A 57,671-nucleotide genomic window follows, 5' to 3' on the forward strand; every position below is an offset into this window, starting at 1 on the left:
CAATGCGCCCTCGCCTTGCTTAAATAAGGTTTTCACAAAGCGCCGATCAATTTTGAGCTCATCTAAGGGAAGCTGCGTGAGGTAAGCAAGCGAGGCATAACCCGTGCCAAAGTCATCGAGTGAGATGGAAATGCCAAGTTGTTTGAGCTCTTGCATTTGCTGCACGATAAAGTCGATGTTCTGTGCCATCAAATTTTCAGTGAGCTCAAAGCGAATATTGGCGGGGTTCACCTGAGTACGCTCTAGGATAGCGCGGACATGATCAACGAAGTCAGGATCAAGAAACTGTGCCGGGCTCACATTGATAGAAATACCAAGCGTTTCGAGTTTGGGGTTGTTGGACCACAGCTTGGATTGTTCGCAGCAGCGCTCCAATACCCATGCGCCAAGCCTTAGGATGCTACCGGAAGCCTCGGCAATAGGAATAAATTCGTTGGGTGAGATCTCTCCATAGCGAGGATGATGCCAGCGCAACAAAGCTTCGACGCTTAACAACTGCCGTTCGGCGTTCACCTGAGGTTGATAGACCATGCGTAGTTGCTGTTGTTCAATGGCATGTTCAAGTGCTTGCGAGAGCTCTAAGCGATGACGCACTGCCGCTTCCATGTGCTTATCAAAAAAGCCGATAGCTGAGGTACTTTGCTGTTTCACAGCCTTTAAGGCGAGATCGGCTTGTTGCAACAAAATGGTGCAGTCCATCGTTTGCGTACTGAAAAAGCTAATCCCGATGCGTGCGTTAACCCGCAGTGAGTGATGATGAACATTTAAGGGGCGACTAATACTTTCGAGAAGCTGGCTGGCTCTAACCTCAGCGATGGTGGCGGCATCTGCGAAGGATGAACTGAGGGCGCTCAAGACCAAGACAAACTCATCATTGCCGATGCGCGCCACCGTGTCTGCTTGCCGTGCTTCGTTGCTGATGCACTGTGCGCAGTGGCGCAGAACACTGTCACCACTTTCATAACCTAAGCTATCGTTAAAGCTGTGGAAATTAATGACATCAATCAGCAGTACTGCGCCGACTTTGTGTTGCTTGGTGGTGGTTTGGATGGCAGCTTGTAGATGATCGAGCAGTAGGTTGCGATTCGCTAGCCCAGTAAGCGGGTCAAAGTACATGAGTTTTTGTACTTCGGCCTCAGCGAGATCAAGTGCGCGTAAGTCAGCGTCCATACAAAACATGATGGGCTCATCGTTCGGTAGGGCAACCACGGTATGGCTGGAATAAACGGGTACGTCAGTACCGTCCTGATGTTTTAAGGTTAAACGGGCAGAGGGAATGCCTTGTTGATGCTCAAACATCCATGCCACCGCTTGACGCACATCAGCTGCCATTTCGGCTGGAATGATGAGGTCAAACAAGTTGCTGCCAAGTGCTTCGTCGGCGGTGTAACCGTAGAGCTTTTCGGATGCCTCATTCCAGTACACGACAGTGCCGTCTGAACGGTAGCCTTGGATGGACATGGCTTGGGTGTCATCACAGAGTTTCCGAAAACGCGCCTCTTCGAGCGAGAGTTTTAAATTACTTAGCATTCTTGTCGTTCATTTGTTGAACAAAGATGCTTTAAGTCTAGAAGAACAAATGAGAAAAGCTAGCGCAGGTTGTGGTTAGAGCAAAAACCTGTTGCTGTGCAACCAAGACGCAAGTTCCGCTTTATCTGACACCTCTAGTTTTTGGTAAATACGCGCAATATGGGTGCGTACAGTGGTTGGTGAAATATCAAGTAAACGAGCCACTTCTTTATGGGTGTGCCCTTTAACGTAAGCCCAGGCCACATCTTGTTCCCTTGCACTTAAACTTACTGCTGCACAAATACCGGCTCGCACGAGCAGACGGTTTTTGAAGCGTTGGGCATTGATGACAATGCGTGGGTTGCGGTAACAGCCTTTTGTCCATAGCGCCTCAGTGACCTCAGCCGGTAATTGTTGCTTTGCTTTGCGCCCCCACTCATTGGTGAGCAATGCGATAAATTCTGGGAGTGCCGCATTAAGCAAGCCGTGGCGATCAACAAATGCGGCTGGCGCTTGTTGCGAGCGTAAATTATGCATGTCGTTGTGACGCGCAGCCAAAAACAAATGCTGTGTGATCACATTCTTCAACGCCATATCGGCCTGCGAAAAATCATTTTCTAAAGTGTCTCGCGCAAGCGTCACGAAAATATGAAGCCCGGTTTTGGGATCTATTTCCATGGTAGAAATGAGCTGCTTGGCATCGTAGCGGCCCCAATGCTCGTCATATGCCCGGCAATGATGAAATTTCGGCAACACTTTGGAGTTCCAAGTTTTTCCTGTGTTCGCAATGACTAAATTGGCATAGGGGTCTTCATGTTTTACCTCTTCCCAGGTGTCAAACAATGAGTCGACTTGATGCAAAATCGTCGCGGTATGTAACTGCCGACTACGACCATCACCGGAACCCCAAATGGCAAAATCGAAATCGATCAAGCTTTGGATTTCTTTAAGTGTCCATTCCTGAAACTCACTGGCAGAAAGGTACATGCTGGCATCGTGCATGCTGATAATAAATTCGCTGATACGTTTATCGGGTCTATTCATGCCGCTATTTTATGTTAATAAGTTGTGAATATAGTGTAGTGCAAATGCAGGATAACTCTAAATAATCGATCTACCTATGATGGGCACCGTGAGCGACGAAGAGATGACATGGGTCGTCGAACGAACTACACAGCGTAACGGTCAACTGCGTGCCTGCTCTATTGAAGAGTAGTGTGACCGTTACGTTTTGTAGTACTGAGATTCCAGTGTCATTGAAGATCGCATGTTTCGGCCGCTTGGTTTGTAAGCTGAGGGAACGCCATCGTCCAACGGATGAGGACAACAGAAGTGTTAGGGGAGCTGCATGGGGGGTTAGCGAACCATCAACACATCATTCTTGCGTGCGAGCTAGGCGGCCACCAAACAACCTATGACAGCTTCGAGCTGTTGAGAGGGGATTCTGATGACACTTAAACAATTCTTAGTAGGCTGTTTAACAGCGCTAACTTTTTCCTTTCCTGCTTGGGCAGATGGAACCGCGGTAATGGTTTCGGAGGACGGCAAGGTCAAGGTGGAATTCACCAGCTCCGGCATGCTGCGGATGGATGATGCTTCCGGAGAGGGGTATATGTTGATGCGTGACGGTAAACTGTACTCAGTGATTGAGGACGGTGGTTCGGTCATGGTGTTTGATATTGCAGCAGCTATTGCCAGTGTGGGAAGCCTTGGACAGCAAGGCGGGTTTTGGGATGCCGAAATGGTGGAATTGGTAGCCATGAAAGCGACCGGGGGTAGCGAAGAGGTGGATGGTCTCAAGGGACACATTTACGAGATGACCTACCGGAATCGTGCGGGTCACCAGCATACCGACACCATTGTGCTGACCAAAGACAAAACTGCAGCCTTATTGACGCAAGCTTCCCTGACCATGGCCTCGATCTTAATTGCAGCGACCGGCGAGAGCATTTCGCCGGCCTTTGACAAGATGGCAGATTTTACCCGCGACGGCGGCTGGGGTGTGCTGCGTCAAGGGGATAGCTATCGCTTGACACAAGTTCGGGATGTTAGTGTCGATGCTTCACGTTTTGTGTTGCCTGCTGAACCGATGAAAATTCCTTCTATGGAAAGCTTTATGGGGGCTCAAGCAGAAGAATCTGTGGTAGAAGAGACCGAAGAAGAGAAGCAACAACGCCTTGCTGCCTATTTGGAAAGCAAAGCACAGCGTCAAGAGCAGCGCGCCAAAAGTAAGGCCGATCGGGCGGTTGATCGCGCGACCGATAAAGCGGTCGATAAAGTCGTAGATAGTGTGCTGGGTAAGTTGTTTTAAGGAGGCAAGGATGGCTGGATTCTTAAAAAATATTTTGCCAGTAGTGTTGGCGAGTGTGATCTTGGTTTATCTGTCATCAGTGTATGGTGAGGAAGTGAAGGCGTCGACGAAAAGTAATACCGATAAGCGAGACCAGGGGAACTATACGCTCACTTTATCTGGTGCGATCAATGCGCAGCGCTCAGGCACGATTGCCTACATTGGGAAGGGCACTTCAGGAGGCTACAATCTGCTGAAGCTTGAGTTTGCCGAGACGCTCGATGAGCGGGAGCAGGAGTATCGTCTAACGCTCCTACTGGCCACTGCAGATGACCTCGACAGCCTACAATTTCCAATGCCGGGTACCTATCCGATCACCCGCCGTTTTAAAGCGAGACCTGGCTATGAAGGTGGTTTTGACCCTAAATTTACCGAAGTGTTAGAGCTCAATGGTCGCTACTACCAAAATGTTGCGGTGGAATATCAGCAAGACGGATATGGCCCCGACCCGATACGTAGTTCGCTCACCATTACTGAGCAAGACGGTGAGCGTCTGAAAGGGCATTTTGAACTTCATTTGAGAGAAGGCACGTCAATTAATAAGGGACAAATTGGGCGTGGGACTCTAGCGGTAAAGGGTGAGTTTGATGCGGTAATTATTACTGAAGATCTGGGCTTATAATGGGAGCAGCGCCAATGAACTTACGCAAAACGCACGGCATTGTTGTTGTTTTACTGACTTGCATTCAAGTGAGTGCTTGTAGTGCTGGAGACCCAACGCATGGTGAGGTTAGTGCCAGCATAGCGGAGCAAGATTACCATGGTGTTACTTTGGCGCCGGTTGGTGAGCGTCAAAGTTCAGCAACCTTTATGCAAATGGGCGGCATGACGCTGGTGAATATTCAGGCGCATGATCTGGAGACCGGTGGCATGATGGATAATGTATTAGCGCTATCGCTGACCTTATCCGGCGGTAATGCGAGTGCACAGGTGCAAAGTGCGGAGATCTCTTACTGGCCTGAAGGAATGGCTGCGCCGTTCTACATTAGTAGTGCAGGTAACGTATCAGTCGACATCGAGCGCTTTGAGGTGGGCAACGAGGGATATGCACAAGGAACCTTTCGTGGGCAAATATGCTATCAAAAAAGTATGTTTTCTGCTGCCGATAAGGGGGATTGTCGTGCGATAGAAGGACAATTTCGTACGGCACTTGTCGCTCAATAACAACTGCTGCGAGCAACACCTAAAAGTCTCGGACGTCGCCTTTGCAATTCTTCATTCGGCGGTTTTCGAGACTTTTGCTATTCTGAATCATAATAATCAAGAATTCAGGATCTTATCTGTGCGGAAGCGGCATTTAAAAGGGCTGTTGGTAAGCGCTATCGTGGTGCTATTGCTTTGGGGGGCGAGCTTTTTGCCTCGCGTGGGCCTGTGGAGTTTTCAAACGGCAACGGCAGCGATAGCCTGGTGGTATGATTTTGAAACGCGTCAGGTGGCTTTAGGCGATATTACCTTTAGTGTGTATGTGCGCCCAGGGCGGGATACCGCAGCAACGCCCGTAGTGCTGCTCCATGGCTACACGGCGAACAAAGCGCTATGGTTGCCGATGGCTGCGCAACTTGACTCGAGCGCTACAATCATCATTCCGGATCTCGCAGGGCATGGTGAAACGGGTTTTGATCCCCAGTGGAGCTACCGTGCAAGCGCTCAGGCGCAGCGATTACAACGTTTATTCGCAGCGCTGCAGATAGAACAGCCCGTACTCGTGGGACATTCGATGAGTGGCTTGATTGCGGCAAACTTCGCGTTGCTGTATCCGCAGCAACTTTCGGCGTTAATCGTGATGAACCCTACAGGCGTTACCAGCCCTACCCCTAGCCGTGCTGAAAAACTTTTACAGCAAGGGCGCTCTCCTTTCCTCATCAACGATTGGCAAGACTTCCAAGAGCTCTATCAATTGAGTATGGCGCAGCCGCCTTGGATTCCTAATTTTATCCAACGCGGTGTTGCTTATGACTATAGGCAACATAAAGCGGAATTCAGTCAGATTGCGGAAGACTTTCTATACCATGATCAATTGGATCAGCGCTTATCAGAATTGCAGATACCTACGCTTATTCTCTGGGGGGCTGAAGATGCATTGATTGATGTAAGTAGTGCTGACGTTTGGCATAGTGCGATTCAGGGCTCCGAAGTGGTAGTGTTGGAACAGGTTGGGCATATGCCCATGTTGGAGCGTCCTCGGCAGACCGCGGATGAATTACAACGCTTTCTAAAGCGGTATTAAGGAAACAACGATGCGAAAGGGTCGAGTCTTTGGAATCATATTAAGCTTTACGTTGGTACTGCTGTTGTCGTATCTGGTGCTCTGGCCGGTCGCCATTGAACCTCGCGCCTGGCAGGCGCCACGCGACCACGGTTATGTTGGGGTCTATACGCCAAATCAGCGGTTGCAAGCAATTCAAGTGCTGCCATTACCGGTGTCAGAAGGTCCGGAAGCTCTTGCTGTAGACCCACAAGGCCGTGTCGTTACCGGCTTACTGAACGGTGATATTGTGCGGCGCGAACATGACGGCGATTTTACGGTGCTGGCCACCACTGGCGGGCGCCCGTTAGGCCTAGCCTATGATGCCCAAGGCGGGCTGTGGATCGCCGATGCCTACCAAGGTTTAGTCTATTTTGACAGCAACCAAGGGGTACAGGTCAAAGTGACTGAAGTCGATGGGCGTGCGGTCCGTTATGCCAATGACGTCGCCATCGCAGCCGATGGCACTATTTATTTTAGCGACTCTTCCAGTCGTTTTCCTGCCGACCGCTATGGCACTTATGGTGCAAGCCTGCTCGATATTATGGAGCATGCAGGTAATGGTCGCGTCTTGGCTTATGAGCCGGCGAGCGGTCATACCTATACAGTTGTCAGTGGTATTCATTTTGCAAACGGCGTTGCATTAAGCTCAGATCAACAGTGGTTACTGGTGAATGAAACGGCCAGTTATCGGGTCTTGCGTGTTGGTATTGGTAGCAACAACAGCGGCCAGTTCGAGCCGCTTCTCGAAAATCTGCCCGGTTTCCCAGATAACCTCACCACCGGTCGTGATGGGAAGTTTTGGCTCGGTTTAGTGAGTCCAAGAAGTGCACTACTTGACCAGTTTGCCGATGCCCCGTTTATGCGAAAAGTGGTGCAGCGTTTACCGGCGGTGATGCGTCCTAAAGCGCAGCGCTATAGTCACCTGCTTGCCATCGACATTGATGGCAATGTGCTGCATAGTCTGCAAGATCCCGAAGGTCGCTTCGGCTACGTGACCGGAGCCGTCGAAGTCGATCAGCAGTTGTTTCTGAGTAGCCTGCACGAGGCAGCGATTGGACAGCTGGAATTTCCTCAAGCACAGCACTAAGGGTCGTTAGCGCTGTGTGGTGTGTTCAAAACTTCTTAAAACGGTGATTGTATGCCTGCGCTAAATGCTTTAACGACGCCTTATTTATTACTGGACCCAAACAAGATGTTGCACAATAGCGAGCGCTTACAGCGTCATCTTGATGGTTTGGGGGTTATGCTGCGACCGCATGTTAAAACGGCGAAGTCGGTGGATGTGATGCGGTATTGCTTTGCCGATGCAAAAGGGCCTATTACTGTTTCAACATTAAAAGAAGCTGACTATTTTGCCGAACATGGGTACACCGATATCACTTATGCCGTGGGTATCGACCCGGATAAACTACCACGCGTGGCGCGTTTAAACCGTTCAGGGATAACCGTACGAGTATTATTGGATAGTTTGGTACAGGCACAAGCAGTGATTGATTTCGTCGCGCGCGATGGTGTTGCGATTCCGGTGTTGCTTGAAATTGATTGTGACGGCGAACGGGCGGGTTTGCGGCCCGATGACCCACAACTGCTTGAAATTGCGTGTTTGTTGGATGACAAACAACTCTTTGCTGGTATTTTATTGCATGCTGGAGGCTCTTATCACTGTCCAGATCGTGCTGCCAAAGAAGCCGCTGCTGAGCATGAACGTGCCACGGCGGTTGCGGTGAAAGAGCGTTTGGCATTGGCTGGTGTGCTTTGCCCCATCGTTAGTGTAGGGTCTACCCCGACAGCACATTTTGCCCGTGATTTAACCGGCATCACCGAAGTACGGGCAGGGGTTTACTTGTTTCAAGACTTGGTGATGGCAGGTTTGCACGTGTGCGAACTTGAGGATATTGCGCTCAGCGTTGTCGCAACCGTTATCGGTGTGCGTCCTGAGCAAGGTTGGATCATCACTGATGCTGGTTGGATGGCGTTATCCCGTGACCGTGGTACCGCTGAGCAAGAGCTAGATCAAGGTTATGGGGTGGTGTGTGATATGGCGGGAACGCCCTATCCTGATTTGATTGTCAGCCGTACCAGTCAAGAGCACGGCACTTTGGCGCTGCGGAAAGGCAGCAGTGCGCAGTTACCGCCGTTGACGATCGGCAGTAAGGTACGCATTTTGCCGAATCACGCGTGCGCGACGGCGAGCCAGTTTTCAGGGTACCTGGTCCCGCTTGAGCAGGACCTGGTCTTCTGGCCACGGGTTAATGGCTGGTAGCAGCCTCGCGCGTGGCGTTCCAGTTGATGGCTTGCCAACGCGCGTCGCGGTACACCATGACGCCGCTATTTAAGTAAGTATCGCGATGCTTGGTGGCGACGTTGGTCGAGACTAAGGTGAAGTTCAATAGCACGATATCACCGATAGCTTTGAGCTCGATATTTTCCGCGCTGTACCAGGCTTGAACATCGGCATCATCAATACGCGTCGCGTTGGCAGTGCCTTGCAGCAGCGTCGCTTTATCAAAGCGCGTGCCGCTAGAGCTGGTGTAAGTCAGTTCGTCAGCCCAAAATGTTTCGTGCACCTTAGGATCATTCACCGACGCGCCATAGAGAAAAGCGCTTAAGGTTGTCTCGATGGCGGTCGCGTCGTTAGCGCTTGGCTGGGTGACAGTTTGTGCTGCGGTAGTGCTAGCAAACACGCTTCCGACAAATAAAAAAGTGAGCAAAAATAAGCGCATGAAAGCGTCCTTTAACGATGAGTCATGCGCTATAACCTATCTTAACTGCGACGTTTTTTCAGCTTTTTATTGACCTTTGTTAGCAGTTGTTCAATTTCCTTTTTGCGCTCTTGATCAGCGAGTTCACGCTGTGGTCGCGCTGGTGCTTGTAAGGCTAGCTGGAGGTGTTCTGCAGCTTCACGATAGTCGCCTTCTTCATAGAGAAACTCACCGTAGAAGTAGTTTGGATCAATACCGTTTGGATTCAACTGCAACGCGGCTTGTAAGTGCTCTTTGGCCAAATCATCGTCGCCAAAACCGAAGGGCCAGCCCGGAACTTTATAGTACAAGGTACCTAAACTGGTGTGCGCTGATCCTGCAAGTGCAGACGGGTCAAGGGTGAGGGCTTGTTCCAGTGCCGCTTTTGATTGCTTGGCTAAGCCGAGCGCGCCTAAGCCGCCGACTACCCCAGCCTCAGTGCTGAGAATGATCCCGTGCCAAATATGTGCTTCGGCTTTATCGGCATAGTTTTGCGCGAAGCTTGCAGCACGTTGCTCTAACGCCTTAAAGGCTTGCTCTTGAGCGTCGTCTTGCAGCTGATAATTGGCGACAGCCCAGTCGTGCTGCAAGGCCAGTAGCTCGGTGGCGAAAGTGTCTTCCGCATGAGCAGGTAGAGTGGTGGTTAAGAGTACCGTTGTGAGACACGTAGTAATGAAGTGTTTCATGATTTTTGCTCCTGTAGTAATTGACGGAGTTGACGTAGAGGTTTGCGCAAGTTGGCATCAATAAGTTGCGGTACCAGCGCATTGAGTTTCACGAACAGACGTTCAGGCCAGCCAATGGTTTGCCGGCGTTGTCCCTGCTCTATTTGGCGCAAAAGTAAGCTCGCAACACGTGCGGCGTTATCTTCATGGGTGCCGGAGTTTTGGTTGAAACGGTGCATGACACCGTCGTTCATGGCGGTCTTAATAGCTCTTGGTGCGGCATACATAATGGTGCACGCCGATGGCTCTACTTCGCGTTGCAAGGCTTCACAAAAGCGTGCCAAAGCAGCTTTACTTGCGCAGTAGCTGGCTTGGGTAGGAAAGCCAAGCGCACCAAAAACAGAGCCGACATGTAATAGCCACGCCCGGTGCTGACGCTGTAACAGGGGCAGCAATGCATGGGTGAGCTGCATCGGCACCAAGGTGTTTAACCGCATCACTTCGGCGTGTTTCGTCCAAGGTGTGTCGGTATAAAGCTCGGTAACTGAGCTACCGGCCGCATGAATCCAGCCGGTGATGCGAGGTCTTGAGGCTTGCACCAGCTCGATCAACCCGGCCAGCTCCTCAGCTTGTGTTAAGTCGCATAGGAAATCGCGTTGACCCAAGGTGACAGCTTGTTCACGTAAGGCCTCCTCACGGCGGCCGACGAGCGTCACAAGGGCCCCTTTTTCGGTTAATTGGCGTGCGAGTTCTTGACCGAGCCCACCTTGTGCTCCGGTTAACAAGACGTGCTGTTGCGACCAGTCAGTGATCAATTTCGACATGGCGGAAGTTCCTCGTTAGTCCGGTAGCGCACGGAACATATCACCATAAAGGCGGTAAACACCTTTGGCGGTGTGGATAATTGCTTGCTGTGCTGCTTTATCGTCCAACTTATTCATCAAATCAGCGAAAAAGGACACATGATCTTGGTCAAGATCGCCGTGTGAAAGCAGATAGGAGAAGGCACTGGCGGGTAATCCGAGCTTTGCTTTGATTGCGCCTGCCGCTTGGGTCGCTAATTTCACGCTGGTGCCTTCTAACACATGCGCCATACCAAAAAAGCTTGCCGGGTGACGGCGTTGAATTTGGTCGTAGACATAGCTCACCATTAACTCGGTGGAGAAATGCGGTGCACTGGCGACAACCTGTTCGACATCGCCACCACAGGCGCGAATATCATTGAGGATCCATTCGTGATGGCCATATTCTTCATCGATGTATTCTACGACGGCTTTGCGCAGCCACTCTTGTTCAGGGCCCATGCGCGCGCCTGCGGCCATGAGCAGAGGGACTGTGTGTTGCACGTGGTAGTAAGCTTGTGTCAGAAAGCCTAGATAACGGCTTAATGAAATGTTTCCAGCAAAGGTGTCGGTGATTGCTGGGGCGTGTAATAAATAGGCCTGCTCAGTTTGAGTGGCGTTACATAACTCTTGAAAGAATGCCATGTGTATCTCCGTAAAACTGCGAAATGGCCTGGGCGTAAGTTTTTAATATCGCTTTACGACGAAAGCGGTTGTTATAAGTAAGTAATTGGTTTTCTTGGCTAAAAGGTTCTTTTGTTGGCAGCCAACCGGCCAGTTGAGCATAGTCAGGAAGGTGTTGGTTAAGTGCCTGAATGGCGGCCTCTATCAGCGCTGATGTCGCTTCCGTCGAGGGCGTAATAAGCGCGATGGGTTGCGCTTGAGCATCACCGACCACCATGAACTGTGACCAACAGTGAAAGGCTTGGGCGAGGGTCTCGATCCACTCTGGCGAAATATTGCGACCGTAACTGGTAATAATGAGGTTGGACGCACGGCCAGTAACACTTAAATAGCCGTCTGCGTCGATGGTTCCGAGATCGCCAGTGGCGTGCCAAATCGCATCACTGGTAGGTGTTGGGTGATTCAAATACCCCATCATGTAGGGACCAGCAGTGTAAATTTGACCGTTGACGACACGAACCTGCTGATGCGGCAGTGGGCGTCCTACGCTGCCTTGTTTGTGCGCTGTGGGTGTATTTAACGCTACCACCGAACCACACTCCGACAAACCATACCCTTCATAGAGCGGCAGCTTAAGTTGTGCAGCGCGCTCAAGAATATGCGGGGCAACCGTTGCACCACCAACGGCGATGAAACGAAATTGCTCGGCGTTAAGGGCGCCTTGTTCGCACCCTTGTAACAGTAGTTCCGCCAGAGCTGGAATCGCAATGACGCTGTGAGCCTTGAAGCTGCGTAGCTCAGCAAAAAAGAGCGTGGCATCCATTTGATTGCTGCGTTGGTAACCTAAACTTGTGAGCGAAGGCAGGTGGATGGAGGCCCCCAGATAGAGCGCTAACCAAGCCCCAGCAATATTTTCCAACAGCACGGCTAACGGCAAGCAGCAAAGGTGCCGTTGCGAAAGCTTATCAGGTAGTTGTTGGGCGATAGCGCGCACCGTCTCCAGAAGGTGTTCAGCGGACAAACAAACACCCTTTGGTTCCCCAGTACTACCGGAAGTGTAGGTGATTTTTGCGGCCGCATGTGGAGTGGCGGTCGCCCGAATACGTTCAATCGCGCCATTGTCGGTGATGATGGTATCAATTTCGGCATCCGCAAAGACCGCCTGCCGTTGTGCGTTGGTAAAAAAAGCGGGAATAGGGACCACCGTCAGCCCTAGCTTGAGTGCCGCCAGATCACAGATCAGCCAGTCGAGGCTATTGTCAGCAAGCAAGGCCAGCCGTTGACTGCCGCGGCGTTGAAGTTCATTTGCCATAGCGTCTATGGCAAGCAATAAGTCTTGGTAACTGATGCTACGGTGATCGTCGCTGAGGCGTGCATCGGTCGCGGCAAAGCTTTCAAGCTGGCGAAAAAAATGTGTGATCATGTTGCCCCTCCAGTTCATTGAATTCGACTGCAGCGTTGTTGCATCGACAGTTGTAAGGAGTGCCCATCGGCGGTACGGCCAGCCAAGACAAGAGGATGCCGTTGATAGTAGCTCCCCCATTGTTGCCGCTCACTCTCAGGCAGAGCGACGGCTGGCGCTTCAGCGATAACGGCGGTTGGCAATTGAAAACGCTGCAAATGACGGCGCAATTGTGCGGTAGCAGTAAAGAGTAAATAGGGAATCGCCAACAATTCAGCGCAGTCAACCACGCAGGCGAAGAGCACAGGTAGCCAGCTAAAATCGCGACATGCGAGTGAGCCAACTTCTGCGATTTGACGTCGGTGTATCGAGGTATGGAAAGCTTCTGACAGCTGCCGTTCTACTGGAGCTGTTAAATAACGCTCCGAGAACAAAGGACGTTCAGCCGCAGGGGTTACCGCGCAGGCCGCAACAATCTCTCCCGCGTCGGTGATTAAACAGAGTAAATGCTCGGGCAATTGACTTAAGCAAGCCGCAAACGAAAACCAGTATTTTTGGCAAATAAACTGCTCAACGTCAGTGCGCCGCGGATGCTGACGACCCACGAGCATTGCGTTTGAATGCGTTGCGTCATTCGCTTGTGTATGGAAAAGTGGTGTTGCCATGTGCGTTTCCTCATTCGACATGGCCTCACCTTAAAAAAGAAAACTTAAGCGATACTTAACATTCTAGGTTTCGTCTGCAGTTATCCATTTCGGCTGTTGTGGTGCCTGATAGTGACGCAGGAGCTCAAGTAGGTCAGCTGGTTGGTCATGGCTAAGCAGTAAATGCCGATGATCATCGCGGATAAAGCCTTGCGAAATGGCGCCCTCGAGAAAGTTAAGTAAACTTTCGTAGTAGCCATCAACGTTGAGCACCCCACAACCTTTTTGATGAAAGCCAAGCTGTGCCCAAGTCAGCATTTCAAACAATTCTTCTAAGGTGCCCATACCACCGGGTAGGGCAATGAAGGCATCGGCTAATTCGGCCATTTTGGCTTTGCGTGAATGCATCGAGTCAACGATGTGTAGCTCGGTTAAGCCATGGTGAGCTAGCTCTTTGTCTACCAGTGCTTGGGGAATCACACCGATAGCTTGCCCGCCTTGTGCAAGGACGCGGTCAGCTAAAATGCCCATCAGGCCCACGCTTGAGCCGCCGTAAACCAAGGTAATATTGGCGGCGGCGAGAACGTCAGCTAAGGCGATGGCCGCATCTTTATAGACCGGACTAAAGCCCGGGTTCGCCCCACAGTACACACAAACACGTTGAAAATTTTGCGCCATAACCCGCTCCACTGATAAACAAGAGCTTTGATAGTAACGGTCTTTTGCGCATGGATGCAATGCTGATTAGTTTCGTGTTACGCGCTTGTTTCGGCGCTGCACATGGCGGTTCAGAATACGTTCGCCATCGCGCTTTACCTCAGCTTGCTTACGCCAGCCCCACAACAGGTCACGGGCCCGTTTGCCTGAGGCGGCTAGGTCGACGAGAGGATGCGGATAGTCCTCACCAAGCCGACAGTCATACAATTGGTATTCCATAGCGCTTAGTTGCCATGGCTCGTGAATTAAGGGGGCGGGAAGTTGCTTCAACTCAGGACACCACTGGCGAATGAAATCGCCGTTGGGATCATGCTCTTGACTTTGTTTGACCGGGTTGTAAATCCGAATGGTGTTGGTGCCGGTGACGCCTGCCTGCATTTGAAATTGCGGGTAATGAATGCCGGGCTCAAAATCCAGAAAAAGTCGCGCCAAATGGTGAACGCCCAAGCGCCAATCAATCAGTAAATGATGACACAAGAAGCTAACCAGCATGGCGCGCATCCGAAAGTTAACGTACCCCGTTTGCGCTAAGCAGCGCATGCAGGCATCAACAAGAGGGACGCCGGTTTGGCCGTGTTGCCACGCCTGTAAGTCATCGGCGACCTGTGGGTCGTCTCGGTATGGAAAGTTGTGGTAGCCATGGTTGACCGCTTGCCACTCCATTTGGTGTTCACTTTCAAATTTTTGAATGAAATGACAATGCCAGTGTAAGCGGGACACAAAAGCCCGCAGAGACATGCGCCAACCGGGCTGTGACCAATGCCGGAGCAGCCGTTGATACACTTCGCGCAAGCTCAGATTGCCCCAGGCAAGATAGGGTGAGAGCCGCGAGCAAGCTGTACGACTTGCCTCAGGTTTTGAAATCGCAAAGCGATAATCCTTGCCGCGTTCGAGAAAGAAGCTTTTTAAGGTGGCATGCGCGGCAAATAAACCGCCGTGCTGCATCTTGCTGTCATTTTCTCGAAAGGCCTCGGGAGGCAGCTGTTGCAGCGGTATAATCCAATCGTCTAGCCATGCTCGGGCGAGGAGCCAGTCGGGTTGCGCGAGCGGTGCGCGCATGATCTGTTGCCAGTCGTGTTGCCAATCGCGGCGGTGACTTAAGGCGCGCTGCACTGCGCCGGTAGGGCTTTGATGCCAGCTGATCCCTTGTGTTTGGCACCAGCGTTGTACCTGTTGATCACGCTGGAAGGTCTTTAAAATACCCACTTCTTCGTGACTATAGATCGCGGCAATGTCGCTGTGCTGTTGAATCGCTTGTAAGCTGCTAAGTACTTCGTCGTGACGCACCAGGAGAGGCAGCTCGACCCGCTGTGACAAGCCATGCTGGAGCGCCGTGAGGCTCTGCCAGACAAAGCGCCAGTGACGCACATCATAATGTGGGTCGGTGCATAAACTTGGCTCGAAACAATACAGCAGGAGTACCCGATGGCCCGAGGCAATCGCTTGTTGTAAGGGCAGGTGATCACGCAGTCTCAGGTCGCGTTTAAGCCAGACAATCGCAAGCGGTGTTTCAGTCATCCATCACACCTATGAATGTTCGACGGGCCAGTCGGCCGCATCGAGCCAATCGCTTTGATGTGGTTGTTCTCCTTGCCAGCGACGGATGAACACACCGTCCGGGTCGTACTGCTGAGTTTGCTTGGCAAGGTCAAAGCGCCGGTGGCCACGCGGATCGGCACCTACGCCGGCGAGGTATTGCCAGTTGCCCCAGTTGCTAGCAACGTCGTAGTCGAGCAATTGTTGCTCGAAATAAGCCGCACCGTAGCGCCAATCTAATTGCAGCTCATGCACAAAACAGCTGGCAACCAACTGACGGCCGCGATTTGACATGTAGCCGGTGGCATTCAGTTGGCGCATACAGGCATTGACAATCGGATAGGCGGTGGTGCCTGAACACCATTGTCGAAAACGGCTTGGATAAAAGCTGGTGGTTGGCCGTTGTTGTTTTATACCGCTGCTGGCAAACAAGCGTTGTTGATAGCGGTGGGCGTACCATTGAAAGTACTCACGCCACAGTAATTCAAAGAAAATCCAGTACGTACTGTCATTACTGCCATGCGTTTGCTCATAAGCGGTTAAGCGTTGTAGCAGGCGGCGCACACTGAGCGCTCCTGTCGCCAACCAAGGCGAAAATTTGGTGGAGCTCGACCAATCGTCGAGGGCATTACGCGTTTGCTTGTAATGTAGCGGAGCGGCACTGCTGAAATAGCTCTCGAGGTGAGCTTGTGCTGCCTGACTACCACCTTGGAAGGCTGCTGAAGCGTTTGTCGTCGTTGCTTCGATGGGGCGAAGCAAGGTCTTGAGCTGACTGAGAACAGGTGCAGGTGGCAATTGTGTTGGCGTCGCTAGCGGCGCCGCGACGGTATCGCGTAAGTTTTCTTGCTCGATACACTTACGAAACTTGGAGAAGCTTGCGGGCAGTTCATCTATTGCAAAGGGTAATTGTGAAGCTCGCCATAAGGTGGCGCTGGTTTCACAGTGATGCGCAATATATGGAAAGCGCTGTTGCAATAGGCGTTGATAGTGTTGCTCGTAGGTACCTGCGGCTTCGCTGTAATAGATAGCGTCGATACGATGGTGCTGCATCACCAAGGGTAGTGCCGTGAGAGGGTCGTGTTGGCAGGTGAGTAACGTCTGGCCATAGGCGCGCAATTGGCGTGCTAAATCCGCAAGGGTTTGCTGTAGAAAATGTTTTCGCAGAGTGCCCATACTGTGCAAACTATAGCGATTCGCTTGCATCGATTGCGGCGGTAAACAATACAAAAAAATCAGCTGCTGACACTCAGATGCTGCTTGGTGAATCAAGGGGTGATCATCGAGACGAAGATCATGTTGAAGCCAGATGAGGCCGATACGGTACATACACATTTTTCTTTCATGAAACCATAATTAGGTTACGTGAAAACAGTCGTTTAAGATCGTTGCGCCTGACGACGAATGTGGTGTCATTCAGCTGTAATGAAGTATCGTTAGCTTAAAAGGTTTGATCAGCTTCAGGGGACGCCATGACGACACAACTGGTTCGCTCAACAGGTATGGTCGGTGCCATTATGCTTGGGCTCGGCTCTATTTTAGGCACCGGCGTGTTTGTAAGCCTGGGGTTCGGCTATGCCTTAGCGGGCGACGCGTTACTCTACGCGATTGCCGTGGCTGCCTTTGTGGCATTGTGCAATGGGCTGTCGAGTGCACAATTGGCGGCAGCACATCCGGTCAGCGGCGGCACCTATGAATATGCTTATCAGTATCTAAACCGCCACTGGGCATTTGTTGCTGGGTGGGTTTTTATTTGCGCGAAAAGTGCATCAGCTGCCGCTGCACTGTTAGCAAGTGCTTACCTACTGCTGGCATCCTTTATGTCCGGTGAAATACCCGCAGCAGCGGTGATTGCTGTGGCCTTGCTCTTGCTCGGCGCGCTCACGGTCTTAGTATTGTGTGGCGTGCAACGGTCGAATCAGGTGAATGGCGTTTTAGTGACGCTGACCTTGTTAAGTCTTGGAGTTTTTGTGGCCTCGCTAGCGTCGACGCCGGTGGCCGAAAGCGTGGCGAATAAGGCTCATACAGTGAGTGTTTCGACAGTGTTGAGCGCCGTAGCGCTCCTTTTTGTTGCCTATACCGGCTATGGGCGCGTAGCAACGCTGGGGGAGGAGGTGAAGCAACCTCGACGTACCATTCCTCGGGCGATTGTGGCGACCCTGGTTGTGGTGATGGCATTGTACCTTCTGGTTGGCTCGGTACTGGTACGGCACGCGCCAGAATTTGAGTTAACCAACTTTAACCTGAGTCAGTTACTGGCTTCAGGCTGGCAGCAAGAGGTGGTGCGCTTAGGAGCTGCATTAGCGATGATAGGAGTGGCATTAAACCTTCTGCTTGGTGTCTCACGAGTGGTGTTGGCGATGGCGCGCCGAGGTGATCTACCGCGTGCATGGGCGCGACTGAATCAAGCGCGCAGCGCAGCTCCGTACGCAACGCTTGTGACGGCTCTGATCATCGCCGTTGTGGCTATGTTTGGCTCGGTAATTGGCGCCTGGTCGCTTAGTGCCTTGACCGTGCTGATGTATTATGGAATTACCAATTTAGCGGCGTTAAAGGTACCGCCGTCGCAGCGTTTCATCGCTAAGCCATGGTCAATCGTGGGTCTGTTCAGCTGCTTCGCCTTAATTTTTGTGGTGCCTGTGCAGTTTTTGTGGTTAGGGATGGGGAGCTTAGTCTTCGCTTGGGCTCTTCGCCTGCGCTATCAATTTTTGCGGCAAGGTTAAGAATACGTTGAAACTAACGGCATCTTTGTCAATACTCAAGCAAGGTCACGCGCGGGTGATCGAGGTGGAGTAAGCATGGTTTGTCGATAACACAACTAGAATGGCGTGACCAACTCTTGATGTTTGGTTTGCTGCTGGCAATCATTTGTATCGCGGTCGGTTGGTGGATCGGTTGTCGCGAGCGCACGCGTCTAAAACGTCTCATGGCCGCTGAGTTTAGAACCTTAGCATCGCTGGCACAAAATAAATCGCTCCCCGAAAAGCTCTCTGAAATTTGTTTACTTATTGAAGACCAAATCCCCCATGTAATGTGTTCCGTCATGTTGGTCGATGAAGACCAAGCGACCCTGCAGGCCATTAGCGCCCCAAGCTTACCGAGTGACTTTTCGTCAGCCTTACAACATTTGCCGATTGCTGATGGTGTCGGCGCCTGCGGTACGGCCGCGTATACTAAGCAGCCGGTGCTTGTTGCTGATATGACGCATGATGCCCGCTTTCAAGCCTTTCGTGAGTTGATTCAACGCTTCCAGCTGCGTGCGTGCTGGTCCTTTCCAGTACTATCAACGACGGGATCGCAGGTCATCGGCACCTTCGCCGTGTATTCGCATTTGCCAAGTGAGCCTACCGCTGAGCAAACAACAGTGATCCAGCGTTGTCGCGATATTGTGGCGCTAGTAATTGATCAACATCGGGATCGGGTGCAACGTGAACGTAGCGAGCAACGTCATCGCTCCTTATTCAGTTATAACCCCGAGGCGGTATTTACCCTTGATCTCGAGGGTCGCTTTGTCAGCATCAATCGCGCCGGTGAAGGGTTAACCGGATACGATGAACAAAGCATGCTTGGCCAACATTATGAATTGGTGGTGGCAGCAGCTGACCGGGCGCGCACGCTGACGCACTTTAAGGCCGCCAAAGCGGGCAAGCCGCAACGCTATGAAGTCACCATTTATAACCGTGAAGGCGAAGCGAAAATCGTCGACGTCACCAACATGCCGATTTTTATCGATGGTGAAATCACCGGTGTGCATGGGGTTGCAAAAGATGTGACTGCGCAGCGCCGTAACGAGTCGCGTTTAAAGCTGTTGGAACGTAGCGTGGAGTCCAGTACCAACGGGGTGGTTATTTGTGATGCGAATTTACCAGACTACCCAATTATTTATATCAATAAAGCGTTTAAGGCGATCACGGGGTATACCGATGAAACCGAAGTGATTGGCCGTGAATTTAACTTCCTCCAAGGTACAGACAGAGACAATGACGCCAGTCGTAAAGTACGAGAAGCGTTGCTGAGTCGCACTGAAGTCAGGGTTGTGATCCGCAACTATCGCAAAGATGGCAGCTTATTTTGGAATGATTTATTGGTTTCGCCGGTACGTGATGGCGATCGCGTGACACATTTTGTGGGTCTGCAAAGTGATATTACTGAACGGGTCGAGCGTGAACAGGAGTTGCGCTTTTTAGCGCGTCACGATGTGCTGACGGGGCTGCCGAATCGTAATGCCTTAGAAGCGCGTTTAAATGAACGCTTACTTCAAGATAAACAGACCAATGTGTACGTCTTGTTTATTGATCTGGACGGCTTCAAACCGATCAATGACAGTCTTGGCCATGCTGTCGGTGACCGGGTGCTGAAAGAAACTGCTGAGCGCTTACGGCAACAGCTAACCGACAACGATTTATTAGCGCGTTTTGGCGGAGATGAATTCGTTGCGGTCATTTATAGTGCCACCACCTCGGTGGACGCAACCCTGTTGATCGCACGGTTACTCGCTGTATTTCATCAACCTTATCGGTTTGATGATCTTGAAGTGTCATTGTCGGCCACCATTGGTGTCGCCGATAGCCGTCTGCCATTCGAGCGCCCGGCAGAATTGATTCAACGCGCGGATATCGCGATGTATGAAGCCAAACGTCGCGGCGGTAGCGCTTGGTATTGGTACAGTGCAGACCTTGATGAGGGCATGCAGCAGCAGGTGGCATTGCGTACTCAGTTACAAGAAGCGATTCAACAGCAGCAGTTTGAATTATTTTATCAGCCTATTGTTGATAATGACGGGCGCCCTCGGGCGGTGGAGGCGTTGGTCCGTTGGCACCATCCGCAACAAGGCTATATCTCACCTGCTGAATTCATTCCCTTGGCGGAAAAAACCGGGCAAATTATTGCCATTGCTGATTGGGTATTTGAGCAGGCCTGCAGCGACTGCGCTGAGCTGTTAGCCACTGGATTACAGAGTGTTAGTGTGAATTTTTCGCCAATGCAGTTTTATCGCGACGATTTTCTCGAAAAAGTCGAAGCAACTATGCAGCGTTACCAGGTCAAACCGAAACAATTGGTCGTGGAGATTACCGAGAATGTCTTTATACGCGACAGTGAGCGTATGATCGAACTTTTACATGGCTTGCGCGCACTCGGCTTGAAAATAGCGATTGATGATTTTGGTACGGGGTTTGCGAGCTTAAGTTATTTGAATCAACTGCCGGTTGATGGGGTCAAAATCGATAAGAGTTTTATCCACAATGTGCATAAAAATCCTCGTAATGCAGCGATCACGCGTGGCGTTTTGTTAATCGCTGAAGAGCTAGGTGTGCGTACCATTGCGGAAGGTGTAGAAACAATCGAGGAACAAGAGTATTTGGTAACCCATGGTTGTGAAATGTTGCAGGGGTATTTGCATTGTCGCCCACAACCCTTAGTGGACGTGGTGCAGTGGCTTGCGAAGCAGCGTTAAGCTGCTTCGCTCGAGCCATGGTCAGTTAGAAGCGGTAATCGAAACCTACAGAAATGGTTTGTGGCTTATTTGGACGCGCGCCGTAAGGGACGCGTGAAATAATCACTTGTTCATCAAACAGGTTCTCAACTTTCACAAATACCGTGGTTTGTTGGCTTAGCGGGTAGCGGCTAATCAAGTCAACCGTCCACAACGACTCGGTACGTTGCATGGTATCATCGTTGCGATTGCAGCCGACATTGACGCAGGTCTCGTCCATGAATTTAACGATGGCGTGATTTTCCCAGCCACTGTCATGCAAGAGACCAATGCGGCTGCTAAAGACGTGTTCAGGGATATCCGCCAAGGTATCGCCATCAACCACACCGGTAAGGTTATTATCCGCACTGATTTCCGCGCTAGTGTAGGTGTAGGCAATACTTACTGGAATTTGCCATGCTCCCTGCTGCCAACGATGACCGAGCTGCACTTCAACACCTTGCACCAAGGCTTCGCCAGTCACGTAGCTGCCAGAAGTTTCACCATTGCTGCATGGATTGGCGACGGAGCAGCTTTCTGCTTGGTTATTGAAATCACTGCGGAAGGCAATGGCTTCAGCGAATAACTCACCTTGGCTGTAGCGTGCGCCTAGCTCGTAGTTAGTGCTGGTTTCTGGCTCGTCGGTTGCGGTTGCGCCGCCACCTAATGGCGCAAAGCCACGGTGAACACCGGCAAGCACTTGTACTCGCTCAGAAACATCATAGGTAAATGACACGCCAGGCAACCATTCTTGCGCCTGACTACTGCGCATGCTCGGCACATCGCTACGATCCGTCATGGCAAATTGTTTGCGGTAGGTATCTGCATCTTCGTAGCGCAGTGTTGCCTCAATGCTTAAGCGATCGGTCGCTTGCCAACGATCCGCCAACCAAAATGCTTGTGCATCGGCACCCTCTAAGCGGTTATCGCCACCGGTTGGGGCAATTTCACCTTGGTAAACGAGGCTACCATTAATTTGGTCATAGACTTCAATCGGCTGGAAGCGGTCCATGCGATCGGAGTGGTCGCGCGCGCCGAATTCAACTTCGTGGTCGCCCCAATTGCTCTGCAGACGCATCTCAAGGCCATAAGATTCATAGGCACGGTTGTTATGTTTGTACTCTAAGCCCGTTACGTCCGCTTCACCATGCAAGATGGCCAGAGCATTTGCATCACCAGCGTTGGCCGCAGTGATCAAATCGCCAGGGCTGCCTTTGAACCAATCACGTTTGTAGTCATTGAGGTAGGCAACGGCGGTAAAGCGTAAGTTATCGGCTAAGTCGAGGTCGTAAGTTAGGCTGTAACCATTGTGTTGGTTGTCCATTTGATCGATGGCGGTCAGCCCATAACGACGGTTCGGATTTTCCGCGAAGTCAGCGTCGGTTAAGCCAGTGTAGGTTTCGTTGGAGATTTGCTCCGAGTATTGCAATTTTGCGGTGAGGCTCTGATTAACACCCGACCAGCGTAATTTCACCAAGTAGTCTTGGATGTCATGGCCAGCATCACGGTGATCACGGTCAATGGTTTTAAATCCATCGCTATCGCGTTGCACAGTATCAATCAGCCAACCAAACGCGCCTTCCGTACCGCCATAATAGGCATGAATATCGCGGCTGTTGTTTTCACCCATGCGCAGGGTGACCTGACCTTCACGCTGCTGTGGAATCGGCGTCGTGATTAGGTTCACAACACCGCCGGTAGTTTGCGGCCCGTAGCGCAGTAACGGCGCGCCTTTGAGTACCTCAATACCATGCATGCGGTAGGCTTCAGGGAAGTAATACGCAGCTGGGTTCGAGTAAGGCGCTGGCGCGATCATGACGCCGTCTTCGAGTAAAGTTACCTTGCTTGAACGTCCACCTGCAGCGGCGCGAATGCCGATATTTGGGCGCAGACCCTGGCCATCTTCTTCGCGAATATACACCCCAGGAACGGTTTTGAGGAGTTGATTGATATCCGTGTTTACTTCAATTGCCATTTGTTCTGGCGAAATCACAGCACTTGAGCCTGCGACGGTTTTGGCATCTTCTTTGCTGCCAATAATTTTGATGACTTCGTCAGCGTTATCTGGTGTTGTTGCCGCTACGGCGCCAGTTGACGCTAAGGCGAGTGCTACTGCACTGGTAAGAAGTGAATATCGCATGTGTCCCCCACGGAAATGTATTCAACAAATCATATGGGGGCGGATTATAAATACAAACCATTCGCATTAGCAATAGTTCATGAGAATTATTCTCATTTACAAAATTTCAATAAAGGCTAAATAACGAACAGATTACGGTACATGCGCTCAGCGTAGTCATCGGTCATGCCTGCGATATAGTCACAGAGCACGCGGTCAGCTGCGTGATGGCCTGATTGATCATGCGCCATTTGCCAACGCGAGCGGGTGTTGTGCGGCAATAACCGCATCGGCTCATTATGAAAGGCGCTGAATAAGTTCAGAAGCATGGTTTGGCTGCGATAGCGTAACTGCTGAATCGAGGGTTGATTGATCACATGTTCAAATACCACGGCTTTGAGGCTGTCGAGTAAGAAACGTTCAGCTTCTGGTAAGGTGGCGTTGTAGCGGATCAATGGTTCTTTGGCGTCCGGTAAGACCTCGGCAATGGTGACCGCGGTGACGAAAATATTCACCAGCGCACCTATCGCATCTTTTCGCGTGCTGTGTTCATTTGAGAACAGTTGCGTCCCTAAGCGTTGCATCAACTCAGAGAGTGGCCCGTCAAGCTCACCTACGACACTATCAAGATGAGCGTGCCACTGGGTCGCCGACAAAGTACCTGTGACCACTGCATCCTCAAGGTCATGTACGCCATAGGCGATGTCGTCGGCAAGTTCCATTAACGAGGCGTCAAAGCTTTTGTAGAGTGAGCGTTGCCAAGGGCTCACGTCGAACGTTTCGACGCTTTGAAACAACTGGCGATCATCAGCACTGAGCGGTGCGAGTACCCAGTTCAGCAGGTCGGCGTCACAGGCAAAGAGTGCTTTGGCGGGTTTCCAGTGGGCTAAACTAGCGGCGTCAGTTGGTGTGGCGATAGCATCGAGATTGGGCATTAATACTGGGTATTTTAACAGGCCCAGCAAGGTGCGGCGGGTTAAATCCATGCCGTGTTCTGAGTGATAGGCTTCAAGTTTGCCGACAATTCGAAAGGTTTGGCCATTGCCTTCAAAGCCGCCCGAGGCCAGCATTTTATAGTTCAGCGCTACCTCGCCACCATGGCCAAATGGAGGGTGGCCAATATCGTGCGCTAAACATAGTGTTTCCATGAGATTTAAATCGGGCAACAGTGCTTGTTCTTGCGCGCTGCTGACATGCTCTAGCTGGTTGATAAGTGACGTGCCAATTTGCGCAGCTTCAAGCGAATGGGTCAAACGGGTACGATAAAAGTCATTCTCGCCGACGTTCATAATTTGGGTTTTGGACTGTAAGCGTCGAAACGCTGCAGAGTGAAGCACGCGCGCCCGATCGCGTTGCCACGGTGTGCGGCGATCACCAGGACGCTGCGTTGAAGGGCCTGAACGTCGTTGTTGCCATTGTTCACTCATGGTTATTCCTTTTGCTGAGTCCTTGATTGCATGATGCTACGATAATCGTAAAGGGGTATCGATACCAGTCTGCCTAGCTGCTTTTTCATTGCTTCGTTTGCAAAATCACCACGTCGTCACTGAGGTAATCGATGCGCAGTGACCAATGCTGGGCGAGCCAGTCGATGGTGTGTTGGTGGAAAAAGCTAATATGGGTTGGATCATTGCGGTAATTCCAGCCTTTAAAGTGTGCTAAATCGCGCCAACGTTTGGTCATCAATACCAGCCAGCCACCCGGTTTGAGGCATTGCAGCAACTGCTCAAGCACGTCGGCTGGGGCTGCGATATGCTCGATCACTTCGGTGCAGGTAATGTAGTCATAGGTGGTGTTTAACACCTTGGTATCGGGCGCGTAGAAGACATCGTAGATGGCACATGGGAAGCCGCGTTCAGTGAGCATGAGGGATAAGGTTGGGCCCGGGCCACTGCCGAAGTCGAGTCCTTGGGCGCCGCTGTGTAAGCGTGATTGCAGTGGCACTGCTGCGCGATCGAGGAAACTGCGGTAATGCGGATCCTGTGGGTCATTTTCATGGTAATCATAAATGGCTTTTTCGTCTGCCAGTGAGAGACGATGTACCGCTGGCACTTGGATCAGCTGGCAGTTCTGGCAGCGCCAAAATTCACGTCCTTGCAATGTGCCGCGGGTCTGTTGATAAAAAAGCTCCGTATGTGGCGTACCACACAGTCCACACTTCACCGCAGTTCCTCAGTGGCGCGGTGCCAGAGTTTAACGCAATTGCGGTTACCTTGTTTGGCGTGGTACATGGCTTGGTCGGCGCAGCGCAAAAGCTCGCCTGTTTGTTGCGCATGAAACGGGTAGATGGCGACCCCGATACTGGCCGAGATGCTTAACGTCAGTTGTTCAATGGCAAAAGGTTTCTCGAGCTCTTCGCGGATACGCTCGGCGATGGTACTGGCAACGTCGGTAGCGACCTCGCTGCTGGGTAAGTCACGTGCCAATACGACAAATTCATCGCCACCAATACGGCAGGCCAAATCAGAGTCACGGAGACAGGACTTCACGCGCCGTGCGACATGGATCAGCAGCTGATCGCCAATATTATGACCGTGGGAGTCGTTGACAGGTTTAAAGTCATCTAAATCGACAAACAACACTGCTAGAGCTGTGTCTTGTTGTTGGCACTGGCTTAAACTACGCTCAAAGGCTTCGTCGAAATGCACGCGATTCGGCAAGTTGGTCAACATATCTTGGCGCGCCATGCGTGCCATTTTCTCGCGCTGTTGGCGTTGCTCGGTGATTTCTCGGGCAATGCCCATGAGGTAGCCTGGTTCGTTCCCGTCGCCCTCTACCCGAGAGCCGCGGCAGCCGTACCAATGCCACTGTTCATCGGGGTGCTTCACGCGAAATTCAATTTCATCGAGGGCTGGACTGCCGTTGAGAATTGACTGGATAAAGGCATTACACGTCGCCATGTCATCGGGGTGCACAATTTCTTCGAACGAGCGATGCAGTGCCTCATCAACAGGGTGCTCTACACAGCGCTCCCAATTCGGTGACAGGTAACCGATGATGCCGTTGCTATCAACGGTGAAAATAATATCGTTCGCTTGTTCAACAAGGGTACGAAAACGCAGTTCACTGGCACGTAGCTCTTGTTCCAGCTGCCGACGATGTGTCGCCTCAACAATAAACCCCGTCCAACTCAAGCTGCCATCGTCATGCTGGCACCCTGTGTCATATGCGTCGAGCCAAAGTTGACGTCCATCTGGGCGAATAAATCGAAATGGATGATGCCATTCGAGATCTTGCTCAGCCGATAGAATACTCGCGTTAATCACCCGCTCGCGGTCATCGGGGTGAACACACTCGAGGAGTGCGCTGGCGTCTTCGAGCAAAGGTGCGACCTCTAACCCTAATAAATCGGCAGCAGTCTCGGACAGAAAAGCAAAATAAAAGTGCCCTTTGGGGTCACGCATCAATTGATAAGTGACACCTGGGAGTTGTTGCATGATGTGCTGGGCAGAAGTGGGCATCTGGCTGACTCGTTGGCTCGCGGTTAATTCAGCTTAGTCGCGAAAGTTCTCAAATTGTAGCGGTAGCTCAATGTCCGACTCACGTAACAACGCAATTGCGCTCTGTAAGTCGTCGCGTTTTTTTCCTGTAACCCGAACCTTATCACCTTGAATGGAAGCTTGAACTTTAAGCTTATTATCTTTAATCAGTTTGACGATTTCTTTGGCCAAAGGCTGGTCAATTCCCTGCTTAAAGGTGATGGTCGTGCTGAAGGTTTTACCGCTATGGGTAAAGTCTTTTGGGCTTTCGGTGCCGGCCAAGCTTAAGCCTCGTTTGCTGCAGTTATTCGCAAACAAATCATAAAGTTGCTGCACTTGGAAGTCAGACTCAGAGGCCAGTGTCACAGTAAACTCGTTGAGTTCGATGCGGGCGTCGACACCCCGAAAGTCAAAGCGTGACGTCAGTTCGCGGGTGGCGTTGTCCACCGCGTTTTTAAGTTCGACGCGATCCACTTCTGAAACGATATCAAATGACGGCATGAAATTACCTTTTGCTTAAATTTTTAACATGTTGCCTCATTATCGTGAATATTCGCTGGAGATACAACTTTCTAGGCACCGTGACAAAAGGTTACAGAAAGCTAAACGTTAAGATGTTTAGATGGCTATATTGACACGCGTACCTGTCCTTAGTACATTCGCTGTCACGAGTAGTGAAAGAGATTGAGTAAGTTATGGCTGTCGTTCAGCGTGACCACTGTGTGCAAGTGGGTGATGCGCAACTTATGTTGCGCCAACAAGGAAATCCAGATGGCCCGGCACTTTTGGTGTTGGGGGGCATCTCGGGCGGACGCTTTGTTTACCGTGATGATGGCAGTGGTTGGTGGCAGGGCCTGATCCGCGATGCTGATCTGTTGGACTACAATGTTTGGTCGGTAGATTACTGTGGTGGCACCGGTGACAGTCATTGCGAAGTGATTCCAGCGACGGTCGCTGCACATGCAGAATTGCTCAGTACTGCCTTGCAGCAGCTTGGCTACACTCATTTTCACGCAGTCATCGGTGGTTCGTTTGGCGGCTGTATTGGCATGGCTTTGGTGGCTCAAGGCCACTTAACTATTGGCCGCTTGGTGGTTGCCGGCGCTGCGCACCGACCCACCGCGCAAGCGGTTATGTTACGCAGTCTGCAACGAGACTTTATCCGTTTAAGTGAGCAAACCGGTGATACTGAGCAAGGCACCGTGCTCGCACGGGCGTTGGCGATGATCAGCTATCGAGGCCCAGTGGGACTCGATCAACGCTTTCCTGAAGCGGCGCAGGCGATTGACTATATTCATCAGCGGGCCGCGACACTGGTCAGTCGCGATCCTCAGCGTGCGAAGCAACTTTTTACTTGTTTCGGTCCCGCACTCGACACCTTTGCGATTGCCCCACAGAAGCTGCAACTGCCGGTGTTTGTCGTGGGCTTTCAAGACGACTTCTTAGCGCCTGCACATTTGCTGCAGGAGTTCGTTAGCGCTTTGCCGGATTGTCGCGGCTACAAATGCGTTGCTACCGCTGACGGCCATGACGGATTTATATTGGCAACAACAAGTTATGGTGTTGAGTTAAAAGCATTTTTGGAGGACGTATGAGTCGCGCAGATATCGCCATTGGCGTGATTGGCGTAGGCACCATAGGCAGTTATTGGTTGAACCATTTTGCCGATACCTTGGCCCTCTCCACGCAAACACGTGTGACCGGTATTTTTCGCAGTCGGCACCACCTGAATGCTCCCCGCGGTGTCGATGTGTCGCGCTGGGCAGAGCAATTTGAACACGCTGTAGTACCTGGTGATGCGGAGGCGATATCGGCCTGGATCAAACGCAATCAACAGCGTGCCGACCATGTGATACTGCTCGATTTGACTGCCTCAAAAACGGTGAGTCGACAGTACCCGCGTTGGTTTGCCGAAGGTGCACATATTATTTCTGCAAACAAATATGCAGGTTCCAGTCGTTGGGACTGGTATCAAGAGCTGCAACGCGTGCAAGCGCAGTATCAGCGGCATTGGCTGTACAACACCACGGTCGGGGCTGGTTTGCCGATCCTTACTGCGGTCGATGAACGTTGCCGTTGTGGCGACACCATCTTTAGTATTGAGGGCAACTTATCTGGCTCGCTTTCATGGATTTTCCAGCAGTATCGTAGCGGTGACAAACTGTCCGATTGGCTAGTGCAAGCGCAGCAACTAGGTTTAACGGAGCCTGACCCTCGGCTTGACCTTGGTGGCATGGACGTAGCACGTAAGCTCGTGATTTTGGCTCGTGAAGCGGGTTGGACCCTGCAGTTAGATGATCTAGAGATTCAAAACTTGGTTCCTGAAGCGTTGCGTGCACTTGATGTGGCGAGCTTTTTACAGCAGTTGGAGACCTTTGACACTGCGTTTGACGATTGGCGTCAAGCGACCGCGCCCACCGCAGAGCAATGGGTTTACCTCGGCTATATTCGTCGCACTGAAGAGGGGCGCTATGAGGCTGGAACTTGCCTGCAACCTATTGATGCTGAATCGAATTATGCGCGCTTACCTGCTGGCAACGCCAACTTTACCGTGCGCAGCCAACAGTACAATCGTAACCCGCTCGTTATTCAAGGGCCGGGCGCTGGACCGGAAGTGACAGCGGCGGGCGTACATAGTGATGTGTTGCAGCTGATCACCAAATTAAAAAATCTTACTTAAGGTGCTTGCAGTAGCTTTGATTTTGTTTATTATGGACGTCTAAACGTATAAACATATAAAAGTCTTTTAAGGAACAGCAGATGACGACTTCATACCGCGCCGCAACACTTGCCATCCATCATGGCTATGAAACCGACCCGACCACTAAGGCTGTGGCAACCCCAATTTACCAGACTGCAGCGTTTGCTTTTGATGATGCACAACATGGTGCTGACCTCTTTGATTTAGCGGTGCCGGGAAATATCTATAGCCGCATCATGAACCCAACCAATGATGTGCTTGAGCAACGTGTTGCAGCCCTTGAAGGAGGCGTGGCGGGGCTAGCGGTAGCCTCAGGTATGGCGGCGATTCAATATGCGTTGATCACCTTGGCGAGTCAGGGCGATAACATTGTTACCACGCCACAGCTTTATGGCGGCACCTACACCCTGTTTGCTCATATGCTGCCATCGTTGGGCATAGAAGTGCGCTTTGCCGCATCGGAAGACGCGGGTGATATTGCTGCCCTGATTGACGACAATACCAAAGCGATTTATTGCGAAACCATTGGTAACCCAGCTGGGACCATTGCTGACCTCGAAGCCTACGCTGCCGTTGCGGAGCAACACGGGGTTCCATTAGTGGTCGATAACACGGTCGCATCACCGACCTTGTGTAAGCCGATTGAGTGGGGCGCTCATATTGTGGTGCACTCTTTGACCAAGTACATCGGTGGTCATGGCACGACGATTGGCGGCTTGATTGTCGATGGTGGTAACTTTGATTGGGTGAAGCATAGCGACAAGTTTAAGCAGTTTGCCCAGCCTGAAGCGGCTTATCATGGCGTGATTTACAACGATACCTTTGGTCCAGCAGCCTTTATCGCACGAGCACGCACGGTAGCATTGCGTAATACCGGCGCGGCCTTATCCCCGTTTAATGCGTTTTTGATCCTGCAAGGGTTGGAAACTCTGGAGCTACGCGTTGAGCGTCATTGCCAAAACACCGAGCGCGTGTTGCACTTTTTACAAAACCATCCCGCCGTTGCATGGGTCAACTACGCTGGTTTAAGTGACCACAAAGATTATGCTTTGGCACAAAAATACATTCGCGGTGGGCTGCCAGCTTCGCTGTTAACCTTTGGTTTGAAAGATGGGTACGAAGCGGGCGTCGCCTTCTATGACAAACTCCAGTTATTCAAACGACTGGTGAACATCGGCGATACCAAGTCATTGGCATGTCATCCAGCCTCGACCACGCATCGTCAGCTCACCACTGAGGAGCAGTTGAAAGTGGGGGTGAAACCTGAGGCGATTCGGTTGTGTGTAGGTATTGAGCATCCGGACGATATCATTGCTGATCTAGAGCAGGCGTTAAGCGCACAGAAGTAGTTAAACCATATTATTTTGGGTATAGTGCAGCTTTTCATCAGGTAGGGAAAAGTGATGCGTATACAGACAAGACTTGTGCGTCTGCGGTTGGCTGTTATCGCCAGTATAAGTGCTGTTCTAGTGGGGTGCTCAACCTATGTTGAGCACCGTCTTTCGGGACGAGCAGACACCAATGAGAGCTTTACTGAGCAACTGGTCGAGCAGCAACAACAGTTGCAGCTTGAGTCTCGAGAGTTTTGTTTACCTCACTTAAGTGGTTGTACTGGCTACTTATACGGTGTGCCCTATCATCGTAAGGCCGAGAACAATGGCCGCTTCAACGAATTAAAAACAGACGTCACTATCGAACTAGACGGTTCAGGCGCGGAGCATTATCAATTGCAATTGAAGCGCGAAGACGTGAATCCACGTCACGGCACCGTGGTGCTTTTGCATGGTTATGGCATGAACAAGTCCACCATGGGGCTAATGGCGTCGTACTTTATGTTTTTGGGCTATCATGTGGTAGTGCCAGACCTGATGGGGCACGGCGAGTCGACCACCAACCATGTTGGCTTTGGGGTGTTAGATGCTCCTGTGCTTTCGACCTTACTGGACAGTTTGCCTCAACGTGAAGTGCCAAAACCTTACTACGTTGCTGGTATGTCGATGGGGAGCATTGCGGCGATGCATTTAGCCAAGCAACGGGATGATATCTCTGGATTGATGCTATTAGCACCAATGCTACCTATGGAGCAAGCGACGGTTGCGATGTTGGAAACTTGGTATCCGAATTTGAGTAAAGTCATGTCCATGGATGCGATTCAAGAAGGTGCTTTGGCGGCCATGGCTAAACAAGGGGTAACCAGCGCCGATACGGATATTCATCAACTGCTGCCGAAGATGGAAGTATCGACTTTGATTCTTGCCAGTGACAAAGATCGCGTTGCGCCTTACGAAACGTTCTTACCCTTGGAGTCGGAGCGTGTTCGCTTGGGGATGTTGCCAGGACGTTCGCACGCCGGGGTGGGCATTATGAGTAACGACATGCACCAACAGTTGAGTGATTGGTTAGCGGCACAGGACCGCTAACCACAAACAACAAAACGTTATTGCATCATTTCGTCAGGTAGTGGTACCTCAATACAGGCACAGAGGATGGCTACTAACTGGCGTTCGGCTGGCGAAATCACCCCGTCCGCACGGACGGTGTTGAGCCATTGGTTAATGAGTTTTTCTTTTGCCAGTGGCGCCCAGCCGCGACAGGTATTTAACGCTAAACTCAGATTTTCTCGGTCCACTTCTTGGCCAGCGTCGGTTTGCTCGAGGGCTTTCACTGTTTGATCAAACGCTTCCTGATTATCGATGGTTGCTTTGTAACGTGATTTCGGCAGTAACTGGCGTGCCAGTAACTGATGTAAGCCCCAGTGGAACAAATCGTGGCTTGATGCCATCGCATCCAAATCTTTCAGCAAATTCAGGCGTGCGGCTTCAGGCGCTTGGCGAATGGCCGGCACGGCCAATTCCACTAACGCCAATTGCTGCGCGGGTTTGAGTCCCTCTAATAAAGCATTAGGTTCCTGGAGCAATTGACCGATGACCAAGTCATGCACGAGGCGAGGGGCTTGTTCGGGGCTACGTACTTGCTCGAGCAATACTGCAGGTAGAGCCAGTAACGCAAGTTTACTGAGAGCCTCGGGGCGTGGTCGACTAGCGGCCTGATGTTCATCTTCGGTGCGCCCGCGTGCTTTACGCGGCTCTGGGTAGTGACCATTCCAGTTCGGTTCCAGTCGCTTGATACGTTTCTCCAGTGGTGGATGCGTCGCCATCATGCCAAACCAGTGTTTTAAGGCTTCGCCAAAGAACAGGTGGGCTGCTTCATCGGCATTCCGATGGTGCACGCGGCTGCCATACTCGCGTGCGCCAATTTGTTTCAAAGCGCCAGATAGCGCATCAGGATTACGCGTGAATTGCACCGCGGCGGCATCAGCGAGGTACTCACGCTGACGGCTAACGGCCGACTTAATCACATTGCCGAAGAAGACGCCAATGCCGCCAATGATCATCAGACCGATCCCCACCAGCGGTAGTGCGTTGCGATTGTTGTTGCTGCGTGAACTACCTTGCCCGGAATACAACAGAATGCGACCTAAATGAGCAATCGCGAGAATTCCCGCAAGGGCAGCAATGAGCCGAATATTAAGGCGCATGTCACCGTTCAAAATATGGCTATACTCATGCGCGACCACGCCTTGCAATTGCTCGCGTGAAAAGGTTTCCACGGCGCCTCGGGTCAAGCCAATCACGGCATCACGGGTGTCGTATCCAGCGGCAAAGGCATTAATATTGCCTTCGTTCGGCAAAATATACACGTCGGGCACCGGCATATTGGCCGCAATGGCCATTTCTTCCACCACATTCAGCACACGACGTTCGACCGGATCGGTGGTGTTGGTGGAAATCAACTGACCGCCTAAATGCTCTGCGACCACGCGACCGCCACTCTTAAGTTCGAGCCACTTGATCAGCATGACGACCAGAATCCCACCACCGACGATGGTAATCACCCAAAGTAGGGGTTCGAGACTGAGGGTATACCCGCCACTACCGTTGTCAGACACGCCACCCATAATAAAGGCGGCGACCAAGGTCACGCCGCCAACGATGAGCGTAAATGCGAGGAAAAAAAGCAGCACCAACAGCCCGGTATTACGTCTCGCTTGCTGTTGGTGTTCAAAGAAATTAACCATGCGTGAGACGACTTAGAAATTAACTTTCGGAGCGGCTTGAATTTCAGCACTATCGGCAAATTCAAGTAAGCTCGCATCTTTGCTGTGGCCGAAGAAGCTGGCAAAAAAGACCGGCGGGAATGACTGGCGATAGGTGTTGTAGCTCATCACCGCATCGTTAAAGGCTTGGCGCGCGAATGCCACCCGGTTTTCAGTGCTGGTGAGCTCTTCCGAGACTTGCATCATGTTCTGATTCGCTTTCAAATCAGGGTAAGCTTCCATCACCACGTTCAAGCGACCTAAAGCACCACCGAGCGCACTTTCTGCGCCACCAAGTTGTTGCATGGCATTGGCATTGCGTGGGTCTTGTGCGGCTTGAGGTAGCGCGGCAGCGGCTTGGTTACGGGCTTGAATGACAGCTTCGAGGGTCTCGCTCTCGTGCTTTAAGTATGCTTTCGCAGTTTCCACTAAGTTTGGAATAAGGTCGTAACGACGTTTGAGTTGCACTTCAATTTGCGCGAAGGCATTTTCGAATTGGTTTTTGAGACGGACGAGTTTGTTGTAAATACTGATGAGGTATACAAACAAAACGACCGCGACAATGATAATAATCCAGCTGGTACTCATGAAAACTGTCCTCGTTGTTAAGATGTCGCACCGAAAAAAGCAACATGCTATGCTTTCGCGTCATTCGCAAGTGATTTTTATGTGACCCAACCGGCGCTACGTTATGACCACAACCTCCGCTGACGGAAATTTGTTTATTGTTGCTGCACCTAGTGGTGCAGGTAAATCTAGTTTAATTCGCGCGCTCCTTGAACGCCACACTGATGGTAGCATGCAAGTCTCGGTGTCATGCACCACCCGCGCTCCGCGTCCAGGTGAAGAGCATGGTGTACATTACCACTTTCTTGATGTTGCCACGTTTCAGCGCAAAATCGAAGAAAATGAATTTTATGAGTGGGCCAAAGTATTTGATAACTACTATGGCACCTCACGCCGGGTGATTGAAGAGACCTTAAGCCAAGGGATTGATGTTTTTCTTGATATCGATTGGCAGGGTGCTCGACAAGTCCGTGAAGCCTACCCGCAAGCACAATCCATTTTTATTGTGCCGCCGAGCCTTGAGGTTTTAGAGCACCGCTTACGCCATCGTGGTCAAGATAGTGATGAAGTGATTGCTGGGCGAATGTCGAAGGCACAAGCAGAAATGTCGCATTATCATGAGTTTGATTACTTATTGGTCAATGATGATTTCGACGAAACCCTCGCGAATTTGGAGCATATTGTTTTAGCGCGACGCCAACGAATGGCATTGCAGCAGGCGCGACATGCGGCTAAACTCAAAGATCTCTTGGCGAATGACGGGTAAATCCGTATAATTCATAACCCATTTTGTCATCGCAATCATTATTTAAGTTGGAGTAACTATGGCGCGCGTAACTGTAGAAGAAGCTGTTGATCGTATTGGTAATCGGTTTGACCTGGTTTTGGTCGCCTCGCGTCGTGCACGTCAACTAGCCACCCAAGGCAAAGAAGCTATGGTGCCTTGGAAGAATGAGAAAGCGACTGTTGTTGCCTTGCGTGAGATTGAAGAAGGCTTGATTGATGCCGCACGTTTGGACGTTGAAGAACGTTCAGAAATGGCGCAGCAAGAAGCTGAAGAACTTGCTGCTGTTGATGCGATTCGTGGTCTTGAGTAACGCGGGTGTATTTATTCGAAGGGCTGCGGCAACAACTCGCCGAGTACTTACCGCCTGAACAGGTGCAACGTTGTGCTGCGGCCTTCCAATTGGCCGCAGAAGCACATAAAACGCAAAAACGCCGTAGTGGCGAACCTTACATCACCCATCCTGTAGCTGTCGCCGGCATTCTGGCCGACATGCGCCTCGATCATGAAACCATTATGGCAGCCTTGCTCCATGACGTGATCGAAGATACTGAATTTACGCAAGAAGATTTGGCGGAACAGTTCGGCGCTCCCGTTGCTGAGCTGGTGGAAGGCGTCTCGAAACTCGACAAGTTGAAGTTTGACTCGAAAGAAGAGCTGCAAACGGAAAACTATCGCAAAATGATCATGGCCATGGTGCATGACATTCGGGTGATTTTGATCAAACTTGCGGACCGCACGCACAACATGCGCACCATAGGCCATCTGCGGCCGGATAAGCGCCGTCGTATTGCGCGCGAAACCCTTGAAATCTATGCGCCGCTCGCCCATCGTCTGGGTATTCATGACATTAAAAATGAGCTTGAGCTGCATGGTTTTTATGCCCTTTATCCGTGGCGAGCGAAACTGTTAGAGTCGCAAGTGAAGCAAGCGCGCGGGAACCGTCGTGAGCTGGTCGAACGGGTTCAAACTGAAGTTGAAACGCGCCTGCGGGATCACGGCATTCAGGCTCGCGTCATGGGGCGTGAAAAGCATCTGTACAGCATCTATAAAAAAATGCTGAGCAAAGAGTTACAGTTTGAACAGGTGATGGACATTTACGCGTTTCGCGTCATCGTGGATGAAGTGGATACCTGTTATCGCGTACTCGGCGCCTTGCATAATTTGTACAAGCCGATCGAAACGCGCTTTAAAGATTATATTGCCATTCCAAAGTCGAATGGGTATCAGTCGTTACATACCTCTTTGAAGGGGCCGCACGGGATTCCGGTTGAGATTCAAATTCGTACGGAAGAGATGAATTTGATGGCGGACCGAGGGGTTGCGGCGCATTGGTTGTATAAGACCGATGAAAGTACAGGAACCACGGCGCAAGTGCGCGCGCGTCGTTGGATGCAAAGCTTGTTAGAGCTGCAACAAAGTACCGGGAATGCGTTTGAGTTTATTGAAAACGTGAAGTCTGAGCTGTTCCCAGAAGAAATTTATGTGTTCACCCCTGAGGGACGCATTATTGAGTTGCCGCAAGGTGCCACTGCGGTCGACTTTGCCTATGCAGTGCATACCGACATTGGCAATACTTGTATTGGCGCTCGGGTGAATCATAAAGTGCATTCACTTAGTAAACCGCTAGAGACCGGGCAGACGGTTGAAATTAAAACTGCGCCGGGTTCGCGTCCGAATATTGCCTGGTTGAACTTTGCGGTAACCGGTAAGGCGCGGGCGAAAATTCGTCAGTATTTGAAAGGTCAAGAAACGCGCGAAGCAGAACAGCTTGGTGAACGTCTGCTCCGCGCCGCATTAGGGCCGGTGAATTATAATGATATCGCACCTGAAGAGTTCGCGCGGGTGTGTGCTGAGGTGAAGGTTGAATCACAAACCCAACTGTTACGCGAGATCGGCTTAGGCAATATGATGTCGGTGGCGATTGCGAAACGCCTGCTTGGCGAAATGCAGCAGTTGAAAGACGAGCAACAAAGCACCGGCGGTAGCGGGTTATCGATCAAGGGTGCTGAGGGTTTGTTGGTGAGTTTTGCCAAGTGTTGCCGTCCGATCCCAGGTGATGAAATTATTGCTCATGTCAGCCCAGGTAAAGGCTTAGTTATTCACCGTCAGGAGTGTAAGAACGTGCGTGGTCATGAAGATGAACCAGGGCGTTACTTCCCGGTGCAGTGGGACAATAAGCCGAACGCCGAGTTTATTACCGAAGTACGGGTGGAAGTGGTCAATCATCAAGGCGCGTTGGCAAAATTGACCTCAGCAATTGCGGCGACGGGTTGTAATATCCATGGTCTGAAAACAGAAGAGGTTGACGCCAATATCTACTATATTGATGTGGCTTTGACCGTTCATGATAGGAAGCAGCTTGCCGATGTACTGCGTTATATTCGCAAGATGCCTGATGTGCAACGCGTTGCGCGTTTAAGGAAGTAACATGTCAAAAGTAATTATTAATACAGAGAATGCCCCAGCGGCGATTGGCACCTATTCACAAGCGGTGAAAATTGGGACGACGGTGTATTTGTCAGGCCAAATCCCATTGGTTCCAGAAACGATGGAATTCATTAGTGAAGACTTCCGTGCTCAAGCGGTGCAAGTGTTTAAGAACTTGACCGCAGTGTGTGAAGCCGCTGGTGGTGAATTACAGGATATGGTGAAAGTACAGATTTACTTAACCGATCTGGGCCAATTCCCAATCGTGAATGAAGTGATGGCTGAGTTCTTTAAAACACCTTACCCCGCGCGCGCCGCAATCGGTGTAAAAGCCTTACCAAAAGGCGCGCAGATTGAAATTGATGGCGTCATGGAACTACCGAGCACCAACTAAGGGGTGCCCGTTACTGGAGCCTCTCGAGCTTCGAGAGGCTTACGCCAAAGAATCATCGCCAAAGCAACGCCTGCCAGAATAAAGCAATAGCCTGTATGTAAGCTGACCTGCAATGGCGACAAACCAAAACTAGCTCCCATCAATAGCGCTTGCGCACCATAAGGTAGCGCGCCTTGCACGACACAGGCAAAGATATCGAGCAAACTCGCACTTTGGCGTGGTGCCAAGTTACCTTGTTCTGCAAGCTTTTTGCTAACCTCCCCAGAAAGTAAGATGGTTACCGTATTATTGGCGACCGCGAAGTTGGTCAAGCCAGTTAAGCCAGCCACCCCAAAGGCTGCACGTTGCTGCGGGTGTTTAAACAACCGCTTGGTGACCTTGGTAACACTGTCGGCTAGAAACTTTAAGCCACCTTGTTGGCGGATCAGTGCTGAGAGGCCACCGATGAGTAAGCTTAACAAGAAGATCTCTTGCATGCTGGTGAAGCCTTTGTAGATATCTTGGCTGAATTGTACCCACTCGTAATCGACGGTGAACATGCCAAAACCTGCGGCCAGGGCAATACCTAGCGAGAGCACTGCGAAGACGTTTAACCCCATCACCGCGAGCACAATAATGAAGAAGTAAGGCAGGCTCAGCCAAAGGTTCGCATCAGGCGCTTTTGGCGGCACGTTGCCGGTGTCGTAGGTAAGTAACCAAATGATGGTAAGGGCGGCCGCTGGTAAGGCTATCTTCAAGTTCGCTTTGAACTTGTCGCTCATGTTGCAGCCTTGCGTACGAGTCGCTGCAATGGTGGTATCAGAAATAATCGAGAGGTTATCCCCAAACATCGAGCCGCTAACCAATACGCCGGCAAGCAATGCCAAGTCAATATCGGCTGCTTGACCGAGGCCTAAGGCAACAGGGGCTAAAGCAGCGAGCGTTCCCATTGAGGTGCCCATGGCCGTTGAAATAACTGCGGCGATGATGAACAGCCCAGGTAATAAGAAGCTGGCAGGGATCACGTGCAAACCTAAGGCAACCATGGCATCGACACCACCGGTCGCTGCTGCGACTGTGGAGAAAGCTCCCGCAAGCAAATAAATCATGCACATGGTGACAATATTGCGATCACCAACGCCAGCGACGAAGGTATTGATACGCTCTTCAAATGCTTGGCGGCTTAACAGTACAGCCAAAATAATCGCCGGAAGAATGGCGACCGGACTTGCCAACTGATAAAACGCCATCTCGACACCAGCGGACTGGAAGTAAATACCAGCACCGAGAAAGAGGGCAAGAAAAACACCTAAAGGAAGAAGTGCACGGGCACTGGCTGCTTCGCTCATGATCTGATTAACCTATAATTTCTTTTAGACGTCCAGAAGCTTATATGTCTTATGCTTACAACGCAAGCACTTGCGCCGCATTACTGGTTGCCAATTCTCCTCACTTCGTCATACTGAATGGCATCTTGTTCGATGTATCACGCAAGGATTGTTATGAGCCCAGATGAACTGCATTTGCAACTTCGCAATTTGCGTACGGAAGATTATCCGCAACTCAAAGCCTTAATGGATCGGGTTTACCCTGATATTGGGGGCGCTTGGGGTGAGCACACGATTTTAAAGCTCATTAAAGAGTTTGAAGAGGGACAAATTTGTCTTGAGGACAATGGCCAATTGGTAGGGGTCGCTCTGACTGTTCGCGTGAAGTATGCCCGTTTTAGTAACCCGCATACGTATGATGATTTGATGGATGCACGCGAAACGATCTTGAATGACCGTAAAGGCGATGCCTTATATGGTTTGGATGTGCTGATTCATCCTGACTACCGTGGCTTCCGGCTGGGTCGTCGTTTATACGACGCTCGTAAAGAGCTCTGCCGCCAACTGAATTTAAAGGCTATTTTAGCCGGCGGCCGGATCGTGAACTTCCATAAGTACGCTGAAGAATTAACCCCTGGGCAGTACATCGAGGCCGTGCATCGTCGTGAAGTTTATGATCCTATTTTAACCTTCCAACTGGCTAATGATTTCACCGTGAAGCGTTTGCTAGGGAAGTACTTACCTGAAGACAAGCGCTCCGTTGGTTTTGCCACCTTGTTGGAATGGAATAACTTTTTGTATGAGCCATCCGATAATATCCTCGGCAGTCGCATTCGTAACGTGCGTGTCGGTGCGGTGCAGTGGCAAATGCGCGAGATTAACTCGGTTGAGGAGATGCTCAAACAGGTCGAGTATTTTGTCGATGCCATTTCCAACTACCAAAGCGACTTTGCTGTCTTCCCAGAGTTTTTTAACGCCCCGCTAATGGGACTCACCGATCAAAGCCGACAAAAAGATGCGATTCGCTTTTTGGCAGGTTTTACTGAGCGTTTTAAGCGGGAAATGTCGCAGATGGCGGTTAGCTATAACGTCAATATCATTACCGGTTCGATGCCGCTCGATGAAGACGACGTGATTTATAACGTGTCGTATCTGTGTCGTCGTGATGGCACCGTCGAAGAACAACGTAAGATTCATGTCACCCCACATGAAAAGCGCGACTGGGTTATTGAGGGCGGTAACCATGTGCAAGTATTCGACACCGATGCTGGCAAGGTCGGTATTTTGATTTGCTACGATGTCGAGTTCCCTGAATTAGGGCGTCTGATGGCGGCAGAAGGGTTGGAAATTTTGTTCGTACCGTTTTGGACCGACACGCAAAACGCTTATCTACGCGTGCGCCATTGTGCCCAAGCTCGCGCTGTTGAGAATGAATGCTACGTGGTGACCTGTGGTAGTGTCGGCAACTTACCGCAAGTGGAAAGTTTAGATGTACAGTACGCACAATCTGCAGTATTTTCCCCGTCCGATTTTGCATTCCCGTACGATGCAATTTTAGCGGAGACGACGCCAAATACGGAGCAGCTCATTTTTTCAGATTTAAATCTCGATGAACTGCGCTACTTGCATCACGAAGGTTCGGTGACCAACTTAAAAGATCGCCGGACAGATATCTATGAAGTGACCCGAAAATGGTAGTTTCGAAGTAATAAAAATTAGAAAAAATAACAGAACAAAGAGGATCTATTATGGCGGTAAAACTACTTCCCCCTGCGGATGACGCCTATAACTACCCGTTGTTGATTAAGCAATTGTTGCTTTCTGCAGAGCGGTACGCTGGTGATAATGAAATCGTTGGTGGCAATAACGGTAAGCGCTATAGCTATGCAGAGTTTGTTGAGCGCGTGCATCGGTTAGCCAATGTGCTTACAGAGGCGGGCGTTAAAGAAGGTGATACCGTGGCAGTGTTGGACTGGGACACACCGCGTTACCTTGAGTGCTTTTTTGCGGTACCGATGATCGGTGCGGTATTGCACACGGTGAACGTGCGTTTAGCGCCAGAACAAATAGTCTATACCATGAACCATGCGCATGATGACCTAGTGTTAGTGCATGACGATTTCTTACCGTTAATTGCCAAGGTACAAGACGAGCTCACCACGGTGAAAGGTTACATTCAGTTGACCGATGCGGAGCAGGCACCGCAGGCACCGATGACGACGATCGGTGACTACGAAACATTACTCGCTGCAGCATTACCGGAGTTTGATTTTCCTGATTTTGATGAAAACGCTATCGCGACGACCTTTTATACGACGGGGACGACAGGTAATCCGAAAGGCGTGTTCTTTACCCACCGTCAATTGGTGCTGCATACCTTAGCGTTGGCATCGACCACCAGTATGAACGACAACATGCAGTTGTTACAGGCATCGAGTGTGTACATGCCGATCACGCCAATGTTCCACGTTCACGCTTGGGGCGTTCCTTATGTCGCAACGATGATGGGACTGAAACAGGTCTATCCTGGTCGTTATGAACCGGCAAGCTTAGTACGACTGTTTGCCACTGAAAAAGTTACGTTCTCCCATTGTGTGCCGACCATTTTGCAAATGGTATTGAGTAGTGAGAAAGCCAAAGCGATCGACTTCAGCGGCTGGCAAGTGCTGATTGGTGGTAGTGCTTTGACTGAGGGGCTAGCAAGTGCTGCCCTTGAGCGTGGCATTCAAGTTTACACCGGGTACGGGATGTCGGAAACCTGCCCATTGTTGAGCACGACATGGCTTCCGCAAAATGCGGCAGAGTTGAGCCATGATGAGCAGGTGCGCTTGCGCGTCAAAACCGGTAAGCCTGTGCCGTTAGTCAACATGCGTATTATTGATGAAAATGGTCGTTTCTTACCGCACGACGGTGAAGCTATGGGCGAGGTGGTGGTACGCACACCTTGGCTCACGCAAGGTTATTTGAACGAGCCGCAAAAGAGCAATGAATTGTGGGAAAACGGCTGGATGCATACTGGCGATGTCGGCAGTATTGAACCTTCGTACACTTTGCAAATTCGCGACCGTATTAAAGATGTCGTGAAAACCGGTGGTGAATGGGTTTCTTCTTTGGATATTGAAAACCTGATCAGTCAGCATCCAGCGGTGGAACTCGCGGCAGTGGTTGGTTTACCTGATGATGAATGGGGGGAACGTCCACACGCGGTGATCACCTTGCAAGCTGGCGCAGAAGTTGACTATGACGGCATCGTCGCGCATATGCAGCAGTTTATCGCAGAAGGTCATATCGAAAAGTGGGCCGTACCGGATACGGTGAAAATTGTTGATGAGATCCCACGTACCAGCGTTGGTAAAATCGATAAAAAGCGTATTCGCAGCGAACTTGCAGGCGACTAAATCAGGGCTTTGATAAAGGCGACCACACTCCGGCCTAAGGAGCTGTGGTCGTAGCCACCTTCCAGCATACCAATGACACGTCCTTCACAGTGTCGTTCAGCGAGTGCTTTCATTTGCTCAGCAAACCAAGCAAAGTCGGCTTCTCGCAGATTGAAGTTACCCATATCGTCTTCGGCATGGCCATCAAAGCCAGCAGAAATAAGAATGAGCTGCGGCTCAAAATGCTCGATAGCGGGTAACCAACGTTCACGTACTTCCTGTTGCCAATCGACACCTGTGGTACCTGCCGGCATGGGACTATTGATAATATGGGGGCTGACCGTATCGGCGCCGGTATCAGGGAAGAAGGGGTGTTGGAAAGACGAACACAACAGCACCCGTTCGTCGTTGAAGAAAATATCCTCTGTGCCATTGCCATGGTGCACATCGAAATCAAGAATTGCGACGCGTTCTAAACCGTGCTCAGACAGCGCATGCGTGGCAGCCACGGCAATATTATTGAAGATGCAAAAGCCCATGGCTTTGTCATAGCAGGCATGGTGTCCTGGTGGACGCACGATACAAAAGGCGCGTGGGTTCTCGCCAGCCATGACTTCATCGACAGCACTAATGCCGCAGCCGGCGGCATAAAGTGCTGCATCGAGGGAGCCTGGCGTCATTAAGGTATCGGGGTCAAGCCAGACATGCCCCTCACTGGGGGCTTTGGCGAACACTTCGTTGACATAATTAGCGGCGTGGGCGTGATAGAGCTGTTCCTTACTCGCTTTGTCGCCATCGCGTTGGATAATCGCGAGCTCCAAACCTGAGCGAATAATTTGATCATTGATCGCTCCCAACCGAGCAGGTTCTTCAGGATGAATCTCGGTGACTTGGTGCTGCATGCATTGCGGGTGACTAAATACGACCACGGACATCTTAAGCTGCTCCTGCCAAGGGCCGTTTCAACAAGACTTCGCCAAGCTCTTCGCTTGGCATGCGTTTAAATCCAGCACGCTCGAACACCGCGAGCATTTTGGTGTTTTCCGCACGTACATAAGCATGCATGGCTGTTAAGCCGCGCTGCTCGGCAATACGGATCATCTCTTCCAATAACCGGCTTGCCATGCCTTTGCCTTGGTACACTTCACGGGTGACAAAGGCGACCTCACAACTGTTATCGTGAGGCAAGTAGTAATAGCGACCGACGGCTTGGATCTCTGCTGCAGAGCCTTTTTGGCGCACGATGCACAGGGCTAAGTCAGAAGATTGATCAACACTCACCAAGGTACAGGACTTTTCACGACTCATTTGAGTTGGCACAGTGTTGTAACGCATCTGCAGCGTTTCTTTGGTGTGCGAATAAAAGAACTCTTGTAGGCGCCGCTCATCACTTGGGTTTAAAGGCCGGAGGTCGAAGTATTCGCCACCAATACATAGCTCTTTAAAGCCGACGGGACCAAGCTCAGGCACCTCCACAGACTTAATTGTTTGATAATTCGGCACATAGTAATGCTGGCGCACTTCATCAAGCAGTTGTTGGCGGAACTTGGGGTGAGCCACACGGATCAGTTCTAATGCCCGTTCACGAATACTCTTGCCGCGCAACGAAGCCACGCCAAACTCGGTGACAACGTAGTAAACATGCGCGCGTGAGGTTGCGACACCGACACCTTCGGTAAGGTGGGGGACGATACGTGAAATGGTGCCGTCTTTCGCGGTTGAAGGTAGCGCAATGATCGGCTTCCCGCCTTTACTCATTGACGCCCCGCGACTGAAGTCAACGTGCCCACCAATACCGCTGTAGAACTGATGCCCAATCGAGTCGGAGACCACCTGCCCAGTGAGATCGACCTCGATGGCACTGTTGATGGAAATCATATTGTCGTTGCGGGCGATATTGGCCGGTGAGTTCACATACTCACTTGGATAAAAGCCAATGTGTGGATTGCCATCAACAAAGTCGTAGAGTGTCTGACTACCAATACAGAAGCTGGTCACAGCTTTATGCTGGTGGTAGGTCTTGCGGCGGTTATTTATAACACCTTTTTGCATCAATTCCATGATGCCATCGGTGATAAGTTCGCTGTGTACACCTAGGTCATTGTGGTTGCCAAGATAGCGGAGGACGGCATCACAAATATTACCAAAACCGATCTGTAAGGTCGCACCATCTTCAATCAGTAAGGACACGTACTGGCCGATACGTTCGGTAACGGCGTCTAGTTCCGGAGCGGCAATTTCAGGAAGTGATGCTTCAGCTTCAAAGAACGCATCGATTTGGCCTTTGTGAATAAACGCTTGGCCAAACGTGACCGGCATTTGTGGGTTCACTTGGGCGATCACCTTTTTCGCCGAGCGCAACGCCGCTGAGACGATATCTACCGACACTCCTAACGAGTGATAGCCGTACTTGTCAGCTGGGCTGACCATGATTAGGGCCGCATCGAGCGGTAAAATGCCCTCTTGAAAAAGCGAAGGAATATCGGACATAAAACAGGGCGTGTAATCAGCGCGGCCTTCAGCCACGGCGGTGCGCACCTGCTCTCCACCGATAAATAACGTATTGACCTTAAATTGTTGGGTGTACTCTGGTTCGGCCCATTGGTTGTCGCCTAAGGCATACACCTGAACAATTTCGATATCGTGCAAGTGGCGGCTGTGCGCCATCAAGTCACGAATTAAGGCATGAGGCACCGCGGCATGCGAGCCGAGAAAAATGCGGCTACCTGACTTCAAGAGTTGTGACCAATTGACGCGTTGACCGTCGTTTGTTGTCAGTTGCTGCGATGTCCCCATACCAGTCTCTCCTATACTGAGCGGATTAGTTCGCTTCGTAATCCATGACCCAGTTGACGTATAACTCAGTGCCCACTTTCAATGCGTCTTCATCGGCATAAAAGAACGGAGAGTGGTTGCTCGGTGCTGTCGCTGCATCTTGGTCAGGTGGTGTGATACCAAGAAACACAAACAGTCCTGGCACTTCTAAGGCGTAAAATGAGAAGTCTTCAGCCCCTGTGACCAGAGCGTTCACATGTACCTTATCGTTACCTGCGACACGCTCCATGGTTGGGAGCATTTGGCGAGTAAGTTCAGGGTTATTAATGGTCACCGGATAACCTTCATTGATGTGCACGTGTGCTTCAGCGCCTGAACTCGCCGCAGTGTGCTCTGCAGTAGTTTTGAGTTTCTCAAAAATCTGTGCGCGGTTATCCATATCGAAGTTGCGGATGGTGCCTTCAAGATAAACACTGTCGGGAATAATGTTGTTACGCACGCCGCCTTCAACGATACCGAAGCTCACCACAGCAGGTGCCTTGGTAATGTCAATTTGACGGCTGATCACCGTTTGCGTGTTGTTGATGATCTGCGCCGCAGCAACGATAGGGTCAACGCCGCCCCATGGTCGTGAACCGTGGGTCTGACGACCTTTAACGTTAATTTCAAAGCGGTCTGATGAGGCCATAAGTGGACCTTCACGATAGCCGATATGGCCTGTGGTGCCGGCAGACCAGACGTGAATACCAAAGACTGCGTCAGGGGTCAGGTCACTAAACAAACCCTGCTCGAGCATGAGCTCAGCACCACCTTCCTCACCCTTAGGCGCCCCTTCTTCAGCAGGTTGGAAAATAAACATCACGGTGCCAGCGATGTCGTCTTTCATTGCTGCCAGTTGTTGTGCTGCGCCCATTAGCATCGCCACGTGTAAGTCGTGACCACAGGCATGCATAACGCCAACTTCTTCACCGCGATACTCGCCTTTGGCGGTGGATTTAAAAGGGATGTCCGTTTGTTCGGTAACAGGTAAAGCATCCATATCAGCACGCAAGGCTACGACAGGTCCCGGTTTGCCACCTTTTAAAATACCGACCACGCCAGTGTGTGCAATACCTGTTTGCACCTCCATGCCAAGCCCTTCAAGGTGTTCAGCAACAAGTTTCGAGGTACGGAATTCGCGATTACTGAGTTCTGGGTGTTGGTGTAAATCACGACGCCATTCGATCACTTGTGCTTCTAAATCAGCAGAAATACGCACAGGTTCTTGCGCGAAGCTGGGTGCTGACGCAGCAAAGGTGCAGGTCGCAAGGGCAAGGAGGGAGCGTTTAAACATGGCAAATCACCTTTTTGAGTTGTTATGAGATGTGATTTGAGTATGCCTTTTTGTGTTTTAGTTTGCCAATACGGCTTTTGTCGTAGCTGCAACGAATAAGGGATAATCGGGCGGTGGTGCGACCACTGCAATCGTTTCACCTTGGTAAGTAAAGGCTAACTTCCAAGCGTGCAGATGAAGGTTGGCGTGGGGTTCACCGCCGTAGCGTTGATCGCCGACGATAGGAACCCCCAAACTTTTCAAAGCGACCCGCAACTGGTGGGTGCGGCCAGTGGTTGGTTTTAGGAGATAAAGACGATAGCTAGGGGCTATGGTATGACTCACAAATTGCGTCCGTGCCGGGTTTTCTTTGCGATGACTCAGTCGCCAGTTGCCGCGGCGTGCTTTTTCCATGTCACCGATAATCCAACCTTGCTTTTTCTTGGGTTTGCCAGCGGCGATGGCCAAATAGGTTTTGGCGATGCTTCGTTCAGCGAACTGCTGACTTAAAGCTTTTGCCGCTGCAGCATTACGCGCAACCAGCAGCGCGCCTGAAGTTGGGGTATCGAGGCGATGCACCGGCCATAAGCGTTCGCCGAGCTGGTCCGCCAATTGATGAACAATGCTTGGTTCATGGTCATTGGCATGCATAGGTGCGCCGGCGGGCTTATTTAGCACGTAAAAATCAGGGTGTTGAAACACTAGGGTTAACTCACGCATGCCGTTATACTCTTAAAAAACTCATTCGTTTCGTTGTGCGATTGTGCGCTAGCCTTTGCCATGCGCCAAGCAGCAAACTTTAGGTAAGTTATGTCACCAGAACGTTATGCTCGAATCAATGCTCTGCTTGACCAGCGTCAGCCCGATCTTACGCTTTGTCTTGAGAGTGTCCACAAAAACCATAATTTGTCTGCCCTCATTCGCACCGCGGATGCAGTGGGCTTACATGATGTACATGCAGTCTGGTTTGATCGGCGCGGGAAAGTGAAAGGTGGCACAGCGATGGGCTCACAGCAGTGGGTAAAAGTACACCATCACTCCAGCACTGAAGAAGCCTTTGCGGCGTTAAAGCAACAAAATATGCAGGTGTTGGTGACACACTTGTCGCCGTCGGCAGTGCACTTTCGTGAAATTGATTATACCAAGCCGACCGCCATTTTATTCGGGCAGGAGAAGAAAGGTGTCTCGGAACAGGCCCTTGCATTGGCAGATAAACATGTTGTGATCCCTATGGTGGGCATGGCTGAGTCGTTAAATGTATCGGTAGCGGCAGCAACCATTCTTTATGAAGCGCAACGTCAACGCGAAGCCGCGGGCATGTATGCACAACCGCGTTTGAGTGCCGCCGAACGTCATCGGGTTCTCTTTGAAGGGGGCCATCCGATTTTTGCGAAAATTTGCCGCCGTAAAAACTTGCCGTACCCACCACTGGATGCGCAAGGGCAAATTGCTGCCGATGAGACGTGGTGGCAGGCGATAAGGTCAGCGTAACATGCAATCTGGACTGCATAAGATACCCTTAACTGTCTTAAAAGGCGTAGGACCGAAACTGCAAGAGCGTCTGATGAATAAGTTAGGCCTCGAGAATTTGCAGGATGTGCTGTTGCACTTGCCGCTACGGTATGAAGATCGTTCAAGGATTTACCCCATTGCGGCGCTACAGCCTGGAACTAGTGCGACAGTGATCGCCCATGTCGTGAGTGCCGATGTGGTCTACGGACGCCGCAGAATGCTCAAAGTGAAAGTACGCGATGCCAGTGGTGGTCTGAACCTGGTCTTTTTCCAATTTAGTGCGGCACAACTGAAGCAGTTTGCCCAAGGTACTCAATTACAGCTGTTTGGTGAAGCACGACGTGGACAGCATGGCCCAGACATGATTCACCCGGAGTATAAAATCATTGAGGGTGAAGCCCCACGGTTGGCGGCACAGACACTCACCCCCGTGTACCCAACCACCGAAGGGGTACAGCAAGCTACTTTGCGGAAACTCAGTGAGCAAGCCCTCACTTATTTGAATGATAAGGTCTTACCTGAACTAATGCCGGAGGCGTTGCGACCGCAGGGGATGGAGCTGACTGCTGCGATTCGACTGCTGCACCGACCACCGCTGGATGTTAGTTTGACTCAGCTACAAGATGGCACTCACCCGGCCCAATATCGCTTGGCGATGGAAGAGTTAATTGCGCATCAACTCAGTTTATTAAAGTTGCGTGAAATTAAACAACAGCACCCAGCACGCGCACTGAAAGCGAATCCGCAACTTGAACAACGCTTTTTGGCACAGTTACCTTTCCAACCCACTGCGGCACAACAACGTGTCGTCACAGAGCTGCAGCAAGACTTAGCCCTGCCAATGCCGATGATGCGCTTGGTTCAAGGTGATGTTGGAGCGGGGAAAACGCTCGTCGCTGCGCTGGCGGCCTTAACGGCTATTGGTGAAGGCGCGCAAGTCGCGTTAATGGCGCCGACGGAAATTTTAGCCGAGCAGCATGCGCTTACGTTCCAGCAATGGTTTGCGCCACTCGGCATTCAGGTGGAACTGTTGATTGGCAAGCACACTGCGAAGCAGCGTAAAGCGACCTTAGCCGCACTGGCCAACGGCACGATTCAAATGTTAGTGGGCACTCACGCGCTCTTTCAAGCTGAGGTGACCTATCAAAACCTTTCTTTAGTGATTATTGATGAGCAGCACAGATTTGGTGTGCATCAACGTTTAGAATTGCGTGAAAAAGGAGTGCAACAAGGCTATCAACCTCATCAGCTGATCATGACTGCGACACCGATCCCGCGGACCTTAGCGATGACTGCTTATGCGGATCTCGCGACCTCGATTATTGATGAGTTGCCACCGGGCCGAACGCCTGTTACCACGGTCGCAATTCCGGACACGCGTCGTGAACAAGTGATTGAAAGGGTTTACCAAGTATGTAATGAAGAACAGCGTCAAGCCTATTGGGTTTGTACGCTGATTGAAGAGTCTGAAACCTTGCAATGTCAGGCCGCAGAAGATACCGCGAATCAGTTGGCGGATGCTTTGCCTGATTTACGCATTGGCTTGGTCCATGGCCGCTTAAAAAGCGCTGAGAAAGATGCTGTGATGCAAGCGTTTAAAGCGCATGAGCTTGATCTTTTAGTCGCCACCACGGTTATTGAAGTAGGCGTGGATGTGCCAAACGCCAGCTTGATGATTATTGAAAATCCGGAGCGCTTGGGCTTGGCACAACTGCACCAGCTACGTGGACGCGTTGGCCGCGGTGCCGTAGCGAGTCATTGTGTGCTGTTGTATCACGCACCTTTGTCAAAAACAGCGACCCAAAGGCTGGGGGTCTTGCGTGATACCAATGATGGATTTGTGATCGCCCAAAAAGATCTTGAGTTGCGAGGGCCAGGCGAGTTACTTGGACAGCGACAAACTGGGGTGACCGAAATGCGGGTCGCAGATGTGATGAAGCATCAACATTTACTGCCAGAGGCCCAAGACATTGCACACACGCTGTGGCACGATTATCGACAAACATCGGAAGCGCTCATTCAACGGTGGTTACCACGCCGAGACCACTACGCCCAAGCGTGATTTCGTAGTACACTAGATGCTCATTTGAGAAAAGGCTAGATGATGAAAGATTCGAAGTCAGACACCATTGATTTTGGTTACCAGCAGGTGGCCAAAGAAGAGAAGCAAGGCCTTGTAGCCAATGTCTTTAATTCGGTGGCAAAAAAATACGACATCATGAATGACGTTATGTCGTTTGGTATTCACCGTCTTTGGAAGCGTTATACCATTGATTGCAGTGGTGTGCGTACGGGGATGAAAGTTCTCGACATCGCGGGTGGAACCGGCGATTTAACTGCGCAATTTTCGCGTCGCGTTGGGCCAACCGGTAACGTCGTATTGGCGGATATTAACCAAGCAATGCTTGATGTTGGGCGCGATAAACTCCGCAATATGGGGATTGTCGGGAATGTCGATTACGTTCAGGCAAATGCTGAAGAGCTGCCGTTTGAGGACGATGCATTCGATATCATCACCATCGCTTTTGGTTTACGCAACGTCACTGATAAGCAAAAAGCGCTGGAGTCGATGTTCCGTGTGCTGAAGCCCGGTGGACGTTTGATTGTGCTTGAATTCTCAAAACCTGTGCCGCCGCTGCTTTCGCAAGCGTATGACTTCTACTCGTTTAATGTGTTGCCGAAAATGGGACAGTTGGTCGCCGGTGATGCCGAAAGTTATCAGTACTTGGCCGAATCCATTCGAATGCACCCTGATCAAGAAACCTTGAAAGGGATGATGCAACAGGCTGGCTTTGAGCAGGTTACCTATGACAACTTGACCGGTGGTATTGTGGCCATGCACCGAGGGTTTAAATTTTAATGTTGTGGACGGTACTCCCTACACAGTTGATAGAGTTTGGTGCGCAGCAACTGCTAGCACTTGACCCGAGCAGTCAAGCTGAGCAGCAAAAGCTTGCTGGGCGACGTTTGCGCGTGACCTTAAAAGAGCTGGGTAAGCCACTTACGTTAACGGTGACAGAGACGCAGGTCTTGCTGAGCTGGATTGATACTGCTGAGGTGGACTGCCACATCATTACCGAGCTTGCGGTGTTACCTGAGTTGCGTGAAAGTGCCAATATCACCCGTTTGATTAAGGCGGATAAGCTCGACATCGAAGGTGATCCAATGCTGGCGCAGCAGCTCAGTAAGCTCTTTAGCGAGCGCGATATTGATTGGCCTGAGCAGCTGTCACAGCGCCTTGGCGATGTACCTGCGCAACTTATCGTCAGTGGGTTCCGCCGAGCACGCAAAGGTATTCAGCAGCTGCTACAAGATCAGCAGCAATGGGTGAAAGATGCGCTGGTAGAAGAGCAACGTGTAGTGCCAGCACGTGAGCATTTTGAGCAATTTCAACGCGAGGTGCAGGGGTTACGTGCACAGTTGGATAAACTCGAACGGCAATTACGGCAACAACGAGATTAATCATGCGAGCGAAGCGACTTTACCAAATCACCCGCACGTTTTTGCATTACGGTTTAAATGAACTGATTCCAGCGAAATGGATGCCGTGGTCAGTGCGGTTAGCCCGTTACGGTTTATTTTGGATCCCGAATCGTCACAAGCATCGCCCTGCTGGCGAACGTTTGCGTTTAGCGCTCGAATCACTTGGGCCGGTGTGGGTGAAGTTCGGGCAGATGCTTTCCACCCGCCGTGATTTGTTACCCCCCGATATTGCGTTGGAGCTGGCGAAGCTGCAAGACAAAGTGAAGCCATTTCCGGGCGCTCAGGCGCAACAATTGATCGAGAAAGCACTAGGCCTGACTTCGGTGGATGAGGCGTTTGACGACTTTTCGGTGACACCGTTGGCGTCTGCCTCAATCGCTCAAGTGCACACGGCACGTTTGAAGCACGGCGATGATGCGGGTGCGGATATTGTCATCAAGGTCATTCGGCCAGATATTCGCGCGGCGATTTCAGCCGATCTACGCCTGATGGAAACCTTAGCTGGTGTGTTGGCCAAACATTTACCGGATGGACGTCGTTTGAAGCCGCGCGAGGTGGTAAAGGAATATCGTAAAACCTTACTTGACGAGCTTGATCTCGCCCGTGAAGCCGCCAATGCAATTCAGTTACGCCGTAATTTTGAAGACTCGCCGTTACTTTATATTCCAAAAGTTTACAGTGATTACAGTCGTCACAACGTAATGGTGATGGAACGGATTAACGGTATCCCTGTTAGCGATGTTGAGACCCTAACCGCGCTTGGGGTTGATATGAAGAAACTCGCCGAACGTGGTGTTGAAGTGTTTTTCACGCAAGTGTTCCGCGATAGCTTTTTCCATGCCGATATGCACCCTGGTAATATCTTTGTGTCGCGTGAACATCCCGCTGATCCTCAATATTTAGGGATTGATTTTGGTATTGTCGGCACGTTAAACCGTGAAGATAAACGTTATCTTGCGGAAAACTTTTTAGCGTTCTTTAACCGTGATTACCGGAAAGTTGCAGAATTGCATGTGGATTCAGGCTGGGTGCCGAGCCATATTAACGTTGAGGAGTTTGAGTCGGCAATTCGGACTGTCTGTGAGCCGATTTTCAATAAGCCTTTGGCGGAGATTTCGTTTGGCCATGTACTGGTGAATTTGTTCAATACCGCCCGGCGCTTTGAGATGGAAGTGCAGCCACAGTTGGTGTTGCTGCAGAAAACCTTATTATATGTTGAAGGTTTAGGCCGTACCTTGTACCCGCAATTGGACCTTTGGCAAACCGCGAAACCGTTTCTTGAGCGCTGGATGCAGGAACAGTTAGGCTGGCGTGCCGTATTACGCTCGGTGAAGGAGCATGCGCCGTATTGGACTGAAAAGCTGCCGGAAATGCCAACCTTGCTTTATGATTATTTGCGGACGCAAAAAACACATGTTGCGCAACAGCGACAGGTTTCGACGGCGCTTATTGAGAGCCAGCGAGCAATGGCATGGCGCATTTGGTGGGGCGTTGCCAGTGGCGCAACTTTACTCACCAGCACGTTATTTTGGGTGACTGAACAGCATGTCGCTATGACAGCCGCGAGCTGTCTTGTGACTGTGGTAAGTATTTTTATGAGTTGGCGCACGCCGACCGCAACGAAATGAGGTTGATATGGGTATCGGTTTTTGGCAACTGCTGATTGTTTTAGCAATCGTTTTGTTACTGTTCGGAAGCAAGCGTTTACGCAGCTTAGGCAGTGATTTAGGTTCGGCGATTAAAGGGTTTAAAAAGTCAGTCAGTGATGATGAGACAAGCTCAACCGAAGCGCAGAAAAAAGTCGACAGTAAGAACGACACCGATAAAGATGCGTAAGTACGATGTTTGATATTGGCTTCTGGGAGCTATTATTGGTCTCTTTAGTCGGCCTGTTAGTGCTGGGGCCGGAGCGACTGCCAGCAGCTTTGCGCGCGGTGCAACGTGGTGTGCACAAAGTGAAAAGCTTTGGTTCGTCGGTACAAGCTGAGCTAAACCATGAGTTACGGATTAAAGAGCTGCATGAGCATTTACGAAAAGCTGAAGCACTTGATGCGGAACAGTTGTCGCCGGAGTTACAGCGGTCGATGAGTGAGCTGCGTCAGGCCGCAGCTGCAGTGCAGCGTCCTTATGCGAAAGATGCGAACACAAAGCCCACCCCACCCGAACCTTCGGATGAGTCGAAGTCTTCATGAGTGAATCTCCATTAATCGACCATTTACTTGAATTACGTGGCCGTGTGCTTCGCAGTGTAGTGGTCGTGCTGGCCATTTTTGCCGTGTTGGCAGTGTTTGCTGACGAGTTATATAGCTATTTGGCTGCGCCTATGTTGGCGAGTTTGCCGCAAGGTAGTAGCTTAATTGCGACCGACGTAGCGACACCATTTTTTACCCCGTTTAAGCTGGCCTTAGTGGTCGCCGTGGCACTTGCGGTACCAGTGTTACTGTGGCAATTGTGGGCATTTATTGCACCAGGACTGTACCGTCGTGAAAAGCGTTTGGTGATGCCATTAATGGTTTCTAGTACCTTGCTCTTTTATGCCGGCGTAGCCTTCGCTTACTGGGTTGTGTTGCCGCTGGCATTGAACTTTTTGGCAAATGCAGCGCCTGAAGGAGTAACCGTTGCCACGGATATCGCCCGCTATTTGGACTTTGTACTGGCGATTTTTATGGCGTTTGGAATTGCGTTTGAAACGCCGGTGGCGATTATATTGCTCTGTTGGACAGGGGTGACGACAGTCAAATCCTTGCGTGAAAAGCGTGCCTATGTCATTGTCATAGCCTTTATTGTCGGCATGATCTTAACGCCGCCGGACGTTATTTCGCAGACTTTACTAGCAATTCCAATGTGGTTGCTATTTGAACTTGGCTTGCTGATTGCTAGTCTATATCAAAAATCACCGCGCTCTGCAGATGCCGCGCGCGATTGAATAACTAAGAAGTAGGAATCATTACTGATGCTGAAACTGTTTAGCTTAGGAAGCGCCGTTGTTGGTTTATCGCTCGCAACCTTATGGACGCCAATGGCAGAAGCTCAAGAAGCAACCATGCAGCAACTTCGTGACTGTGCAGCGATTGAAAACCCGTTACAACGTTTGGTTTGTTATGACAAGTTAGTGGCGGGTGATGGGGCGTATACCCCAGCACGTGCTAGTCAAGTTAACGACAAAGAAGGTGCGTTCGGTCGAGAGCATCATGTCGAAACCCAAGACGTGCCGAATGAAATACATTTACAACTTGCAAGCGTCCATGAAAATGCTCTGGGTAAATTGGAGTTCACGTTTACTAACGGCCAAAAGTGGTTACAAATTGACAGTGTTGCATGGCCTCGACCAAAACAAGGAAGCTACTTTATTGAACGAGCAGCACTCAATAGTTTTATGCTTGGACGGGAAGGTGAGAATCGCCGTATGCGAGTCCGCCGAGTCGAGTGATTTGTGATACAAGCCACTGATTTTCGTTGGTTCGATGGTGGTGTCAATATTACCCATAGCAAGCTACACGATCAGCTTGAGGATGTGTTAGCAAGAGCTGCGAATGTTGGCGTTGTCGAATTACTCGCGATAGCTTGTAATCTTGAGGATACGCGGACACTTTGCCAATTGGCGGAGCGTTATCCACAACTACGTGTCACTGCTGGTGTTCACCCGCATGATGCCGCTGCTGCACCGGCTGATTTAGCACGTCAATTGTTGGCCTTGGCTCAGCAGCCTGCAGTAGTTGCGATTGGTGAGTGTGGTCTTGATTTCAATCGCAATTACTCACCACCAGAGGTACAGCGACAGGTTTTCGAAACCCAGTTGCAGGTTGCGGCAGAGTTAGGTTTACCTGTGTATTTACATGAGCGCGATGCGTTCACGGACCAACTTGCCTACCTTAAGCGGTACCGTTCCTCAATCCCGGCGATGCTCGCGCATTGCTTTACCGGAAGTTGCGAGGAACTCGAAGGTTATCTACAGTTAGATTGTTATATTGGTATCACAGGTTGGGTATGTGATGAGCGCCGTGGGGGAGCTCTTCGCGAAGCAGTACCTATGATTCCATCGGATCGCTTGGTGTTAGAGACGGATGCGCCGTTTTTATTACCTCGAACGCTCCGCCCCCGTCCCAGCTATAATGAGCCATGTTGGCTTCCAGAGATAGCAAGCGTCGTTGCGCAACTCCGGGATGAATCTTTGACCAACCTGAGCGCGGCGACTTGGCGAAATAGTCAAAGGTTGTTTGGGTGCGAAGGATGGCGACAAAATTAATTCATGGTTGTGGGGTCGCGCTGCTGATCATAATGGGACTTTTCCTATCAGCCGCGGCGCAAGAACCTCTCCCACAAGTGTCTTATTACGTTGATGACTCAGGGCAGCAGCGTTTTGAGGACGTTTCCGTTTTACCAAATTCCGCCTGGAGCTCTTCAGAAGCCTCGGGACTCTCGTTTGGCTATACCAGTAACCCCTACTGGTTTCGTATGACGCTTCCCGCAGCAAGTTACGAGCGGGTGTTGCGTATTGGTTACCCATTGCTGGACCGTATCGATGCATACTTCGTTATCAATGGTGAGGTAGTGCAGCAGCAGGTGTTGGGCGATAGTTTCCCGTTTGCCCAACGCCAAGTAAGCAATCGTAATTTTGTCTTGCCCGTGCAGCAACAGGAACCTGTTGAGCTCTATCTTCGCGTTGAAACATCAAGCTCGATGCGGGTACCTCTGAGTCTTTGGAAACCCACGGATTTGATGGCTGAGGAGCAAGGTTTAAACACCGCCACGGCGCTCTATTTTGGTCTGCTGTTATGCATGATCGTATTTAACTTGTTCAGTTACACCGTTGCACGTGATCGACGCTTTGTTTACTACAGTGCTTATATTGTGGCGATTGGTTTGTTGTTGGCGAGTTTAGATGGCACTGGCTACCAGTATTTGTGGCCGTGGTTTCCATGGCTACAAAGCAAAGCGGTGGCAGTGTTTGGTAGTATCGTGTTCTTTTTTGCCAGTAGTGTCGCCAGCCAAGTCTTGCAAACTGAAACCCGCAGTCCGCCGCTGCATCGAGGCCTGCAAGCGATCATGGTCGCTGCGCTGGTACTACTGTTATTGGCGTTGATTCTGCCTTATGCGGTGATGATTAACGTTGTCCTGTTGGTGGCGATTGTCGCCAGTTCATTTTTGATTTTCACTGGCGCTACCTTGTGGCGTCAGGGGCTCGCTTACGCACGTATTTATACGCTTGCGCTGAGTGTTTTGCTGGTCGCTATTATTATCAATGCTATCGGTTACTTAGGCTTTTTCGAGTCGTTCTTTATTCAGCGTTATTTGATCATGATCGGTTCCGCGGTCGAAATTCTCCTGCTCAGCCTTGTGCTTGCGCTACGCTCAAACGAGGCCCGACAAGAACGGTTGGAAGCCGAGCAACGCTTGAATTCTCGCCTAGAAGTGAAGGTCAAGCAGCGTACGTCGGAACTTGAAGCCGTCATGCGCAAGCTCAAACAGGTGAACGAGCACTTAGAGGTTAAGAGCACACAAGATAAGCTGACGAAGCTTTATAATCGCGGCGTTCTCGATGAAGAGTTACCACTTGAGGTGCGCCGTGCGCGTCGTACTGGTTATGATTTAGCGCTGGTGATTATCGATATTGATTACTTCAAGCAGATCAACGATAAGTTTGGCCATCAAGTTGGCGATGAAGTGCTGGCTGAGCTGGCGCGCTTATTGCGTGTCAACTTCCGCCGCGCGGGTGACCGTATTTTCCGCTACGGTGGCGAAGAGTTTATTGTGTTGATGCCTGGCGCTCAAGAATTGGGCTGTCACGATAAAGTGCTAACGGTAACTGAGGTAATTCGTGGCCACACATTCAAAACTGGGCGCGGAGAGGTTAAAATCACGGTCAGTGTAGGCATGGCGTTGTTAAATAGCCTACCAGGTCATGCTTCGAGTAAACAATTGCTTGAGGCCGCGGATAATGCACTTTACCAAGCGAAAAACGCGGGCCGCGATCAAATCCGTATAGCACGTTCGCTTAATGATGTGAGTGAAAAGCCCTAAATGATTACTACCAGTGAATTTCCTTTACGCCGTATGCGACGCGTACGGTGTCATGATTTTAGTCGTCGTATGGTAGCTGAGAACACGTTAACGGCCGCCGACTTTATTTATCCAATGTTTGTTATCCCTGGTGAGAACACGCGTGAAGCCGTGGCGTCAATGCCTGGCGTGGAGCGTTTGTCGATTGATTTGTTGGTTGCAGAGTGCCGCGAGATTTATGCACTTGGCATTCCTGCGGTGGCGCTCTTCCCGGTCACTCCTACCAGTGATAAATCTTTAACCGCTGACGCTGCTTGGGCTGAAGATGGCTTGGCGCAGCGGGCCGTCCGTGCAATTAAAGCAGCGGTGCCTGAGTTGGGTGTGATCACAGACGTTGCGCTCGATCCTTTCACGACGCATGGCCAAGATGGCATTCTTGATGACAGTGGTTATGTGCAAAATGACATCACTACGGAAGCGCTCGTAAAACAAGCGTTGTCGCATGCCGCGGCAGGTGCTGACGTGGTGGCCCCCTCGGACATGATGGATGGCCGTATTGGCGCGATTCGCGAAGCCTTGGAAGAGCA

53 protein-coding genes (2 of these 53 running past the window's edge) are annotated in these 57,671 nt (G+C 50.9%); 30 read left to right on the plus strand and 23 right to left on the minus strand.

The window, feature by feature from the left end:
- Positions 1-1,530: the 5' portion of a putative bifunctional diguanylate cyclase/phosphodiesterase gene (locus G535_RS12725; protein ID WP_051206912.1), read on the minus strand. The gene continues 165 nt to the left of window position 1, outside the view; only the first 1,530 of its 1,695 coding nucleotides appear in the window; the start codon lies at positions 1,528-1,530; its stop codon lies beyond the left edge, outside the window.
- Between the two features lie 75 nt (positions 1,531-1,605).
- Positions 1,606-2,553, minus strand: coding sequence for a helix-turn-helix transcriptional regulator (locus tag G535_RS0102510; protein WP_026860621.1), 948 nt, complete (start codon positions 2,551-2,553; stop codon positions 1,606-1,608).
- A 403-nt stretch (positions 2,554-2,956) separates the two neighbouring features.
- On the opposite strand from G535_RS0102510, the gene G535_RS0102515 reads away from it, so the two are divergent.
- From G535_RS0102515 to G535_RS0102540, 6 genes are all read left to right on the plus strand, one after another.
- Positions 2,957-3,820 (plus strand): hypothetical protein, encoded by an 864-nt coding sequence (locus tag G535_RS0102515; RefSeq protein WP_026860622.1) that lies wholly within the window; start codon positions 2,957-2,959, stop codon positions 3,818-3,820.
- A gap of 10 nt (positions 3,821-3,830) precedes the next feature.
- Positions 3,831-4,481, plus strand: a complete 651-nt coding sequence (locus G535_RS0102520; RefSeq protein ID WP_026860623.1) for a hypothetical protein — start codon at positions 3,831-3,833, stop codon at positions 4,479-4,481.
- Positions 4,482-4,495: 14 nt separating this feature from the next.
- The gene (locus G535_RS0102525; RefSeq protein WP_026860624.1) at positions 4,496-5,023 is read left to right on the plus strand and encodes a hypothetical protein; all 528 of its coding nucleotides are present in this window, start codon (positions 4,496-4,498) and stop codon (positions 5,021-5,023) included.
- 118 nt (positions 5,024-5,141) lie between these two features.
- On the plus strand, positions 5,142-6,086 hold the full coding sequence (locus tag G535_RS0102530) for an alpha/beta fold hydrolase (RefSeq protein WP_051206913.1): 945 nt from the start codon (positions 5,142-5,144) through the stop codon (positions 6,084-6,086).
- 10 nt (positions 6,087-6,096) lie between these two features.
- Positions 6,097-7,194: an SMP-30/gluconolactonase/LRE family protein gene (locus G535_RS0102535; RefSeq protein ID WP_026860626.1), complete on the plus strand. Its 1,098-nt coding sequence runs from the start codon at positions 6,097-6,099 to the stop codon at positions 7,192-7,194.
- A 105-nt stretch (positions 7,195-7,299) separates the two neighbouring features.
- The gene (locus tag G535_RS0102540) at positions 7,300-8,370 is read left to right on the plus strand and encodes an alanine racemase (RefSeq protein WP_241970481.1); all 1,071 of its coding nucleotides are present in this window, start codon (positions 7,300-7,302) and stop codon (positions 8,368-8,370) included.
- Here the strand turns inward: G535_RS0102540 and G535_RS0102545 are convergent.
- From G535_RS0102545 to G535_RS0102585, 9 genes are all read right to left on the minus strand, one after another.
- Positions 8,357-8,830 (minus strand): nuclear transport factor 2 family protein, encoded by a 474-nt coding sequence (locus tag G535_RS0102545; protein WP_026860628.1) that lies wholly within the window; start codon positions 8,828-8,830, stop codon positions 8,357-8,359. The two genes, G535_RS0102540 and G535_RS0102545, sit on opposite strands and share 14 nt — an antisense overlap.
- Positions 8,831-8,871: 41 nt before the next feature.
- Complete coding sequence (locus G535_RS0102550; protein ID WP_026860629.1) at positions 8,872-9,534, minus strand: tetratricopeptide repeat protein; 663 nt, start codon at positions 9,532-9,534, stop codon at positions 8,872-8,874.
- On the minus strand, positions 9,531-10,337 hold the full coding sequence (locus G535_RS0102555) for an SDR family oxidoreductase (RefSeq protein ID WP_034727371.1): 807 nt from the start codon (positions 10,335-10,337) through the stop codon (positions 9,531-9,533). Before G535_RS0102555 ends, G535_RS0102550 begins: the two co-directional genes overlap by 4 nt.
- A gap of 15 nt (positions 10,338-10,352) precedes the next feature.
- Positions 10,353-11,000 carry an iron-containing redox enzyme family protein gene (locus G535_RS0102560; protein WP_026860631.1) on the minus strand — a complete coding sequence of 216 codons (648 nt, stop codon included), beginning with the start codon at positions 10,998-11,000 and terminating at the stop codon, positions 10,353-10,355.
- The gene (locus tag G535_RS12730) at positions 10,975-12,402 is read right to left on the minus strand and encodes an AMP-binding protein (protein WP_051206914.1); all 1,428 of its coding nucleotides are present in this window, start codon (positions 12,400-12,402) and stop codon (positions 10,975-10,977) included. Before G535_RS12730 ends, G535_RS0102560 begins: the two co-directional genes overlap by 26 nt.
- Positions 12,403-12,416: 14 nt before the next feature.
- Entirely contained in the window at positions 12,417-13,046 is a 630-nt protein-coding gene (locus tag G535_RS0102570; protein ID WP_026860632.1) for a thermostable hemolysin, read from the minus strand.
- A 63-nt stretch (positions 13,047-13,109) separates the two neighbouring features.
- A complete protein-coding gene (locus G535_RS0102575) occupies positions 13,110-13,703 on the minus strand; it encodes an LOG family protein (RefSeq protein WP_034727374.1) in 594 nt (197 codons plus the stop codon).
- A 66-nt stretch (positions 13,704-13,769) separates the two neighbouring features.
- Complete coding sequence (locus tag G535_RS0102580) at positions 13,770-15,260, minus strand: FAD-binding domain-containing protein (protein WP_026860634.1); 1,491 nt, start codon at positions 15,258-15,260, stop codon at positions 13,770-13,772.
- Positions 15,261-15,269: 9 nt separating this feature from the next.
- On the minus strand, positions 15,270-16,610 hold the full coding sequence (locus tag G535_RS0102585; protein ID WP_034727377.1) for a DASH family cryptochrome: 1,341 nt from the start codon (positions 16,608-16,610) through the stop codon (positions 15,270-15,272).
- A gap of 137 nt (positions 16,611-16,747) precedes the next feature.
- Here G535_RS0102585 and G535_RS0102590 point away from each other — a divergent pair, with 137 nt between their 5' ends.
- Positions 16,748-17,998: an APC family permease gene (locus tag G535_RS0102590; RefSeq protein WP_026860636.1), complete on the plus strand. Its 1,251-nt coding sequence runs from the start codon at positions 16,748-16,750 to the stop codon at positions 17,996-17,998.
- A gap of 80 nt (positions 17,999-18,078) precedes the next feature.
- Positions 18,079-20,730, plus strand: coding sequence for an EAL domain-containing protein (locus tag G535_RS0102595; RefSeq protein ID WP_126775195.1), 2,652 nt, complete (start codon positions 18,079-18,081; stop codon positions 20,728-20,730).
- Between the two features lie 25 nt (positions 20,731-20,755).
- Here G535_RS0102595 and G535_RS0102600 read toward each other — a convergent pair whose 3' ends face one another.
- The 5 genes from G535_RS0102600 to G535_RS0102620 all read right to left on the minus strand — a co-directional run bounded on the left by G535_RS0102600 (position 20,756) and on the right by G535_RS0102620 (position 26,847).
- Positions 20,756-22,888 carry a TonB-dependent receptor family protein gene (locus tag G535_RS0102600; protein WP_026860638.1) on the minus strand — a complete coding sequence of 711 codons (2,133 nt, stop codon included), beginning with the start codon at positions 22,886-22,888 and terminating at the stop codon, positions 20,756-20,758.
- A gap of 116 nt (positions 22,889-23,004) precedes the next feature.
- Positions 23,005-24,294 (minus strand): anti-phage deoxyguanosine triphosphatase, encoded by a 1,290-nt coding sequence (locus G535_RS0102605; protein ID WP_026860639.1) that lies wholly within the window; start codon positions 24,292-24,294, stop codon positions 23,005-23,007.
- Positions 24,295-24,379: 85 nt separating this feature from the next.
- Complete coding sequence (locus G535_RS0102610) at positions 24,380-25,030, minus strand: class I SAM-dependent methyltransferase (RefSeq protein ID WP_026860640.1); 651 nt, start codon at positions 25,028-25,030, stop codon at positions 24,380-24,382.
- Positions 25,027-26,328, minus strand: coding sequence for a sensor domain-containing diguanylate cyclase (locus tag G535_RS0102615; protein WP_026860641.1), 1,302 nt, complete (start codon positions 26,326-26,328; stop codon positions 25,027-25,029). The genes G535_RS0102610 and G535_RS0102615 overlap by 4 nt, the downstream gene beginning before the upstream one ends.
- Before the next feature lie 33 nt (positions 26,329-26,361).
- Positions 26,362-26,847 (minus strand): YajQ family cyclic di-GMP-binding protein, encoded by a 486-nt coding sequence (locus G535_RS0102620; protein ID WP_026860642.1) that lies wholly within the window; start codon positions 26,845-26,847, stop codon positions 26,362-26,364.
- A gap of 194 nt (positions 26,848-27,041) precedes the next feature.
- Between G535_RS0102620 and G535_RS12735 the strand changes: the two genes are divergently transcribed.
- The 4 genes from G535_RS12735 to G535_RS0102640 all read left to right on the plus strand — a co-directional run bounded on the left by G535_RS12735 (position 27,042) and on the right by G535_RS0102640 (position 31,467).
- Complete coding sequence (locus G535_RS12735; RefSeq protein ID WP_051206916.1) at positions 27,042-27,941, plus strand: alpha/beta fold hydrolase; 900 nt, start codon at positions 27,042-27,044, stop codon at positions 27,939-27,941.
- A complete protein-coding gene (locus G535_RS0102630; RefSeq protein ID WP_026860643.1) occupies positions 27,938-29,026 on the plus strand; it encodes a hypothetical protein in 1,089 nt (362 codons plus the stop codon). The genes G535_RS12735 and G535_RS0102630 overlap by 4 nt, the downstream gene beginning before the upstream one ends.
- An 80-nt stretch (positions 29,027-29,106) precedes the next feature.
- Complete coding sequence (locus G535_RS0102635; RefSeq protein ID WP_026860644.1) at positions 29,107-30,396, plus strand: O-acetylhomoserine aminocarboxypropyltransferase/cysteine synthase family protein; 1,290 nt, start codon at positions 29,107-29,109, stop codon at positions 30,394-30,396.
- Between the two features lie 54 nt (positions 30,397-30,450).
- Positions 30,451-31,467 carry an alpha/beta hydrolase gene (locus G535_RS0102640; RefSeq protein ID WP_084616764.1) on the plus strand — a complete coding sequence of 339 codons (1,017 nt, stop codon included), beginning with the start codon at positions 30,451-30,453 and terminating at the stop codon, positions 31,465-31,467.
- A gap of 17 nt (positions 31,468-31,484) precedes the next feature.
- On the opposite strand, the gene G535_RS0102645 is transcribed toward G535_RS0102640, so the two are convergent.
- Entirely contained in the window at positions 31,485-33,125 is a 1,641-nt protein-coding gene (locus tag G535_RS0102645) for a M48 family metallopeptidase (protein WP_026860646.1), read from the minus strand.
- 12 nt (positions 33,126-33,137) lie between these two features.
- A complete protein-coding gene (locus G535_RS0102650; RefSeq protein WP_026860647.1) occupies positions 33,138-33,731 on the minus strand; it encodes a LemA family protein in 594 nt (197 codons plus the stop codon).
- A gap of 103 nt (positions 33,732-33,834) precedes the next feature.
- Here G535_RS0102650 and gmk point away from each other — a divergent pair, with 103 nt between their 5' ends.
- From gmk to G535_RS0102670, 4 genes are read left to right on the plus strand one after another with little or no spacing between them, the layout of a single operon-like run.
- Positions 33,835-34,476, plus strand: coding sequence for a guanylate kinase (gene gmk, locus G535_RS0102655; protein WP_026860648.1), 642 nt, complete (start codon positions 33,835-33,837; stop codon positions 34,474-34,476).
- A 58-nt stretch (positions 34,477-34,534) separates the two neighbouring features.
- Positions 34,535-34,807, plus strand: coding sequence for a DNA-directed RNA polymerase subunit omega (rpoZ, locus tag G535_RS0102660; RefSeq protein WP_026860649.1), 273 nt, complete (start codon positions 34,535-34,537; stop codon positions 34,805-34,807).
- 5 nt (positions 34,808-34,812) lie between these two features.
- Positions 34,813-36,924 (plus strand): bifunctional GTP diphosphokinase/guanosine-3',5'-bis pyrophosphate 3'-pyrophosphohydrolase, encoded by a 2,112-nt coding sequence (gene spoT, locus G535_RS0102665; protein ID WP_026860650.1) that lies wholly within the window; start codon positions 34,813-34,815, stop codon positions 36,922-36,924.
- A 1-nt stretch (position 36,925) separates the two neighbouring features.
- Positions 36,926-37,318 (plus strand): RidA family protein, encoded by a 393-nt coding sequence (locus G535_RS0102670; RefSeq protein ID WP_026860651.1) that lies wholly within the window; start codon positions 36,926-36,928, stop codon positions 37,316-37,318.
- Here G535_RS0102670 and G535_RS0102675 read toward each other — a convergent pair.
- Positions 37,315-38,646, minus strand: a complete 1,332-nt coding sequence (locus G535_RS0102675) for a Na+/H+ antiporter NhaC family protein (protein WP_026860652.1) — start codon at positions 38,644-38,646, stop codon at positions 37,315-37,317. The two genes, G535_RS0102670 and G535_RS0102675, sit on opposite strands and share 4 nt — an antisense overlap.
- A gap of 153 nt (positions 38,647-38,799) precedes the next feature.
- Here G535_RS0102675 and G535_RS0102680 point away from each other — a divergent pair, with 153 nt between their 5' ends.
- Positions 38,800-40,323 (plus strand): bifunctional GNAT family N-acetyltransferase/carbon-nitrogen hydrolase family protein, encoded by a 1,524-nt coding sequence (locus G535_RS0102680; protein ID WP_026860653.1) that lies wholly within the window; start codon positions 38,800-38,802, stop codon positions 40,321-40,323.
- A 50-nt stretch (positions 40,324-40,373) separates the two neighbouring features.
- Positions 40,374-42,023, plus strand: coding sequence for a long-chain fatty acid--CoA ligase (locus G535_RS0102685; RefSeq protein ID WP_034727383.1), 1,650 nt, complete (start codon positions 40,374-40,376; stop codon positions 42,021-42,023).
- Here G535_RS0102685 and G535_RS0102690 read toward each other — a convergent pair.
- The 4 genes from G535_RS0102690 to G535_RS0102705 are packed head-to-tail and all read right to left on the minus strand — an operon-like array spanning position 42,020 to position 46,809.
- Positions 42,020-42,937: a histone deacetylase family protein gene (locus G535_RS0102690; protein WP_026860655.1), complete on the minus strand. Its 918-nt coding sequence runs from the start codon at positions 42,935-42,937 to the stop codon at positions 42,020-42,022. The two genes, G535_RS0102685 and G535_RS0102690, sit on opposite strands and share 4 nt — an antisense overlap.
- A gap of 1 nt (position 42,938) precedes the next feature.
- Positions 42,939-44,798, minus strand: coding sequence for a GNAT family N-acetyltransferase (locus G535_RS0102695; protein ID WP_051206917.1), 1,860 nt, complete (start codon positions 44,796-44,798; stop codon positions 42,939-42,941).
- A gap of 25 nt (positions 44,799-44,823) precedes the next feature.
- Positions 44,824-46,110: an amidohydrolase gene (locus G535_RS0102700; protein WP_026860657.1), complete on the minus strand. Its 1,287-nt coding sequence runs from the start codon at positions 46,108-46,110 to the stop codon at positions 44,824-44,826.
- 57 nt (positions 46,111-46,167) lie between these two features.
- On the minus strand, positions 46,168-46,809 hold the full coding sequence (locus tag G535_RS0102705; protein WP_026860658.1) for a TIGR01621 family pseudouridine synthase: 642 nt from the start codon (positions 46,807-46,809) through the stop codon (positions 46,168-46,170).
- A gap of 90 nt (positions 46,810-46,899) precedes the next feature.
- Here G535_RS0102705 and trmH point away from each other — a divergent pair, with 90 nt between their 5' ends.
- The 12 genes in view from trmH to hemB are tightly spaced (at most 42 nt apart) and all read left to right on the plus strand, a layout consistent with a single transcriptional unit that may run on beyond the window.
- Positions 46,900-47,580 (plus strand): tRNA (guanosine(18)-2'-O)-methyltransferase TrmH, encoded by a 681-nt coding sequence (gene trmH, locus G535_RS0102710; RefSeq protein ID WP_026860659.1) that lies wholly within the window; start codon positions 46,900-46,902, stop codon positions 47,578-47,580.
- Position 47,581: 1 nt separating this feature from the next.
- Positions 47,582-49,663, plus strand: coding sequence for an ATP-dependent DNA helicase RecG (gene recG / locus G535_RS0102715; RefSeq protein ID WP_026860660.1), 2,082 nt, complete (start codon positions 47,582-47,584; stop codon positions 49,661-49,663).
- A gap of 42 nt (positions 49,664-49,705) precedes the next feature.
- A complete protein-coding gene (gene ubiE / locus G535_RS0102720) occupies positions 49,706-50,461 on the plus strand; it encodes a bifunctional demethylmenaquinone methyltransferase/2-methoxy-6-polyprenyl-1,4-benzoquinol methylase UbiE (protein ID WP_026860661.1) in 756 nt (251 codons plus the stop codon).
- Positions 50,461-51,063 (plus strand): ubiquinone biosynthesis accessory factor UbiJ, encoded by a 603-nt coding sequence (locus tag G535_RS0102725; RefSeq protein WP_026860662.1) that lies wholly within the window; start codon positions 50,461-50,463, stop codon positions 51,061-51,063. Before ubiE ends, G535_RS0102725 begins: the two co-directional genes overlap by 1 nt.
- Positions 51,064-51,065: 2 nt before the next feature.
- Positions 51,066-52,712 carry a ubiquinone biosynthesis regulatory protein kinase UbiB gene (ubiB, locus tag G535_RS0102730; RefSeq protein WP_034727387.1) on the plus strand — a complete coding sequence of 549 codons (1,647 nt, stop codon included), beginning with the start codon at positions 51,066-51,068 and terminating at the stop codon, positions 52,710-52,712.
- 7 nt (positions 52,713-52,719) lie between these two features.
- Positions 52,720-52,920 carry a twin-arginine translocase TatA/TatE family subunit gene (tatA, locus tag G535_RS0102735; RefSeq protein WP_026860664.1) on the plus strand — a complete coding sequence of 67 codons (201 nt, stop codon included), beginning with the start codon at positions 52,720-52,722 and terminating at the stop codon, positions 52,918-52,920.
- A gap of 5 nt (positions 52,921-52,925) precedes the next feature.
- Positions 52,926-53,276, plus strand: a complete 351-nt coding sequence (tatB, locus tag G535_RS0102740) for a Sec-independent protein translocase protein TatB (RefSeq protein ID WP_026860665.1) — start codon at positions 52,926-52,928, stop codon at positions 53,274-53,276.
- Positions 53,273-54,010: a twin-arginine translocase subunit TatC gene (gene tatC / locus G535_RS0102745; RefSeq protein ID WP_026860666.1), complete on the plus strand. Its 738-nt coding sequence runs from the start codon at positions 53,273-53,275 to the stop codon at positions 54,008-54,010. Before tatB ends, tatC begins: the two co-directional genes overlap by 4 nt.
- Before the next feature lie 27 nt (positions 54,011-54,037).
- On the plus strand, positions 54,038-54,514 hold the full coding sequence (locus G535_RS0102750; RefSeq protein WP_026860667.1) for a hypothetical protein: 477 nt from the start codon (positions 54,038-54,040) through the stop codon (positions 54,512-54,514).
- Between the two features lie 3 nt (positions 54,515-54,517).
- Positions 54,518-55,330, plus strand: a complete 813-nt coding sequence (locus tag G535_RS0102755; protein WP_026860668.1) for a TatD family hydrolase — start codon at positions 54,518-54,520, stop codon at positions 55,328-55,330.
- Positions 55,315-57,105 (plus strand): sensor domain-containing diguanylate cyclase, encoded by a 1,791-nt coding sequence (locus tag G535_RS12740; protein ID WP_051206918.1) that lies wholly within the window; start codon positions 55,315-55,317, stop codon positions 57,103-57,105. Before G535_RS0102755 ends, G535_RS12740 begins: the two co-directional genes overlap by 16 nt.
- Positions 57,106-57,671 carry the 5' portion of a porphobilinogen synthase gene (hemB, locus tag G535_RS0102765; RefSeq protein WP_026860669.1) on the plus strand. The gene runs 439 nt beyond the window's last position, so the window shows 566 of its 1,005 coding nt (coding positions 1-566); the start codon lies at positions 57,106-57,108; its stop codon lies off the right edge, out of view. It abuts the gene before it with no gap.

Origin of the sequence: Pseudidiomarina sediminum DSM 21906, from assembly GCF_000423165.1 — a bacterium.
In the GTDB taxonomy this organism is placed as follows: Bacteria; Pseudomonadota; Gammaproteobacteria; order Enterobacterales; family Alteromonadaceae; genus Pseudidiomarina; species Pseudidiomarina sediminum.

Bases quoted from the DNA above. Each gene is read 5' to 3' on its own strand.
- G535_RS0102510 (WP_026860621.1), bottom strand. From the start codon at position 2,553: ATGAATAGACCCGATAAACGTATCAGCGAATTTATTATCAGCATGCAC.
- G535_RS0102515 (WP_026860622.1), top strand. From the start codon at position 2,957: ATGACACTTAAACAATTCTTAGTAGGCTGTTTAACAGCGCTAACTTTT.
- G535_RS0102520 (WP_026860623.1), top strand. From the start codon at position 3,831: ATGGCTGGATTCTTAAAAAATATTTTGCCAGTAGTGTTGGCGAGTGTG.
- G535_RS0102525 (WP_026860624.1), top strand. From the start codon at position 4,496: ATGAACTTACGCAAAACGCACGGCATTGTTGTTGTTTTACTGACTTGC.
- G535_RS0102535 (WP_026860626.1), top strand. From the start codon at position 6,097: ATGCGAAAGGGTCGAGTCTTTGGAATCATATTAAGCTTTACGTTGGTA.
- G535_RS0102540 (WP_241970481.1), top strand. From the start codon at position 7,300: ATGTTGCACAATAGCGAGCGCTTACAGCGTCATCTTGATGGTTTGGGG.
- G535_RS0102545 (WP_026860628.1), bottom strand. From the start codon at position 8,830: ATGCGCTTATTTTTGCTCACTTTTTTATTTGTCGGAAGCGTGTTTGCT.
- G535_RS0102550 (WP_026860629.1), bottom strand. From the start codon at position 9,534: ATGAAACACTTCATTACTACGTGTCTCACAACGGTACTCTTAACCACC.
- G535_RS0102555 (WP_034727371.1), bottom strand. From the start codon at position 10,337: ATGTCGAAATTGATCACTGACTGGTCGCAACAGCACGTCTTGTTAACC.
- G535_RS0102560 (WP_026860631.1), bottom strand. From the start codon at position 11,000: ATGGCATTCTTTCAAGAGTTATGTAACGCCACTCAAACTGAGCAGGCC.
- G535_RS12730 (WP_051206914.1), bottom strand. From the start codon at position 12,402: ATGATCACACATTTTTTTCGCCAGCTTGAAAGCTTTGCCGCGACCGAT.
- G535_RS0102570 (WP_026860632.1), bottom strand. From the start codon at position 13,046: ATGGCAACACCACTTTTCCATACACAAGCGAATGACGCAACGCATTCA.
- G535_RS0102575 (WP_034727374.1), bottom strand. From the start codon at position 13,703: ATGGCGCAAAATTTTCAACGTGTTTGTGTGTACTGTGGGGCGAACCCG.
- G535_RS0102580 (WP_026860634.1), bottom strand. From the start codon at position 15,260: ATGACTGAAACACCGCTTGCGATTGTCTGGCTTAAACGCGACCTGAGA.
- G535_RS0102585 (WP_034727377.1), bottom strand. From the start codon at position 16,610: ATGTGTATGTACCGTATCGGCCTCATCTGGCTTCAACATGATCTTCGT.
- G535_RS0102590 (WP_026860636.1), top strand. From the start codon at position 16,748: ATGACGACACAACTGGTTCGCTCAACAGGTATGGTCGGTGCCATTATG.
- G535_RS0102600 (WP_026860638.1), bottom strand. From the start codon at position 22,888: ATGCGATATTCACTTCTTACCAGTGCAGTAGCACTCGCCTTAGCGTCA.
- G535_RS0102605 (WP_026860639.1), bottom strand. From the start codon at position 24,294: ATGAGTGAACAATGGCAACAACGACGTTCAGGCCCTTCAACGCAGCGT.
- G535_RS0102615 (WP_026860641.1), bottom strand. From the start codon at position 26,328: ATGCCCACTTCTGCCCAGCACATCATGCAACAACTCCCAGGTGTCACT.
- G535_RS0102620 (WP_026860642.1), bottom strand. From the start codon at position 26,847: ATGCCGTCATTTGATATCGTTTCAGAAGTGGATCGCGTCGAACTTAAA.
- G535_RS12735 (WP_051206916.1), top strand. From the start codon at position 27,042: ATGGCTGTCGTTCAGCGTGACCACTGTGTGCAAGTGGGTGATGCGCAA.
- G535_RS0102630 (WP_026860643.1), top strand. From the start codon at position 27,938: ATGAGTCGCGCAGATATCGCCATTGGCGTGATTGGCGTAGGCACCATA.
- G535_RS0102635 (WP_026860644.1), top strand. From the start codon at position 29,107: ATGACGACTTCATACCGCGCCGCAACACTTGCCATCCATCATGGCTAT.
- G535_RS0102640 (WP_084616764.1), top strand. From the start codon at position 30,451: ATGCGTATACAGACAAGACTTGTGCGTCTGCGGTTGGCTGTTATCGCC.
- G535_RS0102645 (WP_026860646.1), bottom strand. From the start codon at position 33,125: ATGGTTAATTTCTTTGAACACCAACAGCAAGCGAGACGTAATACCGGG.
- G535_RS0102650 (WP_026860647.1), bottom strand. From the start codon at position 33,731: ATGAGTACCAGCTGGATTATTATCATTGTCGCGGTCGTTTTGTTTGTA.
- gmk (WP_026860648.1), top strand. From the start codon at position 33,835: ATGACCACAACCTCCGCTGACGGAAATTTGTTTATTGTTGCTGCACCT.
- rpoZ (WP_026860649.1), top strand. From the start codon at position 34,535: ATGGCGCGCGTAACTGTAGAAGAAGCTGTTGATCGTATTGGTAATCGG.
- G535_RS0102670 (WP_026860651.1), top strand. From the start codon at position 36,926: ATGTCAAAAGTAATTATTAATACAGAGAATGCCCCAGCGGCGATTGGC.
- G535_RS0102675 (WP_026860652.1), bottom strand. From the start codon at position 38,646: ATGAGCGAAGCAGCCAGTGCCCGTGCACTTCTTCCTTTAGGTGTTTTT.
- G535_RS0102680 (WP_026860653.1), top strand. From the start codon at position 38,800: ATGAGCCCAGATGAACTGCATTTGCAACTTCGCAATTTGCGTACGGAA.
- G535_RS0102685 (WP_034727383.1), top strand. From the start codon at position 40,374: ATGGCGGTAAAACTACTTCCCCCTGCGGATGACGCCTATAACTACCCG.
- G535_RS0102690 (WP_026860655.1), bottom strand. From the start codon at position 42,937: ATGTCCGTGGTCGTATTTAGTCACCCGCAATGCATGCAGCACCAAGTC.
- G535_RS0102695 (WP_051206917.1), bottom strand. From the start codon at position 44,798: ATGGGGACATCGCAGCAACTGACAACAAACGACGGTCAACGCGTCAAT.
- G535_RS0102700 (WP_026860657.1), bottom strand. From the start codon at position 46,110: ATGTTTAAACGCTCCCTCCTTGCCCTTGCGACCTGCACCTTTGCTGCG.
- G535_RS0102705 (WP_026860658.1), bottom strand. From the start codon at position 46,809: ATGCGTGAGTTAACCCTAGTGTTTCAACACCCTGATTTTTACGTGCTA.
- trmH (WP_026860659.1), top strand. From the start codon at position 46,900: ATGTCACCAGAACGTTATGCTCGAATCAATGCTCTGCTTGACCAGCGT.
- recG (WP_026860660.1), top strand. From the start codon at position 47,582: ATGCAATCTGGACTGCATAAGATACCCTTAACTGTCTTAAAAGGCGTA.
- ubiE (WP_026860661.1), top strand. From the start codon at position 49,706: ATGAAAGATTCGAAGTCAGACACCATTGATTTTGGTTACCAGCAGGTG.
- G535_RS0102725 (WP_026860662.1), top strand. From the start codon at position 50,461: ATGTTGTGGACGGTACTCCCTACACAGTTGATAGAGTTTGGTGCGCAG.
- ubiB (WP_034727387.1), top strand. From the start codon at position 51,066: ATGCGAGCGAAGCGACTTTACCAAATCACCCGCACGTTTTTGCATTAC.
- tatA (WP_026860664.1), top strand. From the start codon at position 52,720: ATGGGTATCGGTTTTTGGCAACTGCTGATTGTTTTAGCAATCGTTTTG.
- tatB (WP_026860665.1), top strand. From the start codon at position 52,926: ATGTTTGATATTGGCTTCTGGGAGCTATTATTGGTCTCTTTAGTCGGC.
- tatC (WP_026860666.1), top strand. From the start codon at position 53,273: ATGAGTGAATCTCCATTAATCGACCATTTACTTGAATTACGTGGCCGT.
- G535_RS0102750 (WP_026860667.1), top strand. From the start codon at position 54,038: ATGCTGAAACTGTTTAGCTTAGGAAGCGCCGTTGTTGGTTTATCGCTC.
- G535_RS12740 (WP_051206918.1), top strand. From the start codon at position 55,315: ATGGCGACAAAATTAATTCATGGTTGTGGGGTCGCGCTGCTGATCATA.